Here is a 57,671-nt window from a genome sequence, read left to right on the forward strand (position 1 = left end):
ATTGAGTCCTCTGCTTCGCTTAAGATAATCCGAATGGGAGCAGGCATAGATTAATGGAAAACTTCGTTTAGGGGCTTTATGCCATCTTATATTTAATTAGTCCCAGCTACTTAATCAAAAATTCCTGTGCTTGTTCGCGGGACATATTTTGCACTTGGTCTGAGAAGCTTCTAATACTGAATTTTTGCTCTAAAGATAATTCAATTGGCTGATTCATAGCGAGTTCCTTTACTCGTTATAAGATGAACTTTGAACCGATTTTTGATTCTCCCTTGTTGTTTGTTATTTGCTAGGGAAATAACTGGGTTCTAAATGTTGTGTAGCATCAAAAAGAAAACTTGGTATTAGATGCATAGCAACTTAACCGACACTCAACGCCATTTTGTAGCCTGCATACAAGGGAAATCTGAGAAAGAGATTTTGTGAAATTTGATTCGCGTTCTTGTAAACTTGTCAAGTCAACGCACCGGATTTATGCAAAATTTTAAATAAGTTAACATTATCTAGCAACCGTTACAGCGATAACCAATTGCAACGCCTCTGCTGCCGTATCCAGCAAAGCTACGAAGTGACAATTCCTTGTTCCAGTGAAGTCTAATATTGATACTATGACGAGCATTTCTTCAGGACAAACGCTGCTAGAACAGCATCGGCAGCAATTTCCAGCTCTAGTGAATAAAGCGTATTTCAACTATGGCGGTCAAGGTCCGATGCCCCAAGCAGCTTTGGATGCTATTTTCCAATCCTATGAATACGTGCAGCGAGTGGGGCCGTTCTCCAATGAGGTAGGTACCTGGGTGGTACGGGAGGCGACGGAAACTAGAGTTGCGATCGCGTCTTCTCTGGGTGTCTCTCCCCAGACCATTACCCTGACTGAAGATGTCACCGTCGGCTGCAATATCGCCCTCTGGGGCATGGACTGGCAAGCCGGAGACCATCTGCTAATTTCTGACTGCGAACATCCAGGCATTGTGGCAACCGTTCAGGAACTCCAACGGCGCTTTAGCATTGAAGTATCCTGCTGTCCGCTCATGAGAACTTTGAATGAAGGCGATCCCGTAGCAGCGATCGCAGAATATCTGCGCCCCAAGACCAGAATGGTCGTGCTGAGTCATATCCTCTGGAACACGGGTCAAGTCTTGCCGCTGGCTGAAATTGCTGCCGCCTGCCGCAACCATTCCACCGAAAATCATCCCATCAGAATTTTGGTGGACGCAGCTCAATCTGTGGGGTCAATGCCGCTAAATTTGACAGAATTGGGGATTGATTTTTATGCTTTCACGGGTCACAAGTGGTGGTGCGGGCCAGAAGGCGTCGGTGGTCTGTACGTGCGACCGGAAGCTTTAGAAAGCCTGAATCCCACGTTTATCGGCTGGCGCAGCATTCTTTACAATTCATCCGGTCAACCAATTGGCTGGCAACCGGATGGGCGAAGATATGAAGTCGCGACTTCTGCCTATCCCCTCTATGCTGGGCTTAGGGCAGCGATCGCTCTTCATCAGCAATGGGGAACCCCAGAATCTCGCTTCCAACAAATCCTAGATTTGAGCCAATACCTCTGGCAACATTTAGCCGAACTTCCTCGCATCAAATGTCTGCGAAATGCACCGCCAGAATCTGGTCTTGTCTCCTTCCAGCTTTCAGGCGAGGGCAGCCACCAGCAATTAGTACAATCTTTAGAAAATCAAAACTTGCTGGTTCGGACAATCCGCAATCCTGACTGTGTACGCGCCTGCGTTCACTATTTCACCCTGCCATCTGACATTGACCAACTTGTTGAAGGCATTCAACAATTGAGTCAGTAGTTATCGATCGTTAGACCTTAGGAATTAGCAACTAGACTCATGACTAATAACTACTGATTACGAACGAATGACTGCTAAACACCCAATTTTATACATCGCTATCACCAATCATGGCTTCGGTCATGCAGTCCGGGCGGCATCCGTCGCGGCGGCAGTTCAGCAAATGTATCCAGAAATTTTGCTGATTCTGGTAACAACAGCACCCCGCTGGTTACTAGAATCTTATATTCCAGGAGATTTTATTCATCGCCCCCGCGCTTTTGATATCGGCGTTGTGCAAGCTGATAGTTTCGCAATGGATAAAGCTGCCACTTTGGAAAAAGTGCAACAAATTCGCGCCCAAGAGAAATCGATAATTGCAAGTGAAGTAAACTTTATCCGTCAAAACCGAGTGGGTTTGATTTTGGCAGATATTCCACCGCTGGCAGCGTCAATTGGCAAAGCCGCTGGGATTCCTTGTTGGATGCTGAGTAATTTTGGCTGGGATTTTATCTATCGGGCGTGGGGAGGAGAATTTAATGCAATTGCGGATTGGATAAGCGAATGTTATGCAAAGTGCGATCGCTTGTTTCGCTTGCCCTTCCACGAATCGATGAGCGCTTTCCCACAGATCGTCGATGTCGGTTTAACCGGCGGCACTCCCCGCCACAGCCCAGACACACTACGATCTAAATGGGGAATTACCACACCGACCGAGCAAACCATCTTGCTCACCTTCGGCGGCTTAGGGTTACAAGAAATTCCCTACGACAATTTGCTAAAGTTTTCCGATTGGCAATTTATCACCTTTGATCGGAATGCACCCGATTTACCCAATCTCATAAAAATTACAGATCAATCTTACCGCCCAGTCGATTTTATGCCAGTATGCGGGCGCGTCGTTTCCAAACCTGGATACAGCACTTTTGCAGAAGCTTTGCGATTGGGAGTACCGATTGTGACGCTAACACGAGAAGATTTTGCCGAAGCGCCTCTGCTGCTTGAAGGCATCCAAAATCATACTTATCATCAAATTCTACAACCTGCTGAGTTCTTCCAAAGCAACTGGGAGTTTCTGCATCAACCAATGCTTCCACCCCATCAATCTCAGATGGTGGCGACAGATGGAACCGAAGCGATCGCCCGTGCTGTCGTCAGCTATTTCCAAAACCGTTAATTTTTTCGAGCCGCCATGACTCATTACCAACAGATCCTGACCGTTCAAACTCCTGGCAAATCTTTATACAAAATCACGCCCAAAGTTCAAGCGATCGTTGCAGATTCGCGTATACAGAGTGGACTTTGCACCCTGTTTTTGCGTCATACCTCAGCCAGTCTGCTGATTCAAGAAAATGCCGATCCAGATGTTCTCAAAGATTTAGAGAACTTTTTAACAAAACTCGTGCCGGAAAGCGATCGCTACTTCCACAATGCAGAAGGCCCTGATGATATGCCAGCTCACATTCGCACTGCTGTGACTCATACTTCTGAACAAATCCCCATCGCTGGCGGTAAATTGCTATTGGGAACCTGGCAGGGAATCTATATTTGGGAACATCGGCAGCGCGGTCATTATCGAGAAATTGTTGTTCACATCGCGGGTGACTAAGCTAGATGAGCGTTCCAAAACGCTAGTGACTTCAATCCGTAACTGCGACACAACTTTGTAACTAGCGATTGATTGCTTCTGGATGGCGCTCAGCGCTGCTGGTTTCTACTTCTATTGAGTCTTGCTCGACAGGAAGTAATTTGAGCAGCTGTAAACCCAAGAGAATCAAATAAAGAGGATTCAGTAACCAATAGCGCTTCCATAGGCGTTTGGGTTCCTGTAAAAAGCGGAAAAGCCATTCTAAACCCAAGCTTTGCATCCAGAACGGAGCTTCAGGAATGTTGCCAGAATGAAAATCAAAAGCAGCACCCACCGCAACGATCGGACAATCTAGCTGATGGCGATGATTAAAAGCCCATGCTTCTTGGCGCGGACAACCCAAAGAAACAAAGACAATTCCCGCGCCAGATTCCCGAATTTGTTTAGTGTATGCCGCATCTTCTTGCGGCGTTAAAGGGCGAAACGGAGGAGAAACTGCTCCGGCAATCATCAAGCTGGGAAATTTTTCTTGTAAATTCTTCTGTAAAGTTTCTAGAACTGCTTCCGTAGAGCCATATAGAAAAATACTTATTTCTTTAGCAGCAGCTTGTTCGCAAATATTTAACATTAGCTCTGGACCCCGCACCCGCTCCGGGAGTATCTCTTCATCACGATTACGAAGAAGATTGAGCGCCCAACGCACCGGCTGACCATCAGGGGCAACTAGAGTAAATTGATTGAGTTGATAACCATGACCGTCTGGGTCAAGATAACCGGAGGTAATGCTATGGACATTCACTGCTGCAACGGTACAAGATTGGCGTGATTGGGCACTTTGAATAATCAAATCCGTACAGTCTTTATATTTAGTACGACTGACTCCAATTCCCAATATATTTGTCTTAATTGGAGTTGTTTTTAAAGTTCGGGTGTTCATCTTTACCTTGAACTCACATATATTTTGTAGAGCGATCATAATTTACCTTTGCAGTATAACTTTGCAAGTACTTTTACGAAATTTATTTTTAATGATTTTTAAGTATTGCTCTTTAAAAATAGGGCAAAAACTGAATCAACTAGCTGTAGCTTAAGATTTCTATCTCTATTTTTTTATTCCTCAGTGAAATAGGTAATTTATTACCAACTTTTATTTTTTATTTCATCAGCAAAATTGCTGAATTCAAATTGGTAGACGGGAAATGATTTTATCAACTTGGCTAGGTTCTTTCACTGTCTTTCACTTCTCCTTAGAGTTTTCAATGAGTGATTATTTTCTCGTCGTTAAAGGAAAATAAATGGCTCTGATTCTAAGAAAAGTTAGGAAGCGAGCGAGCCGCGAAGCGTGTAGGGGCATTTTTGCCGAAAGCAAAGCAACCACAGACCTTACAGCCTTTATGCAGACAAGTTTATGCGAGAGTGCAGTGGCAATATATGCGTGTAATCACTGAAACCTGGAAGGGACACTCACAAATATTCAGTGATGTTCCTCACGCAATATAGACAGGAAATTAGGGAGGATGATAACAGAAGAGTTCTCACAAGCCTTTTGTCTGTCAAGTCGGCATCCGAGATTAACCGAGCAAAGAACAAAAAATAGCGATCGCGCGTCAATGATTAAGTAAGTCTAACGGTCAAAGTTTCTAGAAACGCTCAAATCTCACAGCCAGCATCCGGTAAAAGCAGAGTCGCAGTTGTAGATAAAGGACAGACAGTTAAATTTAGCTTTTTGAAGACTTGAAAACGTAACACAGGAGAAGCATCATGAATGTATCCCAGTATACAGTAAAAAATATTTCCCTGACAAGCTGGTTCTGGATGCCTCAAGAAGAGGTTTCCCAAAAGGTAGCCCCGATTCAACAACCCATAAAAGCACGGACGCGGTTGAACTTCCTGCAACCTCTGCGCGAATGGATTGACAACATACAAGTGCGCGATCGCGAACTCGCTCATCGCCTGTGCAAGTCAATCCCCTCCCAGTGCCCCTTTGAGCGCGATATCAAAGTATTTGGTCGCACCCTGTTTCACATTCCTCCAATGTGCAAGCTGAATCCGCTTTACGAAGAAGTCGTAAGCCTACGTTTCCGGGCACTTTGCTATCTAGCAGATGAATGTGGAGAAGATGTCACCGCATACTGCTAAGATTCCTTCTCAGGCGTCTTAAATTAAAGACGTGAAGATTCTGTGCATTATTGATAAGACATCATGGCTATCATTGCCCTGAGAGGCTGGTATCTCCAAGAGTATGAGCCGATTAAAGAATTAGAGAAACGTCCCCACGATCTGCGATTGAGCAAAAATAGCTTGCTGAAGTCTGGATTACGGGCAGATTTTTTAGAAGACAGCCAGGATGTTAAGCGCTCAGCTTGGTTTGGTCGTTATCTAGAAGGGGAATCGGTAGAGTTTTACATCGAAGGCAGCGGTGGCTACATAATCTCCAACATTGACCTGACAAGCCACGAGATTTATTTCACTAAACAGACGGTGATGGCGAATCTGGAACCGATTATCTTCCTCTGCCATCAGACTGAATATGCGGCGTCGAGTGAAGCCCTGCGAGAGGGACTGGCTAACGCCCTAGAAGCATTAAACACGCGATCGCGTCTTCCTTTGACGCTAGAAGTATCCAACCGCCCCACAGGTGCCTCAAATCGCCTCAACACCACGCAGATGCGAAAAATTCGGAAGAGTCTGCTATTTGTTGCTGATGGGACACCTATCACTAGCATTTCCAGGGAAGAAACGCCCCTACTCATTCCCAGTCCGAATGTTTGTGTAGAAATTGGCTACGCCTTTCAAAGTAAGCGTTCTGAACAAATTCTGCTAGCTCAAATGGAGCGTTCGGAGATGTCGGGACAGTTTCCCTTTGACCTTCCCAACCATCAACAACTGTTGTTTAACAGTGCGTCGGAACTGCATCAGACTTTACCGCCCCTGCTAGAAACCCTGCTGCATCGGTTTAATCTGTTTTCCTAGTCATTCGTCACTGGTCATTACAGTATATAAATTTCAACCTGTGAAAACAGGTTCTAGCCGTGAAGCCTGAATTTTAATTCAAGGCTCTAAAGCCAGTGCTATTCGTCATTCGTTGGTTGCTACAGACTAATAACGAATGACCTTTTGAGAAAATTCTGTAGAAATAGCCTGTTATTTTCGACCATTCTCAGCTCATAATAATCAGGACGGATTGAAAATCAATCGACTGTATGCCGAGAACTCCCACCGAATACGCTGTACACCTGATGATAGAAGGTGGTCACAAAGCAGAAGTGCGTTTTGCAACCATTCAAGAGTTTCAGAAGTGGTACAGCGGCGAGCTGATGCCCAAAGCCGCCTCCACGGACTTTATCAGTGTGCCGATCAAAAATATCCAGGGCGAGTACATGGTTATACGTCCCGTCAGCATTAGGGCAATCCGAGTGGAACCTGTCTTCGCCGGAAGTGTCGATAGAAGTGACTACGAATAGCTATCACTTTCCCTTTTGGTGTAAGTAATGAGAAAGACATTGGCTTTACTGTCCCTGAGTTTTGGTGTATCTCTGGGAAATGTCACTTTGCCTGCCCTCGCTAAAGATCCCCTGTCCGTTCCGCTGATACCAGTCAACTCAAACCTTTTAAATCTCGTCTGTTGCCGGTCAGATGCACTGGGACTTGATGAGCAAATCTGGGGGCAAAACGGTCAAGCCGGAGACCGAAAAGCTTTAATCGCCTCGATTGATAACAGTCTGCGATATTTACAGACAAACAGTGCCGCTCAAGCCTACCAGCAGTATCCGGTGCCGGGAATTACCCGCGATCGCGTCCGCCGATCTTTGGTTCGCTTTCGGCAGCTAGTTCTCAACTCTGGTTCGGCTGCCGAACTGCAAGCCGCAATCAAGCGTGAGTTTGTCTTGTACCAGTCTGTAGGCAAGGACAATAAGGGGAACGTTCAGTACACCGCCTACTACGAACCAACCTATACAGCCAGCCGCAAGCAGACGGCAGAGCATCGTTATCCTCTCTATGGGATGCCGTCAAACTTCAACTCTTGGCCCAAACCCCACCCCACACGGGTTCAGCTAGAAGGGGAGGATGGCTTGCTGGGAGCGAACAGTCCGCTAAAAGGGCTAGAAATCGCTTGGATGAGCGATCGCCTGGAAGCATTCTTGGTACAAATCCAAGGTTCTGCTCAGCTCCAGATGACCGATGGAAGCGTGATGACGGTCGGTTATGCGGGTGGAACCGATTACCCCTACACCAGTGTTGGGAAAGAACTCGCTAAAGATGGCAAACTGCCCCTATCCGGTCTGACGTTACCTGTGCTGATCAAATACTTCCAGCAAAATCCTTTGGAGCTCAGTAACTATATCCCGCGCAATCAGCGCTTTGTTTTCTTCAACGAAACCAATGGTGCCCCAGCGATGGGAAGCGTTGGGGTGCCGGTGACACCTGAGCGTTCGATTGCGACGGATAAATCTTTGATGCCTCCGGGTGCTTTAGCTTTAATTCATACAAGAGTTCCCTACTTTAATCGTGCCGGTAAGATCGAACAGCGTCTGGTGAGTCGCTACGTACTCGACCAGGATAAAGGAAGTGCAATTCTGGGTCCCGGTCGCGTAGATTATTTTATCGGAACGGGTAAACGGGCGGGCGATCGCGCGGGTGTTACCGGCGGCAATGGGCAACTGTATTACCTGCTGCTAAAACAGTAAATCTTTTAGCGTCCCACAACCTAAGAAATTGAGGCGATCGCGTCCTAATCCTACCTAGAAATTAAAAGTAAAAAGGCAAAAGTAAGAAGTTTTTACTTTTGCCTTTTTAAGTTTTTACTCTTTTCTTGTGTCCTATTTAGTTGAACTCAATCCAAAAATCACTTCTTGAATTGGTCTTCAGAACCGTGCGTGAGACTTTCACCTCACACGGCTCCTCAATGATTTGAACTTTGTCATTAGCACTTCTCATTTACCATTCCTCTAGTGCCTTAAATTCGTTCTCTAACCATATAGAGTGTGCATGGTCGTGGCAATGCCCGTGTAGCATTGATAAGTTGCTGTTCTTGTTGTTGTTATGGTTTCTGTCAATGTGATGTATTTCCATGACATCTCCCATTTTAAAATTAAGCCCACAACGGCTGCATTTACCCTTTTGCCTTCTTAGTAGGAAGGCGGCATCTTTTGAAATACCGGGATATTTTGCTAACCTGCTACTCCAGTACACCCAGTTTCCATCGAAGGGGCTGCTATTACCTTTGACTTTTGTATATCTGAGTATGGGTGTATCCGCTATTTCGAGCAGTCTTGCCTCCTTCGTGGAGTTCGTAAACACCTACTTCTCAGTACCTATAGTCTTCCAGTATTTTGCTTTTACCCAAGATGTTCCTTTGTTATGGTGCCTAAAATCCGCCCAACTTTTAAGCTATGAGAATAGTAAGTGATCTGCTTTTGCAAAAGCATCTTTGCTTACTACTGTTGAGTAATAATTTGCCCATCCACGCAGTATGAGATTCAGTCTTTTGATTAACTCAGGCTGGGGAGCAGCTTTCATGGAACCAATTATTTCGGCAGTTTTACTCAACAACCTCTTTATTGCTTCATTGTTGGGTTTGATGAGGGTCTTAAATCCAAGCAATTGTCCATTGGTGTTTTTGCCAGAGTGATTTTTTCCTTGTGGATATTGTCTGACATTGAAACCTAGGAAATTGAAGCCTGTATTTTCTTCATACTTTTGGAGGGTATGAGAAGTTCGGGTTTTACTTGGTTTTAATTCCAAGCCCATGTCTTTTAACCAGTCTGATACTATCTGCTGACATCTTTGGACAACGGATAAATCTTCGTGTAATATTACGAAGTCGTCGGCATATCGAATAACGGCAGGGCTTGGAATCGTTACCGTTTTACCATTTACCAAGAGATTTCTTTTGGGAAACGCCTGAGTAATTCGATTTTCCAATCCGTGAAGGGCAATGTTTGCTAGGAGAGGTGATATTACGCCTCCCTGTGGTGTGCCCTTAGATGTATGACTATATGCTTCTTTCCTTTCGGAGTAGGCTTTCCAGTCTATTACCCCTGCTTTTAACCAAGCCTTTATTTGATGGCGAATGGTGGGGGATGTATTTAATTTTCTAAGCAGAGCTTCATGATTAATGCTGTCGAAGCACTTAGCAATATCAGCGTCTAATACAAATTTGGCTTTGTACCTGATTGTATTAAATATTGCTTCTATTGCGTCATGACATGAGCGCCCCGGTCGGAAACCGTATGAGTTAGGCTCGAATTTTGCCTCCCATTCTGGCTCTAATGCTAGTTTTACCAATGCCTGCAACGCACGGTCTGCCATCGTTGGAATCCCTAATGGTCGCTCCTCTTTTGTTCCGGGTTTGGGAATCCATACCCTTCTCGTTGGTCTTGATTTTTGGGATAGTTTCAGGTTTTTAACTAGGGCTAGCCTTTGGATGGGCGTAAGTGATTTTATTCCATCTACTCCGGCTGTCTTTTTGCCCCTATTTTCCTGCGTTACTCGACGTACAGCTAAACATTTTGCCGACCAGGATTTTATCAGTAGTCTCTGGAGTTTGTGGACTGTTTTGACATCACCACGTTGAGAAGCTTGATAGATGCGCTTTTGGAGCTTAAAAACACTTCGCTCAAGCTTACGCCAAGGAATTGTTTCCCATACATACATCGACTTGTCAGCCGTGTTCATGTCTTTTGTACTCTACTTAGTACCTCTATCTTTCAAATCATCGTGTCTCTGTCTGCATATCCTCGTCATTACAATGAGGCATTAGCTTTTGAGACAATCCTGCCCTTGCATCACTTGCGCTGGTTACTTCTCAGATATCTACCTTTTCTGAGAGTGAAGCAAGGGTTAAAACGTTCCTAACAATCATTTGATTGAACTTTTAGGATGATACTTTCCACCAGGTTTAATGGGAGTGCATACTGGTCAACCGTACATTTGCCAGCCCCGATATCCTGTGACATTTTGTCTGTTGCGTGTCAACCTATTTTCGCAACGTCGAGCTGATGGTGGTTAAAGTGTATCTTTGCTTTCACTATCCATGAGTTCTCGCTTGACAGTGTTCCAGATTAGGTTTCTAGGTTCTTGCCTTTTTCCCTTGCTCACCACCGTATGATTACCAGTCATATAGCAGCAGGGAATGCAGTCACTCTTAGCACTTAGAGGATGGGACTTGAACTTTCTAGGTTACTCATTCTCACCCATATGATTGTTAAGTTATCCAGAGCATTTCTCTAACCGAGAAATTTCATCCGGTGGTCAATCCTTTGATGATTCCATTCCTCGGTTAGAGGTTCATAAATACCATCAATTTCTGACCAAACGTTTCGCACATAAGGAGGTTCGCCGTACTCAAATTCATCGTGATAATCGTATGAACTAGACACCCCTGCCATCTCCATTTTGGGCGCGGGGGTTTCCTCTTTCGGTTTTTCTTTTCCGAAGTCTTGGTACTCCTCAAAAGTTTTGCAGATAAGCACAGACTCCTCAGAACTGGAAGAAATTAGATATTCTGTTAAATTCTTAGCAGTAGGATGCTCATAATCTACTGTACTAGCCACCAGAGCCGTATTTGTGCCACTGCCCCTTTCCTCCATTTCAATTAACGGACAAAAAATTCCATGAGCATGAAACAACGGCCCTTTTGGTGTTAAAGGCTGCTTTCGATACTGAGCATAAGCCTTTTCCAATTCAGCAATAAATCCACCGACGACTTGACCTTGTTTCATCTCGCAGTAGGATTTTCCAAAACTAGCACCTGCTGCACCATTCACCGTCAATTGCAATGGCAAGTGATGCAAAAGCTTTTGTTTCTCCCCGACTAAAAAAATCAAGTGGCGAGTGAATGTCTTAAACTTGAGCTTGTCTGCCAAGAAAGCATCGTAGTTATCTTTAAACGTACCCAATTTCATCCCAGTTTCACGGTCTTTCACAGACAATGGACCCCGCCGCACGATGACTAAGCGGGGGGTAGTAGTGATAAACAGCGTTTCGACTCCGGTGCTAAACTCATGCTGCACCTGGTCCCAAGTGGCATCCGGTTTAAAGCCAACCGCATTAGCGTTATCTAGCTTAATTGCCAATCCGTGCGGCTGGATGCCAGTTTTCCCATATCGAGGATTGATCATCTGGCACCAAGGGATAACTTGAGAAGGTGGTGCATTGAACTTGTCGTCGTCGAAGTCAAAATTCGCAGATGCGTTCATGGTCTTAGGCATCCAAGTCGTGTGCTGATCAAGTTTACAAGTCTGGAGCAAGTGGTGATATCCGAAAAGATACCGTAGAAATGATAAAAGTAACACAACGTCAGTTCGGGTTAAGCCGAAGGCAGCAAGTTGTGGTCAATGGCAATCGCTGGCTTCTTCGGTTGATGGCAGTAGGCAATCAATCCGCAGAGAATGTTGACAAAGCAGTTGACTGGAGAGCGATGCCGAGAATGCTCAATCTGAGAAATATTTTTGAGCTGGTCGATAATGGTTTCAATGATCGAGCGCTTACGCAGCATCAGACGCTCACTCAGGGGCATCAAACGTTGTTTCATGTTGCGCTTGAGTTTGGTAATCAACTGAATGCCAGCACTCTCTAACAATTGTTGCGCCAGCTTTTGAGACACATAGCCCTTATCGGCAAACACCTTGCCAAAAAGCTGCTGCAACAGTTTCAGTACAGGGGTGCGATCATCGGTGTTGCCTGGAGTTAGAACAACGTTGAGTAACTCCCCTTGGTCGTTGACCACCAGATGTAGTTTGAAGCCAAAAAACCAATCAACGGATGTTTTGCCCCTCGCCGCCAGGTTCTGGAACACTTTGTGTTGCTGAATGCGACGATTGTGACAGACTTTGAGGCTAGTGGAATCCAGAAAACTGATACCGCTACAGCTGCCAAAACAGGAGCGCAGATACGCACAAAGCGGTATCAACGTGCTGGGTATCCACTCGATAAATCGGTTGTAGCTCACCAGTGCTGGAAACTCTGCCGACCACTGGGTCTGCACCTTCTGTTGATAGTAGGTTTTGAAATTCCGGTAGCAGGACTGGTGAAAGGCAATCAGAATGGTCATGATGAAAGCTCAGGCGTAGGCTCCGCTCTCGTTTGCGTAGCTGTAATCCATGCCCAAGCAGTTGGCGCTCCCACTGCGGTTCAAAGCTTTGGCAGAAGTCGTCGACACAGCAAAATAGTTCTTCTAGACTAAGCATGGGGTAATTCAGATGGATGAGAAGTTAGCACTTTCACCCTACCTGTTTTGCCCCTTCCTTATCCCGAACTCAGGTTAACACAAGTGCAGCTAACCGGGTTTACTGACACCCTTACTCCAGTTGAATGCCAGCAAGAAGCAGTGTTTCTTAGAACAGCTTGCTAGGATCGAACCAGCACAGTAGGAAGAGGTTCTTTGCGTTCTGAGTGCAGGAACGGTTGTCCAGTGAGAAGATTTGGGGGAGTTGCTGCTGGATTTTTCTCAACAAACGGATTGAAAAACGTGGTTGAAAGGGCAAGCAATTCAGTAAAGGACGCACTTTTCTTCTGTGCCCTTTTCGCATCTACTCTATATACCCTGTTTGCATCACAGACAAATTTTTGCTTTTTCAGTAGATTTTTAGACCAAACGTGTATCATAGACTACAGACACTTGTCTCAAAATATCCGATGCAAAGACAGGTTGACTATTGCATAGCAGCCAGGAAGGGTTAATATTTACTATCCTTTACCAAAGATATTGATATTGATAAAACTTCGTTGGTTTTATCAAAATCTACAACATGGAAACATCCTTTGAACTAACCCTGCAAATCGTTATCACGGTTGTTGCAGGTATCAGCGCCCAGGTTTTAGCCCAATATCTTCAGGTTCCTAGCATCGTCTTTTTGCTGCTGTTTGGCATTCTCCTGGGGCCTGATGGCTTGCGCCTGCTACACCCGCATTCTCTAGGTACTGGCTTAGAGGTCATTACTGCCCTGGCAGTGGCAGTGATTCTGTTTGAGGGGGGGCTGAACTTAGAGCTGAGAGAGTTGGGAAAGGTTTCCGGCAGCCTGCGAAACTTAGTGACACTGGGAACGCTGATCACGCTGCTGGGCGGTGGTATGGCAGCTCACTGGCTGGGTGAATTTCCCTGGCCTATCGCTTTTCTCTACGCTTCCTTAGTGGTCGTAACGGGACCAACTGTGATCAGTCCTCTGCTGAAACAGGTGCAAGTAGATCGGCAAGTGGCAGCACTTCTGGAAGGAGAAGGCGTCTTAATTGACCCGGTAGGGGCTATCTTGGCTGTCGTCGTGCTAGACACCATTTTGAACGCCGATACCGACCCCATCGAAGCTTTCATCGGTCTCGTCTTGCGCTTAGGCATCGGCGGCGGCATTGGCGTTGTCGGTGGCTGGTTGATGGGTTGGATTATCAAACGCGCCAAGTTTCTTTCAGAAGACTTAAATAACCTGGTCGTTCTGGCTGGGTTGTGGGGCTTATTTGGTTTGGCGCAAACAATCCGCAGTGAGTCGGGGTTGATGGCAACCGTGATGGCGGGAATTGTTCTGGGTGCCTCCTCAATCCCAGAAGAACGGATGTTGCGGCGATTTAAAGGACAATTAACGATTCTTGGCGTTTCGGTTTTGTTCATCCTGCTGGCAGCTGACTTGTCCATCGCAAGTGTATTTGCGCTGGGGTGGGGAAGTTTGTTTACAGTTCTGGCACTGATGTTTATCGTGCGACCGATAAACATCGGCTTATGTACCTTCAATAGCGACCTGAACTGGCGGCAGAAACTGTTTTTGTGCTGGATTGCTCCTAGAGGAATTGTTTCGGCGTCGGTTGCTTCTCTATTTGCCATTTTTCTAACCCAGCGGGGCATCAACGGCGGCGATTCTATCAAAGCGTTGGTCTTCCTCACGATTATCCTGACCGTATTTTTGCAAGGACTGACAGCACGTTGGGTTGCTCGTTGGCTGCAAATCAACCTCCAGGAAGCAACGGGCGCTGTGATTATTGGTTGTAATCCCTTAAGCCGCCTGATTGCCCGTTTGTTTCAGGAACAAGGAGAGTCTGTAGTGCTGATTGACACAGACCCCGAGGCGTGCCAAAAAGCAGAGCAGGAAAATCTGCGGGTATTTTTAAGCAGTGGTTTGGATACGGAAGTTCTGGAAGAGGCGGGACTCGACTCAATGGGAACCTTTCTGGCAATGACGAATAATGGGGAGGTGAATTTAGTGTTGGCGCAGCGTGCTTCTGAGGAGTTTCGTCCTCCTCGTGTGTTGGCAGTATTTCCCCAAGCGAATACACCGACTAATAATAGTAAGGTTCACCAAGCTTTCATTCCTAATTTATCAATTAAGAATTGGAATCAATACCTGAACGATGGACAGGTGAAGTTAGGCAAAACGTCACTCAAAGAGCCTGGTTTTTCGTTTCAACAAGCTCATCTACAAGCCTTAATTCGTTCCGGGGAGCTAGTACCCTTACTATTTTTACGGGAGGGGCGTTTCCAAGTGGTACCTGCGACAGAGGATTGGGAAGCGGGAGATCAGATTATTTATGTGCTGCATGACCCTCGACCAAAACTCTTGAAGCGTTTATCGGGTGCGAGTCCATCTTCTCGTTTGGCGCTAGAGAAACTGCCGGAAGTTGAAGAGGTACCCATCTCATCTGCAAGTGTAGGTGTCCTTTTGGGAGAACTCAAACCAGAACCTCAAACAGAACCTACAGAAGCTTGACACAAGACAGTCGCGACTATGCCAATCTGCCTGGAAAGCAAGAAAAGCGATCGCATATTCTTGCACTTGGCGGTTGAAACCGCACAGCGACAGCAAGCACACAACCGAAACCTTCCAGGAGCAGGTTACTAAGTGAACCTAGATTTGCGACTATAAATTTGCTATTTCTGTGACTCAGCACTACTGAGGCTGAGAGATTTTGGATCGTTCTTTGCCTGCGCGGATTCTGACTCGGTGGCTAAGTTGGTGGCGGCTAATTTCATCTGAAGCTGCTTGTGCTGTCTTTCCTGGACTAATAACCCGCCTAGATGAATCAGTGCGATCGCGATCGCTCCCACGGATAAAATGTAGCTGTGTAGGGTGTAGAGGTGTTCGACAGTAGCTGTAGTAATGGCTCCACCACCTGTAACGATGTCTCGCAGCTGGGAGCCAATAAAAGGAATGGCTTCGATAGTTCCCAATTCGATGCTCAGACGCCAGTAGCCGAGTTGAGTCCAGTCGAGAATCATCGCCGTCCAACCGAGCGCGATCGCGGTTAATGTCAATAGAATGCCACTAATCCACGCAGTTAACCAACTATTCGTAAATTGTCGCCCCAGAAACATCACGACAATTTCGATTAAAGACACTGCAATTAACCCATTTCCCGCGAGATCGTGAACGCGGAGAATCACCCAGCCATTGGAAACTTCATTTGCGATCGCTTGCAGGGAATCATAAGCACCACCCGCCGCCGGTTCGTAGTAGAAAGCTAACAGAATTCCAGTCACAGCAGCGATTAGGCTCAAGGTTAGAATCCCAACAGCCAGGATCGTAGCCAAACGCCGAAGGACAAATTCATACTGCTGGGTTTTCATGGCTAAACTTTACTTTTCTTAACATTAGTCAAATGCTAGCCAGTTGCAGAAGGAATTTCGTTGTCCTAACAGCGTATGCCTAAAGGCTGAATCGTTGTGATGAGTCATGAGTGATTCGCCAACCGCCAATGACTCATCAGCATTACCCGTGTCATGCCAAATACTCCACCCAAGACGGTAAAGCGACTGGCGAACCGTACCAAATGCCAGGAGTTCTGGGTGAGTGCTTGACACCTTCGATAACCAGATTGGTTGCTCCCTCCAGATGAGCCGCTTCAATCGGCGTAATCCCATCTCCCCAAGTGTTACCAATCCCGCAGGTAAGTTTGTAACTGCTGTAGGCTAGCCACTGCCCCGGACGCCTCGCCCCGAAGATAGATTTACCGGCAACGCAGATGTAACGCACCGTTGAGTAGAAGGCTCCTGGATAGTTCATTTTGACAAAATCTAGATTTTTCCGCGTCCAGCGTTCCCCGCTGATATGGGGCGTTCCCAAGGTGACAAGCGTGGCAACATAAGGGTGAGCGTGCCACAAACCAGCGTCTTCTGTGACATCTCCGTGAATAGAATAAGGTTTTTCCCCCAGGTAGATCCGGGAAATCCAGCCGCCAGCGGAGTGACCAATCAGGTTAAGCTGAGAAACGTTGTATTGCTGCAACATTTGTTTTACCGTGCGGTCGAGTTGCCGCAAAATCGGAATCATCGACCGTCCTCCTACAGTGGGCACCCAATCCCGACTTCGCAAGGGTACGGTTACAGTGGGGAAACCCGATTCTTGTAGAGATTGTTCGAGTGGACGGTAGGCGATCGCGCCTTCGAGATATCCGGGCAAAATGACAGTCGGTAAAGGCATTTGAGATTTTGAGTTTTAGCTTTTAGATTTTAAATTTTATTGTGCAATCAGGTATCTTGTACGGCATTGGCGTGGGTCCCGGCGACCCAGAACTGATTACTGTGAAGGGACTCGGCATTTTGCAACGGGTGCCGGTGGTGGCTTTTCCCGCTGGGTTACACGGTAAGCCAGGAATCGCTCAGCAGATGGTGGCTCAATGGTTGAATCCCCGCCAAGTGCAATTAGCGTTAACTTTTCCTTACGTACAAGAAAGCGAGATTTTGACTCAGGCGTGGCAAGTCGCAGCCCAAGAAGTCTGGCAATCTCTAAAATTGGGTCAAGATGTTGCTTTTGTCTCGGAAGGCGATGTCAGTTTCTATAGCACGTTTACCTATTTGGCGCAGACACTGCAACAACTGCATCCTGAAGTAATAGTGCAGACAGTGCCGGGAATCTGTTCCCCTTTGGCGGCGGCAGCGGTGTTAGGAATTCCACTGACAATTCGCGCTCAGCGCCTCGTCGTGTTACCAGCGATCTACACGGTAGGAGAGCTGGAAGCTGTTTTAGAATGGGCAGATGTGGTGGTGCTGATGAAAGTGAGTTCAGTTTACGAGCAAGTTTGGAAAGTGTTGCAGCAGCGCGGGTTGTTGGAACGTAGCTGGGTAGTGGAACGGGCAACGCTACCAGAGCAGGTAATTTATGCGGGGTTAAGCGATCGCCCGAATCTGAAATTGCCTTACTTTTCTTTATTAATTGTGCAAGTAAACGAGTCAGTAGATTAATTTCTTCAGGAACTTGAGGAAAGTGGCAACTTTTGGGCTTTTTTTCCAGTCTTGGCGATTGGGTCAGAGAACCTGAAAATTAACTTTTAAGCATTTTAGACTGAAATAATTGAGATTAAAATTCAGAATCTGAAACTAATATAAAAGCGGAGTGCTTGTTTTGATCGCGATCGCGTGCTTGCCGCACGTACCCACCTGACCTGATTCCCAGCCTGTCCTGTCGCTGAGGAGTGTAACTTACCTGCTATGTCCTATCTCTCATTCATTAGAAACCTGCCTGAAAAGTTAACTCAGCCGCCTCTGATTGCAGCTTTGGCTTCCGTGGGCATCCACGGAGTGCTGGCGATGACCCTTCCCAGTTTATCCGCGTCCTCCAAACCGGAAGAGCAGAAGCCGCGAGGGACTGTCAAAGTTGTGGAGTTAACACCGGCAGAGCAAAGCCGCATTCCGCAACTTGCACCGCCGCCCGTGTCGCTGCCACCCATTCCCAACCAAACCCAGCTGTTGCCACCTTTGCCGCCGCCGTCTTCCGTATTGCCGCCGATCCCTAGCTCCCCACCCTACAAATTTCCGCTGAACTCCACACCGCAACCTAACACGGGGGCTGGGTTGCCGGAGATTTTTCAGAGATCGAGCGATCGCCGTCAGCAAAGAGCTAGGCAAAATCCTTTCAATCCCAACAACCCAAACTTTATCGTAGGACGGCTTCCCGATCCCCCCAAAGTTCCCCAATCAGGTTCTCGGAAGGTGACACAGCAAGAGATTCGTCGTCGCCTGTTTCAGGGATTGCCCGCTGGTGTCCAGCCGGGGCAGGACGACATTTCCGCTCTATTTCCGCCGCCACCGCCCACTTCCGAGCAACAGACACCTTTCAACCCTTCTGAGGAATCTTCTGGGAAACAGCCGCCTATCGATTTTGGACAACAGACTCCTAGCAATCCCAAGCCACAGAGGTCGATTGATTTTGGACAACAGACGCCAAATTCGGAATCACAAGTAGCAGCGAATTCCGAACAACAAACGTCTAAAAATTCTGAGCAACAACCTCCAGCGACTTCCGGACAACAGATACCTCCTCTTTCTCCACAACAAATAGCAACAGCGCGGCGTGAACTGCAACGGCAGCAAGTCCTTGCTGATATACGGCAGCAACGTCGAAACTACGCCTATGACGGCAATGGCACTCGTGATGACGATTACAGACAAAAGTTAGCGGGTTGGGGTTCTAGACTCAACAAAGTCCCATCGAAAGAACAAGAAATTACGCTGACTTCTCAATTTCGTGCGTGCTTTATTAAGAAGCCGGAAGTAACTGCTTTAGTTGGGGCGCAGGTGGATGCTAAAGGTAGTGTCACGACCGAACTGCTTAGGAGTTCTGGTTACAACATTTTGAATGAGAAAGCGCAGGAAGTCGTTAAGGCTCATTCCTTTGGTGCAAAGGAACAAGTTTATGTTGTTCAGGTCAAGTTTGCGTACAACGAAAAAGATTGTCCGCCGATGACAGCTTCACGAGAAGCTCGAAATTCTCAAGAAGCTCAAGATTCTAGAAAACCACGAAATTCTCAAGAATCCTCTGAGTCTCAAAAACCACGAGATTCTCAAAATTCCCAAAACTCCCCTGCGCCGAGAAAACTACGAGATTCTCAAGAAGCTCAAGATTCTAGAAAACCACGAGATTCTCAAGAATCCTCTGAGTCTCAAAAACCACGGGAATCTCAAGAATCCTCGGAGTCCAAAAAACCGCAAGATTCTCAAAATTCTCAAAACTCACCTGAGCCGAGAAAACCACAAGAATCTCCGGATTCTCAAAATTCTCAACAGACACCCTGAATATAGTTCACAAGAAGCGAAGACAGTATTAGACAGTCAGTTGGGTTGAGGAACGAACCCCAACCAATACTTATGCGTGTTGAGGTTCGTTCTTCAAGCTAGCCTACAACTCTCAATAAACTCAAAACTCACGTGGGAGTAAGCGGCTAGTGGTTGGAATCCATCTGGATTCATTAAAAGCGCCCTCTTGCAGGATAATAAACCCTTGGACTTTTGCGACTTCCTCTATGGCTTTAGATGCTTCCTTCTTGGCTCAGCTGCAAAATTCATCTGAGCGATTAATTCAGCTACTGGATAACTTTGCCCAAGCACGGGTGCTGGTTGTCGGGGATCTTACCCTCGATGAGTTTCTGACGGGTCAAGTGGAACGAATTTCTCGTGAAGCACCCGTGTTGATTCTGCGCCACGAAAATACCCGGCAGGTACCTGGGGGTGGAGCAAATGCCGTCTATAACCTGGCAACGTTGGGGGCACAGGTGAAGGTGGCTGGATTAGTCGGAAAGGATGACCAGGGGCAAGCATTGCGCCATATCTTTGAGGCAGCTGGAATTGATACCAGTGGAATGTTGCTCGATCCAGACCGCCCGACGGTAACGAAAACCCGGATTTCTGGTCATGCTCGGCAGTCGGTAACTCAGCAGATTGTGCGCGTTGACCGGAAATCGGATGAGTTGCCAGATCAAGATTTGCAGCTACAGCTTGCTGAGTATATTCAGCAACATCTAGATACAGTGGATGCAGTAGTTTGCTCAGATTATGGCGATGGCGTTTTTACTCAGCCTGTAATTGAGGCGGCGTTGTCTCACCAGAAGACAATAGTGGATGCTCAAGTCGGTCTCCAAAGATACCAAGGAGCGACGCTGTTTACGCCAAATTTGCCGGAGGCGGAGCAAGCGGTGGGGTATGCGATCGCGTCTGGGCAAATCACCCAAGCTGGACGCGACCTCTTGGCGCTGACTCAAGCCCAGCAAATGCTGATTACTCGCGGTGAAGAGGGGATGAGTTTGTTTGACCGCAGCGGGACGGAGCAGCATATCCCAGCGTTCAACCGTACCGATGTGTTTGATGTGACTGGCGCTGGAGATACTGTGGTAGCGGCGCTGACGCTAAGCTTAGTTGTTGGGGCGTCATTCTGGGAAGCGGCGGTTTTGGGAAATTTGGCGGCTAGTATCGTGGTACGCCAATTTGGAACGGCAACCACCAGTCCAGAAGAGATGAAGGCGGCTTTACTGGCGTTGTTAGAAGAAGAATAAACGAACCGCCAAGACGCAGAGTCCGCAGAGGGAAGAAAAGGAGAGAGTTTGATGAGAGGAAGCCGTCGGTTGTTGGTGACAGGTGGGGCTGGGTTTATTGGTTCCAATTTTGTGCATTATTGGGGTAAGGCTTACCCTGACGATCAAGTGGTGGTACTAGATGCGCTCACTTATGCAGGGAATCGCTATAATTTGGCGTCCTTGGAGGGGCAAGAAAATTTTCGGTTTGTCAAGGGGGATATTTGCGATCGCGCTTTATTAGACTCGCTGTTACAAGAAGAAAATATCGATACAGTGGCTCACTTCGCCGCTGAATCTCACGTTGACCGCTCAATTCTAGGTCCCGGTGCCTTCATTCAAACCAATATTGTCGGCACATTCACCCTATTAGAAGCTTTTCGGAAACATTGGGAAACAAGACAAGAGGGAATTTTTCTTCATGTTTCCACCGATGAAGTCTACGGTAGCCTCAATCCTAGCGATCGCGCATTTACAGAAACAACGCCCTATGCCCCAAATAGTCCCTATTCCGCATCGAAGGCGGGTAGCGACCATTTAGTCCGCGCCTATTACCACACCTATGGCGTCCCCACCATTATCACCAATTGCTCTAACAATTACGGCCCTTATCAGTTTCCTGAAAAGCTCATTCCCTTGATGTGTATCAATATCTTAATCGGCAAATCTTTGCCTGTTTATGGGGATGGACAGAATATCCGGGATTGGCTATATGTTGGCGATCATTGCAGCGCTTTGGGCGTGGTGATTCATCGCGGAAAACTAGGCGAAACTTACAATATTGGCGGCAATAATGAAGTTAAAAATCTTGACTTAGTGAATATGTTGTGCCAGCTAATGGATGAATTAGCACCTAATTTACCCGTGCATCCTTGCAAAAAATTGATCGCATTTGTGAAGGATCGACCGGGGCACGATCGTCGCTATGCGATTGATAGCACTAAATTAAAAACTGAGTTAGGGTGGACTCCTTCTGTAACGGTTGAAGAAGGTTTACGACGCACTGTTGAATGGTATCTCACTCACCGCAATTGGTGGGAACCGTTACTGTCTGAGGAGTACCAAGCTTATTATCGCCAGGTTTATGTTTCTTAAAAATTTCCTACCTTAACGCGAATAGCACTGATTTAAGAGCCGTAAAATAAATTTCCGGCTTCACCACGCAAACCCATTGAAACAAATTGAAATCGCTATCTAGTTGGCTTTAGCTAACTTTAGAGATTAGCTAGCCCGAAATTTGTTTCAGGGCAGAGCTGTGGGTAAGGCTAAGCTTAAGCCAGTGCAATTCGATTTAAGTTTCTTATGCCCCAGCTCCAGGGGGCCAAGTTGTGTAGAGGAAAACGCTCACGGCGGCGATCGCGAGTAATCCCTGAATCAAATTTCCAATCAGCGAACCCACCACAATGCCTATCCCGGCTTTCAGCGCTAGCTTGATTCTTGGCTCAAATTCTAAATCGCGTCGGTAGAGAAACTCTCCAGTAATCGCTCCCAGAAGCGGTCCGATCAAAATTCCGATCAGTGGCCCCGCAACTAGAAAAGCGGGTAACAATCCCAAAAAGCCTAGCACCAAGCCAACAATGGCTCCAATCTGCCCCCACTTGCTAGCCCCTGCTTGTTGCGCCCCCAAGTAGGTTGCTAAGAGATCGACGCCAACGCTAAGTAGCAACACTAGAATAGCAACGCCCAGCGCCACAGACACGCTGCTAAAACTGTGAACGGCTCCCCAAACCACAATAGCAATCACAATCAAGCTAGTTCCAGGAATGCCGGGAACCACTGCGCCCACGACGCCAACGAGCATGAGGACAACGAGAAGCCAGTAGAGAATCGTCATGGATATTTAAATTCCAGCGGGTGCAACATCATCTAAGTGGTAGCTGAGAGTAACGTCTAGTTTTTCAGCAATCCCAGCTATCCAGTTTTCATCTTGCTTGGTGTAACTGCGCGGAGCATTGGCACCTAAAATCAAGACGCCTTGATTGCCAATCGGCTGACAGATCGCTCCTTGAGTATTCTCTGGTAGGTAGTCAAATTCAATCCGTCCTGGGTATATTTTTAGAGCCACTAGATAAACGGGTTTTTGTTTTTCCAACACCCGCTGTAAAATTGGCCCTGGTTTTACTTCTGGGTTGACGCCTAAGATACCCCGCCGCAATAACACTCGTCCTTTGTACCAAATGACGAGCGATCGCGTCCCAGTGTTCGTGAGCAACAGATGCGATGCCCAAGCCAGTTCTATCTTTACGGCTTCCGGCAAGTCGGGTGCTAATTCAAACCCCTCCTCACCGATGAGTTGGACAGCTTCAGGCGATCGCGGCTGCACCTGCTGCCACAGCAACCCCGTTAAAATTAACACCGCACTGATAATCACGCCCAACGCATCCGAACGAGCTTGAGAATCCGCTAGCTGCGGTGTCAATAAACGGTTAATCAACAGCAGCACCCCTGCCAACCCACCAACCACAAGGGGGAGTTGCCGTAAAACCTGATTTTGATCTGGCTTAGCCATTTTCTTAGTGCTGAGGATTGAGGGCTGAGGAATGAGTAGGAATAAAAGAGTAGAAATTTTCTCGCCTTTTAACGTAATTCATTCTTCATCCTTCAGTTCAGATTTCATCCGGTTCAATGATCCGTTGAAACAGATAGCCAGTGCCTCGCGCCGTCAGTATTAGCTCTGGATTGCTTGGATCGTCTTCCAACTTTGCCCGAAGGCGCGAGATATGCACATCCACCACGCGAGTGTCTACGTGGCGTTCTGGCGTATATCCCCACACCTCTTGCAAAATCTCAGAACGGGAAAAAGGTTCTCCAGAACGGCTGACTAATAACTCCAGCAGACTGAACTCCATTCCGGTAAGCCGAATTCGCTCATCGCCTTTATAGACTTGCCGCTTATTGGTGTCAATCTTGATATTCCCGACATGGATGACGCCAGAACTGGGAATCCCAGAGGCACCCGTTTTGTCTACGCGCCGCAACACAGAGCGGATGCGGGCTTCCAGTTCCTTGGGGGAAAAAGGCTTGACAACGTAATCATCTGCACCCAGCTCTAAACCAGTGATGCGGTCGGCGACATCCCCTAAAGCCGTTAGCATGATAATTGGCACATCCGATTCCTTCCGCAATTCCTGACAGACGCCGTAGCCATCTAGCTTTGGCATCATCACATCCAAAACTACTAAGTCAGGAGTGGCATTGCGAAAGGTATCCAGCGCTTCTTCTCCATCGGCAGCCGTCACGACATCGTAGCCAATCATGGAAAGGCGCGTTTCCAGAATGCGACGGATGCTAGCTTCATCGTCAACTACCAGAATTTTTTCTTTATGGCTTTCCAAGCTCGTCAACGCTCCTTAAGTTCCGATTTCTAATCGTTAATTTTAGATACCATTACATTAAGATATCATTCTGTTTAGTCGGTTTGGAAAGCCTGAAATCCTCACAGTTGCTGGATTTTTATATTCTCTTATTCCTTGCGATTTATTAAGATTCTTTAACAAATCGAGAATGGTGCATGGCAAAGCCGCGAACTAACTATGTTTGTAACGAATGTGGGTCAGAATCTTCACAATGGTTTGGCAAGTGTCCCGCCTGCGGCACCTACAACTCCCTGGAAGAGCAGTTTGTGTCCCAGATTAATTCTTCCCTTCCCAGCCGGGGTTTGCAAAGCTCACAGCGCAATGGCAAATTAGCTGCCAAAGCACCCCAGGCGCGGTCATCGCTGACATTCGCGCAAATTACCGACAAGTATCAGGAACGGTGGACTTCTGGTTATGGAGAATTTGATCGCGTACTGGGCGGGGGGGTTGTTCCTGGCTCTTTGGTGTTAATTGGTGGCGATCCGGGCATTGGTAAGTCAACGCTGCTGCTGCAAACGGCGAATCAGATGTCGCAGATGTATCGCATTCTCTATGTCTGTGGAGAAGAATCGGGACAACAAGTGAAACTGCGAGCTTCGCGTTTGGGTGTTAGCAACCTGAATCCGGATCGGGAAAACGGCGATCGCGTGTCTCTCCAGCCAGAAATAGAGGCATCTGTAGAGACATCTGTAGAGACTCCGGTGACATCTATCTCAGCGGGTGCGGATCTGTATGTGCTGGCGGAAACCGATTTAGAAGAGATTATCAGGGAGTTGGAATCTCTGAAACCGAATGTGGCAGTAATTGATAGCGTGCAGACGATTTACTTACCGTCTCTAACGTCGGCAGCGGGATCGGTGGCGCAGGTGCGGGAATGTACTGCTGCATTGATGAAGGTGGCAAAGAGAGAGAGTATCACCCTGCTGATTGTGGGACACGTTACTAAGGAGGGCGCGATCGCTGGGCCAAAAGTCTTAGAACACCTAGTAGATACCGTATTGTATTTTGAAGGCGATCGCTTTGCGTCTCACCGGCTTCTGCGTTCTGTCAAAAACCGCTTCGGCGCAACTCACGAAATTGGCGTTTTTGAAATGGCAGATCGAGGACTCCGAGAAGTTTCTAATCCCTCGGAGTTATTTTTGGGCAATCGGGACGAAGTGGTTCCGGGTACCGCTCTTGTCGTCGCTTGCGAAGGCACTCGCCCGATTGTCGTGGAACTGCAAGCCTTAGTGAGTCCAACCAGTTATAGTTCCCCCCGCCGCTCAACGACGGGTGTTGATTACAACCGACTGCTACAAATTTTGGCAGTATTAGAAAAACGAGTCGGCATCCCTTTATCTAAATTAGATTCTTATGTGGCTTCAGCGGGGGGTTTGAGTGTAGAAGAACCTGCTGTCGATTTGGGAATGGCGATCGCAGTGGTGGCTTCTTTTCGCGATCGCGTCGTCGATCCCCGCACTGTCTTAATTGGCGAAGTTGGCTTAGGCGGACAAGTCCGCGCTGTCTCCCAAATGGAACTGCGCCTGAAAGAAGCCGCCAAACTAGGCTTTAAGCGAGCAATTGTCCCCAAAGGGCAAACTTTCCCAGAATTGGGATTAGAAATTATACCCGTCGCCAAAGTTATCGATGCCATCATTGCCGCTATCCCAGCCTCTCATCATCATGATGATGAAGAAATGCTAGATGATGATGATGAATAGACGGCATTAAGGTGCAAGTGGTAGCGCTTGGGGAATGATGCGCGATCGCCTTTATTGCGTTTTTTAAGCATCTTGTATCATTTTGGAATCTATCCATTTCTCCAATTTTTGCAATATACGCTTTCTCAAAAACCGTTATTAAGCGGAACCAAGGAGAAAGCGAATATAGCAATTCTATTTGAGTTGTGAGCCAGCTCTTCAGATCCCCGACTTCTCTAGGAAGTCAGGGATCTCGCTTGCCCGCATGATTTAGGATTGCTGTATATTGGCTCAAAAAAATGAAATTATTTATATTCCCAATTATAGAAATTTAACTTTCAATCCCTTAAGAAAATAAACTTTTCATAAAACTAAATAGTTTTATTTGTTAATATTTATCCGCAATTTTATCCGTAATATTACTGATGCACAAATACAAAAAAATAGGCTGAATTAAGAAAAGGGTTAATAATAATTAACCGTCTGGGTGCAGATAATCGATCCTGTTATTGATGAAGAACTCTGGTAAACCTTAACAGAGACTTACAGCCAATCCAGCACCCAGATTCAGTTTAATTTAGCAATGAATATTACCACCAAGAAAAACGCATGGAAGCTTGAAAGCTCAGTTCCATTATGGTTTTTCGCTTTTGTTCCTTATAAAATAGGCGAAGGTCTACTAATTATACTAATGCCCCTATTTATCATTCAGGTAGTAGGGGGAACCGTCTCTGATGTCGCTAAAGTAAACTCACTGATCGCCCTAGTAGGTATGTTTGCCTTCATTTTATGGGGCAACCTATCAGATAAGATGGGCTATCGTACTCCCTTCTTAATATTGGGATTTCTGGGATTCACTCTCTGCACATCAATGCTCAGCTTTAGCGATAACCTCTCACAAGTATTAATTCTTGGCAGTGTGGGGGGCTTTTTCATGGCAACGATTACCCCAGTAGGTTCAGCATTGGTACTGGATAGTTTTCCCGAACAGGAGTGGCCTAAGTTTTTCGGTAAATTTTATCAGGTAACAGGATGGAGTTTTGTCGCTAGTGTTCTATTCGGGATGACCTGGCTCAACTTTGCTTCCAAATTCGTGAGTAATGTTGCAGCAATGCGCGGATTATTATTATTTGCAGGGGTTGTTTCGTCGCTGAGTTTACTTCTGTGCTTTCTTTGGGTAAAAGAACCGAAATTTGTTCGCAAACGCCGAAAATTTAATCCGAAACTGCTAGGACAATTGACTGTAGGAGTGATTGAAAGGCGAGCAGTTTTTTACCCATCCCGCGCCCTGTACTTTGTACTGCGCCCAAGCACTCTGAGCCAAGCGGTTCAGCCACTAGGAAGCCCTTTAGGGCGTTATTATCTATGTTCTTTACTATTTTTCGTTGCCATCAACCTGGTTATTGTGCCCTTCCCGGTTTTTCTCACCAACACATTAAAAGCTACGAATACTCAGGTATTCTTAATTGCCTTAGTTAAGTCAACAATAGAGTCTTGGTTGTACGTTCCTGTCGGTCATTGGGTGCATCAGCGACCTGGTATCAAACTCCAAGCGCAGGCTACCGCTCTCAGGGGTGGCGTTTTTGGAATTTTTGTCTTGTTGGCTTTAATTCCGCCTCAACCGAGCAGTCTGGCGTTCGTTGGATTAGCCCAGATATTAAGCGGTATTACTTGGGCAGCGATCGCTGTATCTAGTAGCACGGCAGTGGGTATACTGGCTGGCAAAGACAAGGAAGGTTCGGCAATTGGGTTTTACAACGCAATAATTGGGGCATCAGGCGCACTGGGTAGCTTGGGAAGCGGATACCTTGCTGCTACCTTTGGGTATAGCGTTTGTTTTGGGATAGGCGCACTATTGACAGCATTCACTGCATGGTTGCTTTGGCAACTACAGCCTGTTGTATTAGCCAAAACGTCCTGAGTGGCTTTTGGGCTTTATAAATAGAAGATACTAGGCAGCAATTTTTGAAAGGGTCGGGCAAGTGCAAACTCCGGCAAGTGCAAACAAAGACAAATTCTTGAGCGCGATCGCTTGCACTCTGTCTGATTCTGTCTGATGAGGATGCGATCGCATTGCCCCAAATTGTTTCTTGTCTATTTTTATACAACTGTAAGCAAATAGACACTTGTCCTCCTTTGCATCCGACCCAAGTTTGATATTCTGCTAACCACAAAAACAAATCGAAGAATACGGAAGCTTTATCTAATCTTCATAATTTAGTTAAGTATTAATATTCAGCAAAACTCCTTAAAGCCAAGGAAATAGCAGCTTTATAGTTTTACCTACTCTATTTGTAGGTAAATCAAGATATTTTTTTGATAAAGATTCCGTGAACCTACTGGGAATTCATAGCAAGCTATGTAAGTATTTTTAAGTAGACGCCTGTATTTTATAAATATTATGTACAACTCTTCCGAAAGCTCACCTTTAAGCACACGTACAAATTTTGATACGCAGAGTGGATGGATTTTGGGAAACCCCATGCAAATCAGCCGACGCAACCGCCGCTTGCTCTTTTGCGCGTTCCTGCTTTTAGGGTTTGTAGGGTGTGTTTTTGGAATATTGCTGGGAGCGGGTCTGGATATTGGAAAAGCTATACTGACATTTATCGTCTTGTGGGCAGGATTGTGTACTCTTAGTGCCCGCTAAGCGTAAAACGAGAACGATTTTATAGGTCTAGTAGGAAATTGAGCAGATTTTACTCAATTTGCCTAAATAAAGAAAAGAAGTGCTCAGTTTGCATTCAAAAATTCCAGATATCCATTGCTGAGTTCTTTTACGGCTAATTCATAGAATTGCTTGCCGTGTTCGGGTGTTGCCAAAGCGGGATTAGAACCCATACGCCCATCGGGATAACGGTTACGGAAATCAGTAGCACCATAAATTGGGTGTCCAGAAGCGACTTGATCTGAGAGGGGCGCTTGTTTAATGGCTTCTGGATAGACGTACTGAGTGAGGGCAACTTCACTAGGGGTGGCATGAGAACCTTCTTGGTCTTTATATAGCTCTTTTGCCAGCTTGTAGACAGAACTGCACATGAACCAGTTGCCGACTTGACACTGCACTAACTGGGCATTAGGAATATTTAAATCAGCTAAATGAGCGTAAGTTTCCGAGAAAGCCGCCTTTAGCGTCGCAATATTACCGCCGTGACCATTAATAAAGAAAAATTTGGTAAATCCAGACCTAGCTAAACAGAGGATATAGTCTCGGATTAGCTGAATCATGGTGCTGGGGCGCAGGCTAATTGTGCCAGGAAAAGCCGTATGGTGCAGCGCCATGCCAACATTGATAGTAGGGGCTACCATTGCGTCAATCGCTTCGCCAACCCCGCGCGCGATCGCTTGTGCACAAATTGCATCTGTCCCAATCAACCCAGTTGGCCCGTGTTGCTCTGTCGAACCAATCGGGAAAATTATCCCCTGAGAACGGTTGAGATAGACTTCTACTTCAGGCCAGGTACTTAAGTGCAGCAGCATAATCAGAATAATCAGAAATGTTGGGCGATCGCTAAAGATAAATTTGGGCGAAACAGCGCACCGACTCCATCCTAGCTGGGTTGAGGGGTCTTGTACTCGAAAAGGAATCTCTGAGGCAGCAATTTTGTTGTATGAATGAGGATGGAATTACACTCTCAAGTTCCCCAATTATGCTTTCCCTCGACCTCCCGAAGAACCCATCTAGTCCAGAATTAGGGCGAACGAGCCAGATCCTAATTGTTGAAGATGAGGATCTCATCCGGGAAATGATAGTTTTGGCTCTAGAAGAGGAAGGTTTCGAGGTGGTAACAGCCGCCGATGGGCGTACCGCTTTGACATTTCTTCAGGGTGAGACCCCTGCTACGGTAGATTTCCCCTTTGACCTGATTATTCTCGATTTAATGCTTCCTCAGGTCAATGGCTTGGATCTTTGTCGCTTGTTACGGTATCAAGGAAATCCAGTCCCGATTTTGATTCTCAGTGCTAAAGCAACTGAAACTGACCGAGTTTTAGGTCTAGAAGTGGGAGCCGATGACTATTTAACCAAGCCATTTAGTATGCGGGAGTTAATTGCCCGTTGTCGTGCCTTATTGCGACGCCAACGACTTGGCGGATTGCCCCAAGCGCCAGTGCTGCAATTCAAGGATGTGACGCTTTATCCCCAAGAGTGTCGCGTGATTGTTCGGGGCGAGCAAGTTAACCTATCACCTAAAGAATTTCGCTTACTGGACTTATTTATGAGTTATCCGCGTCGAGTTTGGTCGCGGGAGCAGCTGATCGATCAGGTGTGGGGTCCAGATTTTGTGGGGGACAGTAAAACAGTAGATGTTCACATTCGCTGGTTGCGAGAAAAATTAGAACGCGATCCTAGCCAACCAGAATACGTAATTACGGTACGTGGGTTTGGTTATCGGTTCGGCTAAAAGATGCAATATGAAGAAGGAAGAGTGAATTTTCAACCTTCCTTCTTCATCAGTAGAGGGGCACAACTAAACATGGCTGGTAGCGGTCGATGGTTGAGAGGCGCTGTTTTTATGAATCACTCCCCCCAACCATTCCCATCACCTTACGTTTATTGGCACCCACCTCTACTAACTTTGTATTTTTAACTGATAGCTTAAATGACCCTCATCGCATTTTTTGTGGGGCTAACTTTAGGAGTTGGGTTTTGGATCTGGCGGCGAAACAAGCTTTACCGCCAGTTAGAGCAAATTCTTGGGTTGCTACCTTCAAGTGTCATTGGGGTATCTTTACCGCTGGTTTCGCAGCTACGCAGTGGAATTGCTTTGGCAAATCAGCAGTCTCTTCAGCTAAAGACGCAGTTGCAAATGAATCAAGAGATTCTGCAAGTGGCACCCATCGGCTATCTGGAGGTGGATGAAGAAAACCAGTTGATTTGGTGCAACGAGCAAGCCCGCATTTTATTAGAGCTTCATCGATGGGAACCAGGACAGGTGCGTTTGCTGCTGGAGTTAGTGCGATCCTATGAACTCGATCAGCTAATTGAGCAAACTCGACACCAGCAAAAGCCTTGTGATCAAGAGTGGGTATTTCACCCAGATTGTTCGGATGCAGCGGTAATTGGGGAGATGCGATCGCTTACTTTACGCGCATCTAGCTTGCCCTTAGCCTACGGACAAGTAGGTGTTTTTCTAGAAAATCGCCAACCTTTAATCGAACTTTCCCAATCGCGCGATCGCTGGGTTTCTGATTTAGCCCACGAACTCAGAACCCCCCTCACCTCCATCCGTTTGGTAACGGAAACCTTGCAAAAACGCTTGCAGTCTACAAAAGAGCGCTCATTAATTGACCGCCTCCTGCCAGAAGTCAACAGACTAATGAACCTAGTTCAAGACTGGCTAGAACTAAGCCACTTAGAGCAAGATCCCAGCAAACACCTCACCCTAAAATTAGTAGAACTGCGAAGCTTAATTCACTCTGCCTGGGAAACAATAGAGCCTTTAGCACGACAAAAGCAACTCAGCTTCAGCTATTCTGGTTCCGACACCTTACTCATCAAAGCCGACGCATCTCGTCTCACCCAAGTATTTCTCAACTTACTCGACAACAGCATTAAATACAGTCCCCTTGAAGGAGCTATCCGTGTTGAAGTAAATCTTATTCCGAATAAGGATATCCCTAACTTGGTTCAGATCAATATTATTGATTCAGGGATTGGGTTCCCTGAGTTCGATTTACCCCATGTTTTTGAGCGGCTCTACCGAGGAGATCCCTCCAGGCGGCGTCAGCACAACTCCTCTGGAACTTCTGAAGAATTGTCAGTTGTGGTAACGACTGGCAGCGGTTTAGGCTTAGCGATTGTGCGGCAAATTGTCATCGCTCATGGCGGCTCCGTCAAAGCGAAGAATCATCCAGAAACCGGCGGCGCATGGCTGCAAATTGAATTACCTTCCTTTCAATCCCCGCTTGAAATTTAAGGTTAGCCGTCGTTGCAATTTCGATATTTATTTTCAAGTTTTTGCACAATTTAAGAAAATTAGTATTAACCAATCATGCTAGTCAGACAGAACCCACAATCTAAAAGGATTCTGAAACACTAAGATAACCAAAGTATGATTCGGCTAAATGATTTTTCAAGGGTTTCAGCCCCTGAACTCGGATCGTTAAGTTATTAACTGTGCCTTCCAAAATTAGCTCATAAAAATTACATCTATCCTACGATAGGTTTTCATTTAGTCTATATGCATACAGCCAAATCAACAAATTTAAGCCATCTTAGAGAGTACAGTCGTTTTGTTTTTCTACCAGCAGAGGTGAATGCTTTCCTCTAAACACGTGCATACGGAACGGATACACTTCGATCGCAGAACTAGGGGCTTATTAAGGGATGTTTTGCGAATGGGAGCCTTAGTAGAAAACTCCTTTCGCCTCTCGCATCAAGCCTTATTTTCCCGTAACCTGGCAGCCGCTAGGGAAATTCCCTTATTGGATAAACAAATTGACCGATTTTATCGCCAAATCGAGCTAGATTGTGCAACTTTAATGACCCTGGAAGCTCCGGTTGCACAGGATTTACGTTTACTCAGTGCTTGTATGCAGCTGGTGCGAGACTTAGAACGCATTGGTGATTACGCCAAAGACCTAGCAGAAATTGCGATTAAACTCTTTCCTTACCCGCCTCATTCTTGCCTACCGCAGATTGAGGTAATGTCCCATCATGCTCAAGCCATGCTGGCGTCGAGTTTAGTCGCGCTGGCAGATTTGGACGCAGCCGCCGGGAAAGCTGTCAAGCAGCAAGACGATGCCGTGGATAGCGCTTACGAAACGGTTTATCAAACCTTAGCCTTTCAGCGGGATATCAAAGGGGTGGTTGAACCGATTCTGTTGATGGGGTTGATCATTCGGCATTTGGAACGAATGGCAGACCACGCCACCAATATTGGTCAACGAGTTGCCTACATTGTCACGGGAACCCGGTCTTAAAGGCTACAGTCACGGCACGGCAGTGCCCATACTGATTTAAAAGTAAACTTGCACTCATATAGCATTTTTTACTTGCGTTCTATACAGTTCGCGATAAGGGTCTACAGCTAGCTACCTGTAGACCCCTATCGCTGTATTTCCCTCTTATTGAGAAGTGATATAACTGTTACCCTCACTGCTGCTAATGGACTGCATCACTATTACGCTGACACGGTTGACCCGTATTTTGAAGGCAATGGCGGTGGCAATAATGCCCTATCCCGCTTTGCCGAACGCAACCCCATTTATCGGATTGGACCTTTGGGTGCTGGTGTCGGCTTGAACTACAAGATTAGCAACGCTCTGAAGTTGGACTTAGGTTATCTCTCCAACACAGCCAACAATCCCGAAGATGACAACGGGGTTTTTAACGGTAACTACTCAGGTTTGGCACAGTTAGTTTTTGAGACTAACCGATTTAAGGTTGGATTCACTTACATTCACGCCTATGATAATGGCGGCAATAATGCTCCCCGCTTTGCTATGGGTGGTACTGGCACTGGTCTTGCCAATTTGAATCCAGCAACGCTAGCTGCTGCGACTACAGGTGGTCTAACCCAAGCTCAGTTGAGCAGACCCGTTTCGAGCAACTCTTACGGGTTAGAGGCTTCCTTCCAATTAACCCCTCAATTTGTTCTAAATGGCTGGGTGGGCAAAACTGACGCTCGTTTGATTGGCTTAGGCGCTGCCGACATTTGGAACTTTGCCCTTGGTCTTGCTTTACCGGATTTTGGCAAAAAAGGCAATTTGCTTGGCATTATCGCTGGGGCCGAACCAACTCTCAGAGGTCTAAATGTTCCAGGCCCAGAAAACTTCGAGCGTGATTTTGCCTATCACATTGAAGGTTTCTATAAGTATCAGATGATAAATAACATCTCAATTACTCCGGGCATTATCTGGCTGACATCTCCTAACCAAAACAGAGATGATGATGACATCATTATTGGTACGATTAGAACAACGTTTACCTTTTAATTAGCGGTCAGGGTGAGGATCGATAGTCACAACTGACAACTAATCATATAAACTAATCTAATCGCTTAATCGCCAACTTTGCTCTTGCCGATTCGGAGCGCAACTTGAAAGCCTCTAAATCGGCTTTATTTGTTGGGTTCCTAGCTAGCGGATTGTCAGGATTGCTTAACCTGTAGATTACCAAATCCTTACCTATCCCTAAACTGACACAACTAGCATTAGAGGAAATTATGTCGCCTACAAGACAATGTTGAGCTTGAGTTGGCAGTGTTTCATGTTTAATAATGATGGAGTTTCTCAAGAAGACTCCCTATAGCGTTCCGTTAATCCGGGATTGTTTCCCTTGAGTTCAGTTAGGTGTGAGGAGATTAGATGTCTAAAATTTTGTGGAATACTCTAAAATTAGGGCCAGCGATCCTAGGTGCATCCTTATTAGTTTGCAGTAGCACGCTTGCCGCACAGACGCCTGACACTCAAATGGCGAGCGAACCGATAGCTGCCACTAACCAGGTGACTGATTTATTAAAACCAGCCGACCAATCCCAGCAAGCGCAGCAGACACCTGTTCAAGAACTGGCTGTTCAACCAGAAATTAGTTCTATTCCAGTTTTCACCAACGGCACGTCTGCCCAAGAAACGCCGGTTGCTGAAGCTGAATTAGTGAGTCCGAAACCAGTTTTAGCAGATAACGCGATCGCGCAACCCACTGCTGATGCTGTCCCCACGAGCCAAAACACCGATTTAGAACAAATCGACCAATACACCAATGAAGTCGGGACGACCGACTCAATGGATCAAGTCACCAACGTGTCGCAGTTGCAAGACGTAGAACCGACGGATTGGGCTTACGAAGCACTGCGAAGCCTGGTGGAGCGCTATGGTTGTATCGCTGGGTATCCCGATGGTACCTTTCGCGGCAACCGGGCACTGTCGCGTTATGAATTTGCCGCCGGGATGAACGCCTGTTTGCTGCAAATCGAAAAACTGATTGCGGCAAGTTCGGCTGACTTTGTCACTAAAGAAGATTTAGCGACGCTACAGCGGCTAATTGATGAATTTGGGGCAGAATTAGCCACCTTAAGAACGCGAGTAGATAACTTAGAAGGTCGCACGGCATTTCTGGAAAGCCATCAATTCTCTACAACGACTAAGCTGACTGGCGAAGTTATCTTTGCGCTTGCTGACGTTTTTGGTGAAGAAAGGGCTGGCGGGGGCGACATAGACGCTAACCTCATTTTTGCTGACCGTGCTCGTCTGAATTTTGACACTAGCTTCACTGGCAAAGACCGCCTGAGAACCCGTCTGCAAGCTAGAAACATCGTCTCATTTGGTACAGGTGTAACCGGAACCAACATGACCCGTTTGGGATTTGACGGCGATAGCCAGAATGATGTCCTAATTGACGACTTTTACTATCGTTTTCCCCTAGGTGATAAGCTCTTAATCCAAATTGATGCCGCCAACGTTGAATTCAATGACAACGTCTACACCTTCAACCCCAATTTCGAGAGTAGTGGAAGTGGCTCTATCTCACGATTTGGGCGTTTCAACCCCATCTACCGACTAGGTTCTGAGGGGACTGGGTTGACTGCGACCTACAACTTTAGCAAAGCATTAAACCTATCTTTAGGTTATCTAGCCCCTCGAGGCTTCGATCCTTCCAACGGTTCCGGGGAATTCAGCGGTGCCTATGCCGGTCTAGCTCAACTGGTTTTCCGTCCTACTGACGCCCTTAATGTGGGTTTGGTTTACGCCCATACTTATGAAAACCAAGAAAAAAATGTCAGCTTCATGTCGGGTACGGGCAGTAGTTTTGCCAATCGACCCTTCGAGAACAATGCGACTTCAGGCAATCACTACGGGCTGAATGCAAGCTTCCGGCTTGGTTCTGCCATTACCCTCTCAGGCTGGGCAGGTTATTCAGTCGCTACCGCTGAATTCGGTAACAACTTGGCACAGGTAACAAGAGGAGATAATGCGGATATTTGGAACTGGGCTGTAAGCTTAGCCTTCCCCGATTTGGGCAAAAAAGGGAACCTACTTGGTTTTATTTTTGGGATGCCGCCTAAAGTTACTAGCAATGACTACGGTACTGGCAACGCCCGTGAAGATCGGGACACCTCATATCATGTAGAGGCTCTGTATCGCTATCGGCTGACTGACAACATTGAACTCACCCCAGGGTTGTTGGTGATTCTCAATCCGGAACACAACGACAATAACGACACACTCTACGTAGGAACGCTGCGAACAACCTTTAAGTTCTAAGCACCTGCGTTTCGGGTAGGGGCGGGGGATTCCTCGCCCGCTCGTCTCTGACCCAACAAACGGTAGATTTACGCGAATAAAAATGCTGTGTGCGATCGCTCCTATCTGAAACTTAAGCGATCGCACTTTCTTGTGCAGATCCAAGCCTCCGAAACTGCTTCGATCTGCGCTTCCCTGCTGGCAATCATCATCTTTGCTTAACCTGTAGATTACCAAAGCCTTACCTTTACCTAAACTTACAGAACTAGCATAAAGATCGGCAGGGGTAGCATTTTAATTTTGTAAATACGCTATCTTGTAGAGTTGGTTTTCATCTGCTCTAGTTCATTTCTACTTCCTGGCAGTAAATAAAACGACAATAACCGCCAGGAAAGAACATGCACCTAGCATTTTTGACAATTCTTCAGCGTCAGCTTTTTAAAGACTCAAAGATTCAGTATGTTTTCTCCAATGCATTCAACACGACGGGCTTTTCTCGTTCCCTTTATTGCCCTCTCACTCAGCGTGACTGCCTGTCAGTCGCCAAACACAACTCCTTCCACCAGTCCAACGGCAGGAACCCCTGGTAGCGCCACTCCTGCCGCAGCAAACGGTGGTGGCGGTGGCAACGTCTCCTTAACTGGTGCCGGTGCCAGTTTTCCAGCTCCCTTGTATCAGCGGTGGTTCTCGGAGTACAACAAGCAAAATCCCAACGTCCAAGTCAGCTATCAATCAGTTGGTAGCGGCGCTGGTGTGGAACAGTTCACCCAGGGAACGGTGGACTTTGGTGCCAGCGATACGGGGATGAAACAGGAGGAAATCACCAAGGTTGGCAAGGGTGCTGTGTTATTACCCATGACAGCAGGCAGCATTGTTCTAGCCTACAACTTGCCCGATGTCAAAGGTCTCAAGCTACCGCGTGCAGTTTACACCGATATCTTCTTGGGCAAAATCAAGAAGTGGAACGATCCCAGAATTACCCAAGCCAATCCTGGGCTGAATTTACCAGACAGGGAGATTACTGTTATCCATCGCTCCGATGGTAGCGGTACTACAGCAGTCTTCACCAAACATCTGAGTGCGATTAGTCCGGCATGGAAAAGTGGTCCTGGCGACGGTAAAACTGTCAACTGGCCTGTCGGCGTGGGTGCCAAAGGCAACGAAGGCGTCACCGCTCAACTCCTGCAAAGTGATGGTGCCATCGGTTATGTCGAGTACGGCTACGCCAAGCAACAAAATATCCCTGTAGCGGCGCTGGAAAATAAAGCGGGCAAGTTTATTGAACCCTCCAGCGAAAGCGCGGCTAACACGCTAGCCGCAGTGACTCTGCCCGCAGACTTGCAAGTTTCTATCACCGACCCAACCGGCGAGAATTCTTACCCAATTGTCACCTATACCTGGGTCATGGCTTACAAAACTTATGAGAATCCTGACGAGGCAAAAGCCCTCAAGGATGTCTTGAAGTGGTCGTTAAACGAAGGACAAAAGTACAGTGAAGAGCTAGGATACGTGCCTCTTCCCCAGCCTGTTGTAGCCAAAGTTCAAGCAGCAGTGGATACCATCAAGCCGTAAGTTTCAGCGTTAGATATTGCCCGAATCGGCAAGAGGCTAATCCTTTCTGAACCAGAATGTTAGTCAAGTAGGGACTGCTTACCCTACTTGACTATGAAGACTTAACAATGAAGTTTTTGGGATTGGAGAGTGAGAATCTAGAACTTCCAATCCTGAATTCCCCTAGCACTATATCGCCTACAAAAGTAAAAATTTGGGAAAATTCAGAGATTCCCGGTAGACGTATACCTAGCTCTTGATATAAGATTAAAGGCTGTGACTTTTTGGCGAAACCAATGAACGCTCAGGAAATCATCCGCTCGATTGAAGCGGAGCATCTGAAAAAAGAGTTGCCCATTATCCATGTGGGCGACACCGTTAAGGTTGGGGTAATTATCCAGGAAGGCGGTAAAGAACGGACGCAGCCCTATGAAGGCGTCGTTATTGCCAAGGGCGGTAGCAGCATTAACTGTACGATTACCGTGCGGCGGGTATTTCAGGGAGTAGGCGTTGAGCGGGTATTTCTGCTCCACTCTCCCCGAGTTGAAAGCATCAAGATTATTCGGCGGGGTAAGGTGCGTCGTGCTAAACTATACTATCTGCGCGATCGCGTTGGGAAAGCCACTCGCGTTAAACAACGCTTTGACCGTAGCCTGTAGTCCAATTTGGACAAGGCTATTCCCGATTGACGCCGCTAGGGGTTAAACTTAAATAGAGAAAAGTTCAGCCTCTCGCTCTCAAATCCACCTGTGCGCTCTTAGTTCAGTTGGTAGAACGCAGGTCTCCAAAACCTGATGTCGGGGGTTCAAGTCCTCCAGGGCGCGCTCTCATCACAAAACAGGACTGAGAACTGACGAGTGTTCGCGAAGTAGCGCAACAGCGCCAACTGAGTGAAAGCATATAGGGACTCAGAACTTAGGCATCAAAGCTCTGCCCGAAAGCATTCCTGTGGTTGCATAGTCAGCCTCAAAAACGTTTACTTTCGGGTAGACTTGTGTTGTGTAGGTGGTTCATCAGTATTGCCTAAGTCAGGTGCTAAACCCAACGATTGCATCGGTATTTGCGTAGATTGGCAGCACATTAGGCTGTACACAGCTAAAAGCGGTAGAAATGAACTGCTCAAGAGCTGTATTAACGGGAGAGATATTGTGGCAAAGAAAAACGAAGCCGAGAGCGAAGCAAAAACAACTGGGTTTAATATATCAACCTTTTTTCAGGAAACCAAAGACGAACTGAATAAAGTCGTCTGGCCCAGTCGGCAGCAATTGCTCAGCGAATCTGCTGCTGTGCTGTTAATGGTAACTCTTTCGGCAGTTTTAATTTATCTGGTTGATGGTTTCTTTGCTTGGGCAGCAAAGCAGGTGTTCGGATGAGTTTTGCAACCGACAATCCACAGGATTTCAATCAACTCGAAGACACGTCAGATGGCTCGGTAAAATCCCGGTGGTACGCTGTTCAGGTGGCATCTGGATGTGAAAAACGTGTCAAGACAAACTTAGAACAGCGGATTCAAACTCTTGATGTTCGCGATCGCATTCTCCAGGTGGAAATTCCTCAAACTCGCACCCTGAAAATGCTCAAAGATGGCACTCGCAAGGAGTCGGAAGAAAAAGTCTTTCCCGGCTACGTGCTAGTCCGGATGCGGCTAACTCCTGGGGCAGATGGTGAATTGGAGATGGACGATGAAGCTTGGCAGGTTGTCAAGAACACCCCAAACGTGATTAACTTTGTCGGTGCAGAACAGAAACGCCGTTACGGACGGGGACGCGGACACGTTAAACCCTTGCCGCTGAGTTTTTCAGAAGTCGAACGTATCTTTAAACAAGCTACCGAGCAAGAGCCAGTAGTGAAAACTCATCTGGCTACAGGAGATAAAATTATTGTCCTTTCTGGTGCGTTTAAAGATTTTGAAGGCGAGGTCATTGAAGTCAGCCCAGAAAGAAGCAAGCTGAAGGCGTCACTATCCATTTTTGGACGCAATACGCCGGTAGAATTGGAGTTTAATCAGGTTCAGAAACAAAGCTAAATAGTTAAGATGGCAAAGAAAGTTGTTGCAATCATCAAGCTAGCTCTTAATGCGGGCAAAGCTAACCCTGCCCCGCCAGTGGGACCAGCGCTCGGTCAGCACGGGGTCAATATCATGGCGTTCTGTAAAGAATACAACGCCAAAACAGCGGATCAAGCTGGGATGGTAATTCCGGCAGAAATCTCAGTCTATGAAGACCGCAGTTTTACCTTTGTTCTGAAGACACCACCGGCATCCGTTCTGATTCGTAAGGCAGCTGGCATTGAGCGAGGCTCCAACGAACCAAACCGGAAAAAAGTGGCGTCAATTTCAAAGGCACAGTTGCAAGAAATTGCTCAAACTAAAATGCCGGATCTCAATGCCAACGACATTGATGCGGCAATGAAAATTGTGGAAGGAACTGCCCGGAATATGGGCGTTACTATTAACGAATAGCGATTCTTTGATTCGCTAATTGCAAGCACGCGGAAAGCTGGCAACGTAAACCCAATCGGGGGAGAGGTAACATCTCGTTAGTGACCCCAGGAGAAAAATATGGCAAAGAAAGTATCCCGTAGGCTCCAAGAGCTGCAAAAGAAAGTCGAAGATCGACCCTACGAACCCACAGAGGCTCTCAACCTTTTAAAAGAGACAGCCACTGCCAAGTTTCCTGAATCTGCTGAGGCGCATATCCGCCTGGGAATCGATCCCAAATATACCGACCAACAGCTGCGAACAACCGTTGCTTTGCCCAAAGGAACTGGACAGACAATTCGAGTTGCCGTAATCGCCAGAGGGGAAAAGGTCCAAGAAGCCAGCAATGCCGGTGCTGATATTGCCGGTTCCGAAGAGCTGATTGACCAAATCCAAAAAGGCATGATGGATTTTGACCTGCTGCTGGCGACACCGGATATGATGCCCCAGGTGGCAAAACTGGGACGTTTGCTCGGTCCCCGTGGCTTGATGCCCAATCCCAAAGGTGGGACGGTGACGTTCGATCTAGTGCAGGCGATCGCTGAATTTAAAGCTGGTAAGTTAGAATTCAGAGCTGACCGTACTGGGATCGTCCACGTTTTGTTTGGCAAAGCTGCCTTCCCAACTCAAGACTTGCTTGTGAATCTTAAGGCGTTACAGGAAACGATTGACCGTAACCGTCCTTCTGGAGCCAAGGGTCGCTACTGGCGCACAGTGTACATATCTGCGACAATGGGGCCATCGATTGAAATTGACATCAACGCCCTGCGCGATCTAAAGCTGACTGAAGCTGCCTAAGATTTAGCCCTGTAGGGGCAAGGGTTTCCCACCCTTACAGGAACAATCGATTGAGTAAACAACAGGAGCAAGATTTAAAGTTTTCAGCCCAATTAACTGAATAGCACGCGCCGGAGACAGCAGGAGCTGATGGCTTAATTTCCTGCCTAGGTTTGCGACTTTACCGCATTAAGGTCAATCTTCTCGCCACACGCAACATGGCAGAAACTGCACCAAAAATGCGAACTCTGAAAAGGGTTCCTTGGGATATTGCGTAACCCCGGCTCAACCGCTGGGGTTTTTAATTGGGCTTTTTTAGGTTTGGCATTCTGCATTTTCTAAAGGAGGTGAAAGATACATGGGTAGAACGCCGGAAGATAAACGGGCGATGGTCGCTGAAATCAAAGAAACTTTAAATGTAGCTCAGCTGGCAATCGTCATCGATTACCAGGGGTTATCAGTTTCGGAGATTATGGACTTGCGGCGGCGGCTGCGTCCCAGCGGCACCGTTTGCAAGGTGAGCAAGAACAAGCTGATGGGAATTGCCATTGAGGGTGATTCCAACTGGCAACCGATGTCAGAATTCCTTAAAGGTTCTTCTGCTTTCTTGCTAGTCAAGGACGATTTGAGCGGCGCAATTAAGGCTTACCAAGACTTCCAAAAAGCCACTAAGAAGACAGAACTTCGTGGTGGTGTAATGGAAGGTCGAGCTTTGAGCCAAGCTGACATCAAAGCGCTGGGAGATTTGCCTTCCAAGGAACAACTCATGGCGCAAATTGCTGGAGCTATCAATGGCTTGGCAACCAAGATTGCTGTGGCTATCAACGAAGTTCCAGCTTCGCTGGCAAGAGGACTACAAGCGGTCTCCGAGCAGCAGCAAGAAGGTGGCAACGGCGAAAGCGATGCAACTGCTACTGCCTCAGCGTCTGAGGAATAAATTGGCGGTTACAGGTACAAAGTCTGCCGATGAAGGCAGCTACCTAAACGCCTAAAGAATGGATTCGCGGCTACACAAACAAAGCCTGCCTAGGCAGGCTGTAACAAAAATAACGTTACTGGAGTTTTGAAATGTCTGCTACAACTGACCAAATTCTCGATCAACTAAAATCACTGACTCTGCTGGAAGCTTCTGAACTCGTTAAGCAGATTGAAGAGGCTTTCGGCGTTAGTGCTGCTGCCCCTGCTGGTGGAATGATGATGATGGCGGCTCCTGGTGCTGCTGCTACTGCGGAACCAGTTGAAGAGCAAACTGCGTTTGACGTGATTCTGGAAGATGTCCCAGCTGATAAGAAGATTGCCATTCTTAAGGTAGTCCGCACCATCACGGGTCTGGGTCTGAAAGAAGCTAAGGACTTGGTAGAATCTACTCCCAAGCCAGTTAAAGAAGGCGCTGCCAAAGAAGAAGCTGCTGATATCAAGAAGCAGTTGGAAGAAGCTGGTGCGAAGGTAGCAGTTAAGTAAAAGGCTAATGGCTAATGGCTTTTTTCAATGAGCCATTAGCCATTCAGTAGGCGGGATTAATTATTTGTAGGATGGGTTAGCGATCGCGTAACTCATGCAGATTTGGGGTTTCCTTGCGTTTTTCCAACTAACCTACGAAAATCTACGAAAATCTTCAATTTAATTGCATCCGCCTACTTAGCAAAAAATCACCGAATAGAAATGAAGTAATTTCCTGAAGCTAAACAGGAATTACGATTCAGGAGATAAAGAAGGCTCCTTTTTTTTTGAGGTGATTTTTTAGGTAATCTAATCCCTCTTTTGTTCCTAGGGGGAATTCCGGGCGACCATGCGATCGAAGACTAAACGAGACATTTTGGGAAAAATTGTCTTATTTTGGGCGTAAGCGGCATCGTCACCAAAGACTGTCAAAATATAAACGGTGCTACCATCTCTGGTTGCGACGAATGCCGCTTCTTGGCGCGAAAAAGAAGTCCAACCCGCCTTTGAGTAAAAATCAATATCCACATCAGACAAAGCCTCGCCAAAAAATTCCTGGATGGGGTTGAAGTCACCCCAGGTTTTTGACTCTAGTGTCCTCATTTCTGGACGCAAATCTCTTCTCAGCCATCCGCACATTTTTTCGCTGGCAGTTGAGGAAACAGCCTGTCCAGTTCCACACATTTCGTACAGGAGTCTAGCTGCCTGATCGGTTGTTATCTTATTCCGAATGGGGTCTTTGGGATCGCCTCGCATTTGCAAATCAATCTCTAGAGGCTCTGGAAGCCTTAGGTAGGGGATTGGATAAGTTTTTTGGCTAATATTAATGTCTTTGTAGCCTGCTTCTCTAAAAAAATGATTAACTTGTTGACGCTTATCTAGCCATATTTTAAACTCTTCATCATTTTCTATTTTCGGTCTAGATTGCGTATCGGTTAACAGGTCAAGGATGACGCTAGATGCCTCGTTATCAGACTCCTTGATCATTTTGGACAGATATAGAGAAAATGCACCTTCGTCTGCCCAAATACCATTTTCTATCTGGCCATAGAGAGCCACCATCCAAAACATTTTGATGACGCTAGCAGGATATCTCAAGGTATCTTGTTTATATCCGGCAATTTCACCCGTTTTAACATCGATTAAGGTAATAGATAAAGGCTTTGTGGGTAAGTCTTTCTCAGTTGCCAATTTCACAACCTCATCAACAATTTCTTCCAACTCCTGGCTCTGTTTAAAGTTCGGCGGAGTCTTGACGTTGTAGACAAGTTGTGAGCTATTACGTCCGGGTAGGCGAGATGGAAGAGGTAATAATGCAGTTTTAGCCCAAGGGGGAAGTACCGGCAAGGTAGAATTTAGTTGCTCGGATACGACTGCTGGACGCTGAGTTACCAACCGATTTAACCTTAACCCACAAGTTGTAAAGATTGTAGCGGAGGCGATCGCTAAAGCCGCAAATCGCAGCCGTCGCACCCGTCTCTTGACTTGATGGGCACGAGCTGCACGTCTGGCTTTAAATTTGGCAATTTGTTGGGCACGTTTATGCGGTTTTGGTTGTGGTTGCTGACCCACGAGCTACACCTTACGGTTTTTAAGTTTTCCTGATTTCCAGTTTTAAATAATTTTGAACAGAGCAACTGCACGGGTATTTATTGAATTTCCCTGATCGTTTTGTATTCAAGTATTTTCCATTTGCTGTCTACTGATTGCAAAGTGTATCGCACCAGTCGAGTTTTGAAGTCAGTTTCGTTGGGGTCGATATTACCGTTTTTATAGAGAGTACGTTCTTCAGTTACCCTGATTTCGATAGTTGCGCGATCGCCATCCACAATAAATTGTTCAACATCTCCGACTTTTTGAACGCCGTATTGGTAGTAAGCATTGTTATTCTCTAGCCAAGCCATTGAGCCGCCCTTACTAACGGTATTCTCATAGAGTTGTCCCGTGGTCAGTTCGGCAGCAAGTTCACGATTAAAGGGGGGAGCGAATATTTCTCGCTTACTGTTTACCCACCGATTAATTAACGCGACAGCTTCTTGTTGAGCTTGCTGAGGGTTTTCTATATTGGGAGAACGGTTAGCAAAAAAACTTGGTAACTTTCCAGTTGTGAATAAAATACCACCCAGAATTGCTACCCCAATTACACTGCCTAAAATTACTGCCTTCTGCCAATCTCTTGAATCGGAGATAGTTCTGGTGGCAACAGGTTGGGAGGATGACACCGCAGCGGTTTGTAAAGAAGCAACTTCAGGAGGGTAAGAAGGCACCGTGGATGGCTGATAAGTGTTTTCTGGGGGTGGAGAAACGACTGACGGAGGAATGTAAGGAACTGTGGGGGGAATTGGAGAGACTGGAGTTTCTAAAGCATGAAGCATTTCTTGGACATTCGTATAGCGATCGCTCGGATGAGACTGAATCGCCTTATCCAGCACCGCCAGCAAACTGGCGCTAACATTCAAAGTGTACTGATGCCACAGAATCTCGCCGCTGTCACGATCGATATTTAAGGATTGAGGGAGTTTTCCGGTCAGTAGATAAATCGCCGTCAAACCCAAACTATACAAGTCACTCGAAAAAAGTGGGCGTCCGATTGCCTGCTCGCTAGGCATAAATCCAGGCGTTCCAATTACAATTGAGCTGATGGTACGCCCCTCAGAATTGATGATGGTGCCCATCGTTTCTTTCACCGCCCCGAAATCAATTAAGACGGGTTTGGTATCCCGTTTTCGCACAATCACGTTGGCTGGCTTAATATCTCGATGGACAATCCCTTTGTGATGCACGTAATCTAGGACAGGTAATAGATTTACCAAAATTTCCCGCACCGAACTCTCGCTGAGTGATCCCTGCTGTTGCACCATTTGAGCCAGCGTTTCCCCCTCAATCCATTCCTGAACTAGGTAGAACTGATCGCCAGCCGCAAAGTAAGCATACAGCCGGGGAATCTGGTAATTGCCTTCGCCCAACTCTTCTAAGATGGCGGCTTCGCGTTGGAATCGATCTTTAATTAGCTGGTACTGGGGATTATTCGTCACCGGCTTGAGTCGCTTGATCGCGCACCGGCGACCCGAAGGCATATGGATATCTTCTGCCAGAAAGGTTTCGCCAAACCCACCAGCGCCCAGCGTCTGAATTATGCGATAGCGATTGTCCAACAGCGTTGGCATCATTGGCCTTCACCGCGTAAGGTTTTCTTTAGAAGATAACATCAGGTATTCAGGACATTTCTAGCAGTTTCAGCAAAATTTACCAATAGTTAAAGAAGGATAAAGAAGGAGAAACCTCGGAAAGGTTTCATTTTCCTAAAAAAAGTTACCCACTTTTAGAGAATGCAATGACCACCCAGCCAGGGCAGCGGACTGTTATCAGCACCAATCCCTATTTGGTGCTAAATAATCAGGGGCAGATTTTACCACCCTTGGAACTGACAGCAGACCGACACATACTGGGACGCGATCGCGCTTTCGCCGATCTAATTGTTCCAGATGATTGGCGCGTCATCTCCGCTTGCCAAGCCGTCTTACATAGAGATGGGGATGACTATTACATTTATGACGGCGATGGACGCAAACCCAGTACCAATAAGTTGTTTGTAGATCACCGATTGATTACGCCCACAGAAGGCTATCGCCTGGAAAATGGCATTGAAATTCAAATTGGTCAAAATCCCCAGAATTTAATTCAGCTGAGGTATTTCAATCCCTCCAGCGCCAAAATGCTGACGCCACCGCGTCCCGTCTCGCTGAAAAATCGGTCGGTGGAAATCGGACGCGACGCCAATGCCACGATGCAGTTAGATTCGCCCATCGTTTCTCGGCGTCACGCCACGATTGATACGGACTCTCAGGGGCGCTACATCCTGCAAGATCGCAGTACCAACGGCGTTTTTATAAACGGGCAACGAGTCACGGGTTCTGCTGTCCTGTCACAGGGGACAACCATTCGCATTGGGTCATTTACCCTGGTGCTACGCGGCGACAATCTGGTGGTACTTGATCAGGGCAATCAAATTCGTCTGGATGCTGAGAATCTGGTCATCAAAGGGCGTCTGGATGGCGTTTCCCTGGCAATTGAACCAGGGCAATTTGTGGCTTTGGTGGGGGGAAGCGGAACGGGTAAATCCACGTTGCTGAAGACTTTATTGGGGATTGAGAAGACGGCTAAAGGTGCGGTGTATCTCAATGGCGACAATTTGCAGAAAAACTTTAATATGTACCGCACGCAAATTGGTTATGTGCCCCAAGATGATATTTTGCACCGAGATTTGACGGTGGTAGAGGTGCTGACTTATGCGGCGGCGCTGCGACTTCCGCCGGATACGGATGTGTCACAGGTGGTGCAAAAAACTCTAACTGATATTGAAATGTCCGATCGCCAAGATGCCTTAATCAAACATCTCAGCGGCGGTCAGCGCAAGCGAGTCAGCATTGGGGTAGAACTTTTAGCCGATCCAAAGCTGTTTTTCTTAGACGAACCGACTTCGGGACTCGACCCTGGTTTGGATAAGAAGATGATGCAGATGTTGCGGAGATTAGCGGATCAGGGACGCACGATTATTTTAGTCACTCATGCGACGGCGAATATCAAAATGTGCGATCGCGTTGCTTTTCTCGGTCGCGGCGGACGACTTTGTTACTATGGCATCCCGGAGGACGCGCTGAAATTTTTTGGGGTGACAACGGATAACTTTGCCGATATTTACACGCAACTGGATAAGGAGAAAGAAGAAGAAACGGAAGCCATTGTCCAACAATACGCGAATCAGTTTCGTCAATCGCCCGATTATCAACATTACATTGCGAGTTCCCTCGGTGCTGGCAGTCATACGCCACAAAACGCCGGTTCACCTCCCCAGAAAGCCAGTATCTCGCCTTGGAAGCAATTAGCTTTGCTGAGTGGGCGCTACTTGAAGATGATCGGACGCGATCGCATCTATCTCGCCTTATCTCTTCTAACTTCTCCCATTGGTATCGCCTTAATTCCCTTAGCAATTGGAGGAAAAAATCCTCTCGTTCTTAGCAGCGAATCCGATCCTGCCCTTGCACCTTTAGCGCTGCGAGTATTATTTGTATTTACCTGCGCTGCGATTTGGGTCGGACTTTCCAGTTCTTTGCAAGAAATTGTGAAAGAATCTGCGATTTACTTGCGAGAAAGATTGGTAAATTTAGGGTTAATTCCTTATCTCGCTTCAAAAATATTCGTTCTTTCCGGTCTGGCCTTATTGCAAACCTTGCTAATTTCAGCAGTAATTCTAATTGGTTTCCAATCTCCGCAACCTGAATTGATACCTTGGTCTTTAGGATTTGCAGTCAATACCTTTTTAACGCTTGTTACTAGCATGAGTTTAGGCTTACTGGTTTCATCTCTTGCCAAAAATAGCAGTCAAGCGAATAGTGCTTTACCTTTACTTTTACTACCTCAGATTATCTTTTCCGGCGTTTTATTTAAGATGGAAGGAATTGCCAGTAAAATTTCCTGGTTGATGCTAAGTCGCTGGTCGATTGGCGGTTATGGTTCTTTAGTCAATGTCAATGCAATGGTTCCCGATCCGATTTTTTTACCGAATGGTACGCTTGCGCCGATGCCGTTTGATAAAACGCCTATTTACGAGCCAACGTGGCAGAATTTAGGGTTAAATTGGGGTATTTTGTTGCTGCACGCGGCAGTTTATTTAACAGTTACTTTTTGGGTACAGAAGCGGAAGGATATATTTTAGTTTCTAACCCGTTCATCCGCCAGCGATTGAAGCCGCACACTTTAAGCCAAAGTTCACTAAGATAGTAGACTGAAAAGCACGATTTAGAAGCCCATGTAGGTGAGGCTGAGGGACAAAACCTAACAAATGTTTGTAAACTACAACTATTAGCATTGTCCCAAAGCGGACGATAAAAATACTAACATTTCCTAGCAGCAGACACATTGTAATCGTGCATATCTGCTTCCCAAATACTGATGTAAATAACATCACAATCTTGCCGGACAATCATGCCTTTTAAAGAGCCTTGAGTAAAACGGTAAGAACTCAAGCGACGCTGTTGCACTTTTTGGAGTCCATCTTTAATGTAATTATCGGCTCCACCTTTTAATAATCCATCCAAAGTAGTCTCCATGACTTGAGGATCTACTGTTGGGTAAAAGGAGGCTTCAGTTTGGCGAAGACGACCGGAATTTCGATCGAATAAGTAGCCAAGATCGATCTGATTTGGCACTAAGTTATAGACGACAGCGCGGGTTCTCCAAGCGCCACTCACATCTATGTTTGGAGTGCCGAGGGATGCTTGTATAGTGCTTCTTGATGTACCGACGGGAAATGTAGGAACGCTCGAAACTGGACGATTTGGATTTGGGTTATTGTTTTCGGGTATGGGTGCAGGTTCTGGAGTTCGTGCGGGTTCGGGCGATCGCGCTGGTTCTGGTGTTGCAGATTGAACGGGCACGGGTTCTGTAGTACGCGCCCGTTCTGGTTCGGGTGAACGTTCCGATCTTGGACTAGGAGATTCAGCAATAACTGGCGGCGTCGCCTCGTCCTGTCTTGTGGGAGAATTTTCAGGTGATGGTTCAGGCGATGTCTCCAGGGGACGATTTCTTTCAGGGGTTCGTTCTGTGTCTCTGGTGGTTGGTTGTGATGTTGATGGGGAAGATGACGTGACGGAAGACGGTTGCCCAAAATTCTTGAAAAGTTGGGTAAGACCGACAATAGCGCCCACCAAAACAATTGCACCCACAATGCCGATTAGCAGAGGATTCCATCGCCGTCCTTGACCAACTACAGGCGCAGGGTTTTGAGGGGTATGCGGCGAATTGACAGGCGCAGGCGAAACGTTCCTGCCACCACCCGGAGACACTGCAACGGTTGCCATATTAGACACTCCAGCACCCCCAGCAGAAGCCACCGTTGGAGTTGCACCCGATTGTAAAGCATCGAGCATTTCTCTGGAAGTGGAATAGCGATCGCGCGGATGCGACTGAATCGCCTTATCCAAGACAGCAACAAAACCCGGACTAACATTCGCTGCGGACTGATGCCACAAAATCTCCCCCGTTCGCGGATCGGTTGGTAAATCTTGCGGTAGTTTCCCCGTGAGTAGATAAATCGCCGTCAGCGCCAAACTATATATGTCGCTGGCGAAGACGGGTTGCCCGACTCCCTGTTCCGGCGGCATAAATCCCGGCGTGCCAATTACAATCGAGGCGGGAGCATTCCCTGGATGCACCGCCGCACCCATACTTTCCTTAACGGCACCAAAATCAATCAATACCGGCTTCCCATCCCGTTGCCGGATAATAATATTGTCCGGTTTGATATCCCGGTGAATGATGCCCTTGCTGTGGATATAATCCAAGACGGGCAGCAGACTGACAAGTATCTCCTTAACTTGACTTTCAGGCACTAACCCCTGAGTTTGCACCTTTTTGGTCAGGGTTTGCCCTTCAATCAATTCCTGCACCAGGTGAAACTGCCCAGCTTCCGAAAAGTAGGCGTACAACTTGGGAATTTGATCGCTACCTTCACCCATCGCCTCTAAAATAGCCGCTTCCCGTTGGAATCGATCTTGCGCCATCTGGAACATCTGGGGATTGTTTGCCATTGGCTTGAGCTGTTTAATTACGCAGCGACGCCGTGACGGCATATGAGTATCTTCTGCCAGAAAGGTGTTACCAAATCCACCACTTCCCAGCGTCTGGATAATGCGATAGCGATTGTTCAACAGGTGTGGATTCATGGGATGTTAGGGCGGTCGGGGTTGCTTGGTGCAAGGATTGTAGAAGACTTGCGATTATGGCGTCCTTACTTTAGGTCTAGTAAGCCACTTTCTTTTAACTTTGGATTAAAGCGGAGTTCCTCTTGAACCCCACGAGTTTTGAGCTGTTGAAAAATTTCTTCTTCAACGCGCCTTGCTACATTTTTTAACAGCTTCCCTTGCCCGACTTCATCCATCGCTGGACTTGTCAATTTAGTTTGTTCCTCAGCGGTCATGGCTCGTTTTGCATCAATCGGATCGTTCCATGCAGCTTGTTCGGAACCATTACCGGGAGGGACGGCACCATTTTCTTCAATCCAGGCATTCCGAATGCTTTCTAGCAGGGTACGGTTCGGGCGATCGCTCGTGTGTGCTTTTAGCCAATAGCAGCGTTCGTGTTGACGTACCAAATGTTGCTTGAGACTGAGATTGATATCGCGGGAATAGTTGATCAGTTGCAACACTTTCTCTCGATCGAATATTGCGTATACGCCAATTTTTCCCTGAAATTTCTCTGGTAAATGTCCGGTTTCGTCGAGGTAAGGGATATATTCTAGGCTGGCAAGAGATGGAATATCGCTTTCAGAAGTCATCGGTATTTTTTGAGTTATTTATTTGACTTTTTGATAATCTCACAGAGGTGGCTCGAACAAATTCCGGAAAAAATATTGCTCTTGAATTTATCCCTAAATTTAGATTTAGGCTTAAACTCAGAGGTTCTTCCTTTAGGTGCCATCTTACTGCCAAAAAAGCGCTAAAAAATAATTAACCTTATCTCTACACTTCTGCGCTCACGCTTCACAAGCTTAGTGAAGGATAATGCACCTTCACTATCTTAAAGCGTCTGGAGCAGCGAACGTTGCCGCGCTAACAAGAATTAAATGATTAAGCTATAATAATCAATTTTTTTAATCTGAATGAATCCTTATGCCAATGGGGATGACACAGTTGCTCTATCCGGCAGAAGATTGGAATTATTAGAATAAATAGTAAGTATGGCTACCAGGGAGATTGGCAGAATTGAATACGCAAGGCAAATGGATCTGTGATGGTGTACCGAAAAACAACAATCAACAGTACCCAAGCAATGAAGCCCATCCACCCCAGGAAAATCACGGGCCAGACTGTATTGTTTGTGGCTTGCCTAGAGAGGCAATGAGTCCTCAGAAAAGCCAGAAAACGGTCATCTCTAAGCCGCCCGGTTCTAAGCCTTCACTTCTGCTGCCAATCCTGATTCTGCTGGGGATTCTGGCGGCTCTGGCGGGGGGATTTGGGTTGTATAAACTGACACAGGGGAATAAACAACCGGCAATCGTGGCGTCTCCTGAGACTCAATCTCCCACCGCTAGCGACAATGCACCCACGGAAACTGCCGATCCGCAAGCGATCGCAAGCGATACCGCTGATAATGCCGAGTTGATCAGTCAAGGCGAGAAAATCCTGTTAAAGGATGCAACAAATTCCCAAAAAACAGCCGCCGCAGTCGCGTTTGCCCAGAAAAATTGGGAGGAAGCGATCGCGCAATATCAACAAGCGGTTAGCGTCAACCCCAACGATCCCGAAAGCAAGATTTACCTGAATAACGCCAAAGCCAAAAAAGCCGGAAATCCGCTGACAATGGCAGTCGTGGTTCCCATCACCCCTAGTCCGGACACAGCGAAGGAAGTTCTGCGGGGTGTGGGACAAGCGCAAGACGAGTTTAACCAGTCTCCGGCGACACCCGGACGCTTATTAGAAGTCGTGATTGTCAACGATGTTGACCCGGTAAAAGCGGTTTCCTTGGCGCAAGACCTTACCAAGTCACCGAATATTTTAGGCGTTTTGGGACATGGGGTAGATAATGGCTCTCAGCAAGCGATCGCGATGTACGAACAAGCTGGGTTAACCGTCCTTTCTCCCATCAGTACCAGCATTACTTCCGGTTCTGGCGGTCAGTCCACCTTGCAAACCATCCCCCTCGCCAAAAAAGCCAATGAGTTGCTAGGTACTTATCTGCAAACCGTCGGCACCACCTTAGCAAAATATACCGCTGCAAAGTCCTCCGCGCCGTCTGTGGTGGTTTTTTACAACGCCGATAGTCCTTACAGTCAGCAATTAAAGCAGCAGTTCACTACTGCCTTATCTAAAGTAAACGGCAAAGTCGTGAAAGAAGTAGATGTTACGGGTGCCAATTTCAATGCTGCTACTGAAATTCAGAATGCAACTGGGGCGGGGGCGAAAATTGGTTTCTTGGCACTCAGTAAGAATAAAGTCGATCAAGCCGTTGCGATTGCGAAAGCGAATCCCACTGGGACGCAGGGGTTACAGTTAATTGGCGGAGATGAACTGTATAACCCAACAATTCTCACCTCTGGCGGCGACGCGATTAAAGGGATTGTGCTGGCAGTTCCCTGGAGTTCTCAACCGAACGATCCCTTCGCTAACCAAGCTGCCACGATTTGGAAAGGACGTGTCAGTTGGCGCACCGCTACCGCTTATGATGCGACGAAAGCTTTAACGTCTGCTTTTAGCCAAAATCCTTCTCGGTCAGGCGTATCTCAACTGCTGAATCAAGGAGTGCCCATTAGCGGCACTGCTACCGATTTTAATGTTCTCAATGAAGTTCCGCTTGTGCAAGCCGCGCCTGGTTCTAATGGCCCGCCGGGATCTAAGTATGAATTTAACCCGATTTAGAAGAGAACGAACCGCCTTAGCGAAGCCATGCGCGTTAGCGCTTTAGGCGCAGAGGACGCAGAGGGAAGGGAGGAGAGAGAGGAGAGAGGAGTTTTTGGGTTGATTGCAGTCCGGAGTTGGTAGTGAAAGGACTGTAGTTTATAGTTTGTTTTTGCTTGTCATGAGTCATTGATAATGACTCATGACTGATGACCAATTTACAACAGGGTTTTAAGTGAGTCGTTCTCGTCGCGGTTTGTGGTTGTATCCGTTATTCCAGATTCCGTTGATGTTGCTGGGAGCGTGTATCGTCGTGACGGCACTTGTCTGGCTGTTAGGATTAGGTAGACCGTCAGTAGCAGTTGCGATCGCTCTCGACCTCAGCAGCAGCACTTACAGTACGGAATTTAACGCCCCAGGTACAGTTATGTATCAGGAAGTCGCAGCGGTGCGGTCGTATTTGCAACAAAACGCCCAGCAGTTGAGAAACAAAAACCAGATACAGGTTTGGGGATTTGGGGGAGTCGTGCGATCGCTTACGGGTGATTTTAAAACAGACAGTCAGCAAGTGGACGCTGAATTAACTCAAGCTTTGGCAAATCCCGATTTACCTCAACTGGTAGCGAACAATACGACAGATATTAATTTAGCGATTCAAAAAGGTACGGAAGCACTTAGCACGATTCCACAAAAACGCTGTCGAGAATTACTGTTAGTTACCGATGGCGACGCTAATGTCTCACCAGCCATCATCACCGATGCCAGGAATCGCAAAGTTAGAATTAATACAGTTGTTATAGGGGAAGGATCTCCAGAATTGCGAGCCGCAGCTTTAGCAACTGGCGGGATTTACCTGTCTGGTCAACAAAATAATCTAGAAATGCTCTTCACAGATACATTTTTTACTCGTTTCAACAGTAACCTTAAATGGCTTATTCTGGGGCTAGGGGCGATATGGATTGCTCTAATGTGGACGTTAATTTTACCCCTGGATCGGTGGCTGCTTCAAGGTTTAATCGGTCTCGATCGTTCCCTCTCTGGTCAATTATCCTTAAGTAATGCCCTATTTTGGAGCGTTTTGACACCATTGATTGTTTGGCAGCTATTTAATTTATTGGATATCGTTGTTAGATGTTAGTTAAGATTTTTAAAACGCAAAGGTACGCCGAGGTTTACGCAAAGGTACGCGAAGAAGCTCTCCCTTTGCCTACCTCTGTGCTTCTTTACGTTAAAAATTCTAAAATATAGCTATTAGGAGAAAATATTATGGCAGTAGAAGAAAAAAGCATGGTTCCCACTGTATTAGTGGGTATCGGCGGCACTGGACATGAAGTATTGTCACGAGTGCGCCGCTTAGTAGAAGAAACTTATGGCAGTCTGCAAAATTTCCCCCTAATCAGCTTTTTAATTATTGATACAGATAGAGAGTACAAAGTCAATAATCCTGCCGCCGCCGGTTCTCCCTTCAAAGATAATGAAAAGTATTGGGCAAGTGTAGCTGGCAGTGAAGTTAAGAAAATTATGTCGGATATGGGAAACTATCCCTGGATAGAGAGTTGGTTTCCCACAGAATTAGAGCGGAATATTGGGGCAATTGAAGTTGGTGCCGGACAAATTCGCAGTTATGGGCGATTCGCTTTTTATTGCAATTACCACAAACTTCAAAGACGGTTTAATGAAGCCGCCGATGCCGTCAAAGGACACGAAACCTTTATGCGCGATCGCTATGGCATTAAGGTAGATACAACAAGTTTAAATGTCTTTGTGACAGGTTCTCTATCCGGTGGTACGGGTAGCGGAATGCTGATTGATATCGGCTATTGCGTTCGCCATTGGTTGCGGGGACAAGCGAGTCCAATGATAACGGCAATTGTGCCGATGCCTACAGCTTTCGCCAGTATTAATGTAGGCGATCGCGTTCTCGCTAACGGTTACGCTGCTTTGATGGAATTGAGCTATTTTTCTGATTATAGAACAGAATATATTGCCCAATTTAGCAGTGGTTTAGTGGATGAAATTCGCAGTAAATCTGCGCCTTTTGATTTTACTTATCTGGTTGGAACAAAAAACGGGGAAAGTGAATTTACTCTCGACCAAATTCGAGAGATGATTTGCCAAAATATCTTTCTTGATTTAACCTCTGATTTTGCGCCGTATAAACGTTCGATTCGAGATAATATTAAAGGAGCTTGGGCGCAAGCAGATCCTGGTGGACGCGGATATCCTAAGAATTTTATGAGTTTTGGGTTGTCTACGGTAGAAATTCCGATAGCTCAAATTCGCACTTCTTTATCAGATAGACTTGCTGCTGATTTTATTTGCTGGTGGCTGAATGAATCGGTACAGTTGCCGCCGAATGTGTTAGAGATGGTGCAAAGTGACCTGAAACGGATGCGCCTTACAGAAGGGGAACTGATTGCAGATTTAGCTGCGGCTGGTGACAGGTCATATATAACCGAAATCTCCGCTTGGGTAAACTCTATCCGCAATGAAATTGCTACGGATAATAAGTTGCAATGTACCCAGCAAGGCGTAAACATTGTTGGTGCCGAAAAGGGCAAAATTCTCCAGTTTTTAGACTATCTCCAGCCAAAAGTTGAAGAATATAAAGCCAATCATTTGCGGAAATTAAGTCCGGACGAGCGATTGCACGGTGACTTCTTGCAAAAGATGTACGATAACCGCAACCGCATCGTACAACAAGGACGAAAAGCGTTAGACGAAGAGTTTTATCGGATTATTGAGGATCGCACGAGAGGGCCAAAATTTGCCGATGCTTTCGTGACGGCGGTGCGCCAAATTTTTGAAAATGCCGCCGAAAAGTTCCGCCGGGAATCAGAAAAAGTTTGGCAACCCAAGGAAACCGAACGACAGAGAGATTACGAAAAGGCGCTGCAAGATATTACTGAGTTTAAGAATAAGTTTGCCCTTACCAAGCACGCAGATATGGAAAAATCCTGCGAGTTAGCGCTAACGGGTTTAGAAGGTAGCTTGGTGGCGACAATTCAAACTCAAGCGAGATATCTAGGTTTAGAAGTCATTACCAGAATGCTAGAACATCTGGATGAATTAAACCGCCGTTTGGCACGCTTAAATCAAAAATTGAAGCAAACCCGCGATAATTTCCAGCAAAAAGCGGATCGACAAGCGGATAGCGCTGATGCTTTGATTGTGAATGGGATTAAGCTTTATAACCGCGAAGAACTCAATGAATTATATCGAGATTTAATTGAGCAACAAGCGGGTGCTAGCGAAGGTTCTAAGAGTCGCTACGAGTTGGGAATTGATGGGATTTGTAGCAATTTGTCAGTACAGGTTCTCGCAGAAGCAAGTCCGCTGTGGAAGCGTAACCGTGCGGCGGGTGAGTTGATGCGACTATTTGATGTGCCGAATTTAGCGGATGTGCAGGAGAATGATTTTAAAGAAATTATTGGCGAGCGCGCTAAATTAGTCGTGATCAGTGCGCCGGAAAGTAGCCGATTGAAGCGGGAATTGGCAGCTGGCGATCGCTTATTCAAAGTCTTCAACAACGACGAAGCCGAAATCCGCAACCGCATCGGCACTGCTTACAGCAAATCGAAGCCGCTGATTTTACTCTCTGACGCCGTTCTCAAACGTCAAGATGCAGGCTTTACCCCCGCCCTCAATGCCAAAGTCGCCCTGGTTGGCGGACGCAACAGCAGCGATCCAGCGGCAATTAAGCTCATCCCGATTCTGCGGGAGAGAGTTGGCAGTAACGAAGGGATTACACCGCTGGGAGAAGCTGAACGTCACCGGATTGTCTTTGTACAAGAAATTGGTGGTTTCTCTCTGCGTTGCATTGAGGGAATGCCGGAGTTGCAGCAATCTTATCAAGATTGGAAAGGACAATCCATTCAGGCAAAACGGGCGCAACTTAAAGGCGAAAGCAAAGAACCTCCAATCCCCGTTCACATTCAAAAAGAACCGCCGTTTTGGGATATCTTTCCAGAAAATCCAGATATTTTCCGCCTCGTTGTACAAGCAAGGGCGTTACAAGTTTTGCGAATAGAAGAAAATCGCTTAACCAAAGAAAAGGTAATTCGTTATACCCGACAAACCGTAATTGGTTTGGAAAACGTTGATATCGCTTCTAGTTGGGAAGAAGCGGTGCAAGTGCTGCAAGTGTTGGCGTGTCGCCCGGATCAAGAAGAAATTCAGCGTCAGGTGACGGCAAAATTAACCCAAGCTGACACGGTGCAGAAAAAACAAGCGCTGTATCACCAACTTAAGACATATCTGGATCGGCGTGCCGTCGAACTAGAAAAAGAAGGCGCAACCGATAGCCTAAATTACAAGCGCGAAGCAAGAGTCATTCAGGAGATGATTGAAGTTTACAAGCTTTATTCACCGGGTACTCAACCTGTTGATTCTCCTGTTGCAACTCAGCCAATTGGAGTCGCGTCAAATCATTCTCCGGCTCTAGAGACTCGTACTCACGTTTTCTGTACTAACTGTGGAAATCAGAACCCAGCGAACTCAAAGTTCTGTTCTAAATGCGGCACTAAATTAGTGCAACTGAGCTAACATCAATTCTTTCGGGAAGGGTAGCTTCAGGAACTGATGCTGCTCATTAGGCTAGCGATCGCTACCGCTAATTCGTCTGGCTCGATTGGCTTGGTGAGGTGTCTCTGGAAGCCTGCTTTGAGTATTTGCTGATTGTCAGTTTCGCCAGCATAAGCGGTTAGGGCGATCGCGGGAATCTCTCCCCCTTGCTCTGCACTCTTGGCTCTGATTTGACGAATCAGCATATAGCCATCCATTTCAGGCATTCCAATATCGCTCAACAGCAAATCCGGCTGCATCTGAGCTAGCGCCTCCAGCGCCTCAGCCGCCGATGCCACAGCGCGTACCTGTGCGCCACACTCTTCGAGAATGAAGACGATTAACTCCCGCGTATCCACCTCATCATCGACAACCAGTAGCTTTACCCCTTCCAAATTTGGAGAATTATCAAGTAACGGATTGTCCTGACTCGTCTGAGGCGCAGTTGTCATTAGGGGTAGCGTCACAGTGAAGGTTGCCCCTTGCCCTTCTCCCGGACTTGCAGCTGTAACAGTACCCCCATGAAGTTCTACGAGGTGGTGGACAATTGCCAGTCCTAACCCCAATCCCCCGGATACCCGTGTCGTTTGGCTATCAGCTTGACGAAAGG

Annotated in this window: 45 protein-coding genes, 1 tRNA gene, 3 pseudogenes and 1 other annotated feature (1 of these 50 running past the window's edge); of the genes and pseudogenes, 32 read left to right on the forward strand and 17 right to left on the reverse strand. The window is 46.8% G+C overall.

The window, feature by feature from the left end; all coding sequences use genetic code 11:
- Window positions 1-109: 109 nt before the first annotated feature.
- A pseudogene (locus NDA06_RS10885) lies at window positions 110-217 on the reverse strand (NblA/ycf18 family protein); the annotation flags it as partial.
- Window positions 218-608: 391 nt separating this feature from the next.
- Between NDA06_RS10885 and NDA06_RS10890 the strand changes: the two are divergent.
- The 3 genes from NDA06_RS10890 to NDA06_RS10900 all read left to right on the forward strand — a co-directional run bounded on the left by NDA06_RS10890 (window position 609) and on the right by NDA06_RS10900 (window position 3,393).
- Window positions 609-1,805: an aminotransferase class V-fold PLP-dependent enzyme gene (locus NDA06_RS10890; protein ID WP_190986890.1), complete on the forward strand. Its 1,197-nt coding sequence runs from the start codon at window positions 609-611 to the stop codon at window positions 1,803-1,805.
- Between the two features lie 67 nt (window positions 1,806-1,872).
- Window positions 1,873-2,961, forward strand: coding sequence for a glycosyl transferase (locus tag NDA06_RS10895; protein WP_190986891.1), 1,089 nt, complete (start codon window positions 1,873-1,875; stop codon window positions 2,959-2,961).
- Between the two features lie 15 nt (window positions 2,962-2,976).
- Entirely contained in the window at window positions 2,977-3,393 is a 417-nt protein-coding gene (locus NDA06_RS10900; RefSeq protein ID WP_190986892.1) for a secondary thiamine-phosphate synthase enzyme YjbQ, read from the forward strand.
- A gap of 61 nt (window positions 3,394-3,454) precedes the next feature.
- Here the strand turns inward: NDA06_RS10900 and NDA06_RS10905 are convergent, their stop codons facing one another.
- Window positions 3,455-4,309, reverse strand: a complete 855-nt coding sequence (locus NDA06_RS10905) for a WecB/TagA/CpsF family glycosyltransferase (RefSeq protein ID WP_190674052.1) — start codon at window positions 4,307-4,309, stop codon at window positions 3,455-3,457.
- A gap of 824 nt (window positions 4,310-5,133) precedes the next feature.
- On the opposite strand from NDA06_RS10905, the gene NDA06_RS10910 reads away from it, so the two are divergent.
- From NDA06_RS10910 to NDA06_RS10925, 4 genes are all read left to right on the forward strand, one after another.
- Window positions 5,134-5,511 carry a Mo-dependent nitrogenase C-terminal domain-containing protein gene (locus tag NDA06_RS10910; RefSeq protein ID WP_190986893.1) on the forward strand — a complete coding sequence of 126 codons (378 nt, stop codon included), beginning with the start codon at window positions 5,134-5,136 and terminating at the stop codon, window positions 5,509-5,511.
- A gap of 63 nt (window positions 5,512-5,574) precedes the next feature.
- Window positions 5,575-6,345, forward strand: coding sequence for a hypothetical protein (locus NDA06_RS10915; RefSeq protein ID WP_190415237.1), 771 nt, complete (start codon window positions 5,575-5,577; stop codon window positions 6,343-6,345).
- Window positions 6,346-6,575: 230 nt separating this feature from the next.
- Window positions 6,576-6,836: a hypothetical protein gene (locus tag NDA06_RS10920; protein WP_190415235.1), complete on the forward strand. Its 261-nt coding sequence runs from the start codon at window positions 6,576-6,578 to the stop codon at window positions 6,834-6,836.
- Window positions 6,837-6,863: 27 nt separating this feature from the next.
- The gene (locus tag NDA06_RS10925; RefSeq protein ID WP_190986894.1) at window positions 6,864-8,060 is read left to right on the forward strand and encodes a murein transglycosylase A; all 1,197 of its coding nucleotides are present in this window, start codon (window positions 6,864-6,866) and stop codon (window positions 8,058-8,060) included.
- A 250-nt stretch (window positions 8,061-8,310) separates the two neighbouring features.
- On the opposite strand, the pseudogene ltrA reads toward NDA06_RS10925, so the two are convergent.
- The 3 genes and pseudogenes from ltrA to NDA06_RS10940 form a co-directional block, all read right to left on the reverse strand.
- Window positions 8,311-10,050, reverse strand: a pseudogene (gene ltrA, locus NDA06_RS10930) (group II intron reverse transcriptase/maturase).
- Window positions 10,051-10,601: 551 nt separating this feature from the next.
- Window positions 10,602-11,573 carry a DUF5895 domain-containing protein gene (locus tag NDA06_RS10935; protein ID WP_199324216.1) on the reverse strand — a complete coding sequence of 324 codons (972 nt, stop codon included), beginning with the start codon at window positions 11,571-11,573 and terminating at the stop codon, window positions 10,602-10,604.
- Window positions 11,574-11,683: 110 nt separating this feature from the next.
- Window positions 11,684-12,563 (reverse strand): annotated as a pseudogene (locus tag NDA06_RS10940) (IS982 family transposase).
- Between the two features lie 561 nt (window positions 12,564-13,124).
- On the opposite strand from NDA06_RS10940, the gene NDA06_RS10945 reads away from it, so the two are divergent.
- Entirely contained in the window at window positions 13,125-15,065 is a 1,941-nt protein-coding gene (locus NDA06_RS10945; protein WP_190415230.1) for a cation:proton antiporter, read from the forward strand.
- Between the two features lie 161 nt (window positions 15,066-15,226).
- Here the strand turns inward: NDA06_RS10945 and NDA06_RS10950 are convergent, their stop codons facing one another.
- Entirely contained in the window at window positions 15,227-15,922 is a 696-nt protein-coding gene (locus NDA06_RS10950; protein ID WP_190674046.1) for a cytochrome b N-terminal domain-containing protein, read from the reverse strand.
- A gap of 151 nt (window positions 15,923-16,073) precedes the next feature.
- Window positions 16,074-16,775, reverse strand: a complete 702-nt coding sequence (locus NDA06_RS10955) for an alpha/beta hydrolase (RefSeq protein ID WP_190441206.1) — start codon at window positions 16,773-16,775, stop codon at window positions 16,074-16,076.
- A gap of 41 nt (window positions 16,776-16,816) precedes the next feature.
- On the opposite strand from NDA06_RS10955, the gene NDA06_RS10960 reads away from it, so the two are divergent.
- From NDA06_RS10960 to rfbB, 4 genes are all read left to right on the forward strand, one after another.
- A complete protein-coding gene (locus NDA06_RS10960; protein WP_190415225.1) occupies window positions 16,817-17,536 on the forward strand; it encodes a precorrin-2 C(20)-methyltransferase in 720 nt (239 codons plus the stop codon).
- Between the two features lie 246 nt (window positions 17,537-17,782).
- Complete coding sequence (locus NDA06_RS10965; RefSeq protein WP_348251729.1) at window positions 17,783-19,366, forward strand: hypothetical protein; 1,584 nt, start codon at window positions 17,783-17,785, stop codon at window positions 19,364-19,366.
- Window positions 19,367-19,593: 227 nt separating this feature from the next.
- Entirely contained in the window at window positions 19,594-20,619 is a 1,026-nt protein-coding gene (gene rfaE1 / locus NDA06_RS10970; RefSeq protein ID WP_190987146.1) for a D-glycero-beta-D-manno-heptose-7-phosphate kinase, read from the forward strand.
- Between the two features lie 51 nt (window positions 20,620-20,670).
- Window positions 20,671-21,732 carry a dTDP-glucose 4,6-dehydratase gene (rfbB, locus tag NDA06_RS10975; RefSeq protein WP_190987147.1) on the forward strand — a complete coding sequence of 354 codons (1,062 nt, stop codon included), beginning with the start codon at window positions 20,671-20,673 and terminating at the stop codon, window positions 21,730-21,732.
- 205 nt (window positions 21,733-21,937) lie between these two features.
- Here rfbB and NDA06_RS10980 read toward each other — a convergent pair whose 3' ends face one another.
- From NDA06_RS10980 to rpaB, 3 genes are all read right to left on the reverse strand, one after another.
- Window positions 21,938-22,471 carry a DUF456 family protein gene (locus NDA06_RS10980; RefSeq protein ID WP_190415217.1) on the reverse strand — a complete coding sequence of 178 codons (534 nt, stop codon included), beginning with the start codon at window positions 22,469-22,471 and terminating at the stop codon, window positions 21,938-21,940.
- 6 nt (window positions 22,472-22,477) lie between these two features.
- The gene (locus NDA06_RS10985; RefSeq protein ID WP_190987148.1) at window positions 22,478-23,146 is read right to left on the reverse strand and encodes a cofactor assembly of complex C subunit B; all 669 of its coding nucleotides are present in this window, start codon (window positions 23,144-23,146) and stop codon (window positions 22,478-22,480) included.
- 97 nt (window positions 23,147-23,243) lie between these two features.
- Window positions 23,244-23,972: a response regulator transcription factor RpaB gene (gene rpaB, locus NDA06_RS10990; RefSeq protein ID WP_190415215.1), complete on the reverse strand. Its 729-nt coding sequence runs from the start codon at window positions 23,970-23,972 to the stop codon at window positions 23,244-23,246.
- 176 nt (window positions 23,973-24,148) lie between these two features.
- Between rpaB and radA the strand changes: the two genes are divergently transcribed.
- Window positions 24,149-25,693, forward strand: a complete 1,545-nt coding sequence (radA, locus tag NDA06_RS10995; protein ID WP_190987149.1) for a DNA repair protein RadA — start codon at window positions 24,149-24,151, stop codon at window positions 25,691-25,693.
- A gap of 562 nt (window positions 25,694-26,255) precedes the next feature.
- Window positions 26,256-27,593, forward strand: a complete 1,338-nt coding sequence (locus tag NDA06_RS11000) for an MFS transporter (protein WP_190987150.1) — start codon at window positions 26,256-26,258, stop codon at window positions 27,591-27,593.
- 30 nt (window positions 27,594-27,623) lie between these two features.
- Here the strand turns inward: NDA06_RS11000 and NDA06_RS11005 are convergent, their stop codons facing one another.
- The gene (locus NDA06_RS11005) at window positions 27,624-27,746 is read right to left on the reverse strand and encodes a hypothetical protein (RefSeq protein WP_277878450.1); all 123 of its coding nucleotides are present in this window, start codon (window positions 27,744-27,746) and stop codon (window positions 27,624-27,626) included.
- 659 nt (window positions 27,747-28,405) lie between these two features.
- A complete protein-coding gene (locus tag NDA06_RS11010; RefSeq protein ID WP_190985320.1) occupies window positions 28,406-29,152 on the reverse strand; it encodes a creatininase family protein in 747 nt (248 codons plus the stop codon).
- 170 nt (window positions 29,153-29,322) lie between these two features.
- Here NDA06_RS11010 and NDA06_RS11015 point away from each other — a divergent pair, with 170 nt between their 5' ends.
- From NDA06_RS11015 to rplL, 14 genes are all read left to right on the forward strand, one after another.
- The gene (locus NDA06_RS11015; protein WP_190415208.1) at window positions 29,323-30,075 is read left to right on the forward strand and encodes a response regulator transcription factor; all 753 of its coding nucleotides are present in this window, start codon (window positions 29,323-29,325) and stop codon (window positions 30,073-30,075) included.
- A 198-nt stretch (window positions 30,076-30,273) separates the two neighbouring features.
- Window positions 30,274-31,590, forward strand: coding sequence for an ATP-binding protein (locus tag NDA06_RS11020; protein WP_190985319.1), 1,317 nt, complete (start codon window positions 30,274-30,276; stop codon window positions 31,588-31,590).
- A 340-nt stretch (window positions 31,591-31,930) separates the two neighbouring features.
- Window positions 31,931-32,596, forward strand: coding sequence for a phosphate signaling complex protein PhoU (gene phoU / locus NDA06_RS11025; RefSeq protein WP_190415204.1), 666 nt, complete (start codon window positions 31,931-31,933; stop codon window positions 32,594-32,596).
- A gap of 147 nt (window positions 32,597-32,743) precedes the next feature.
- Window positions 32,744-33,610, forward strand: a complete 867-nt coding sequence (locus NDA06_RS11030) for an iron uptake porin (RefSeq protein WP_199324033.1) — start codon at window positions 32,744-32,746, stop codon at window positions 33,608-33,610.
- Between the two features lie 372 nt (window positions 33,611-33,982).
- Complete coding sequence (locus tag NDA06_RS11035) at window positions 33,983-35,878, forward strand: iron uptake porin (RefSeq protein WP_190985318.1); 1,896 nt, start codon at window positions 33,983-33,985, stop codon at window positions 35,876-35,878.
- Between the two features lie 450 nt (window positions 35,879-36,328).
- Entirely contained in the window at window positions 36,329-37,429 is a 1,101-nt protein-coding gene (gene pstS / locus NDA06_RS11040) for a phosphate ABC transporter substrate-binding protein PstS (RefSeq protein WP_242047400.1), read from the forward strand.
- A 275-nt stretch (window positions 37,430-37,704) separates the two neighbouring features.
- Window positions 37,705-38,067, forward strand: coding sequence for a 50S ribosomal protein L19 (gene rplS / locus NDA06_RS11045; RefSeq protein WP_190415198.1), 363 nt, complete (start codon window positions 37,705-37,707; stop codon window positions 38,065-38,067).
- 92 nt (window positions 38,068-38,159) lie between these two features.
- A tRNA-Trp gene (locus NDA06_RS11050) sits at window positions 38,160-38,232 on the forward strand.
- Between the two features lie 324 nt (window positions 38,233-38,556).
- Window positions 38,557-38,781 (forward strand): preprotein translocase subunit SecE, encoded by a 225-nt coding sequence (gene secE, locus NDA06_RS11055; protein WP_190415197.1) that lies wholly within the window; start codon window positions 38,557-38,559, stop codon window positions 38,779-38,781.
- Window positions 38,778-39,434: a transcription termination/antitermination protein NusG gene (nusG, locus tag NDA06_RS11060; RefSeq protein WP_190415196.1), complete on the forward strand. Its 657-nt coding sequence runs from the start codon at window positions 38,778-38,780 to the stop codon at window positions 39,432-39,434. The genes secE and nusG overlap by 4 nt, the downstream gene beginning before the upstream one ends.
- A 9-nt stretch (window positions 39,435-39,443) precedes the next feature.
- Window positions 39,444-39,869, forward strand: coding sequence for a 50S ribosomal protein L11 (rplK, locus tag NDA06_RS11065; RefSeq protein ID WP_190415195.1), 426 nt, complete (start codon window positions 39,444-39,446; stop codon window positions 39,867-39,869).
- 99 nt (window positions 39,870-39,968) lie between these two features.
- Complete coding sequence (rplA, locus tag NDA06_RS11070; protein ID WP_190415194.1) at window positions 39,969-40,685, forward strand: 50S ribosomal protein L1; 717 nt, start codon at window positions 39,969-39,971, stop codon at window positions 40,683-40,685.
- A gap of 92 nt (window positions 40,686-40,777) precedes the next feature.
- Window positions 40,778-40,977, forward strand: a sequence feature (ribosomal protein L10 leader region).
- A 45-nt stretch (window positions 40,978-41,022) separates the two neighbouring features.
- The gene (gene rplJ / locus NDA06_RS11075) at window positions 41,023-41,601 is read left to right on the forward strand and encodes a 50S ribosomal protein L10 (RefSeq protein WP_190415193.1); all 579 of its coding nucleotides are present in this window, start codon (window positions 41,023-41,025) and stop codon (window positions 41,599-41,601) included.
- 131 nt (window positions 41,602-41,732) lie between these two features.
- Window positions 41,733-42,125 carry a 50S ribosomal protein L7/L12 gene (rplL, locus tag NDA06_RS11080; protein WP_190985316.1) on the forward strand — a complete coding sequence of 131 codons (393 nt, stop codon included), beginning with the start codon at window positions 41,733-41,735 and terminating at the stop codon, window positions 42,123-42,125.
- A gap of 306 nt (window positions 42,126-42,431) precedes the next feature.
- Here rplL and NDA06_RS11085 read toward each other — a convergent pair whose 3' ends face one another.
- Both NDA06_RS11085 and NDA06_RS11090 read right to left on the reverse strand, forming a co-directional pair.
- Window positions 42,432-43,676 (reverse strand): serine hydrolase, encoded by a 1,245-nt coding sequence (locus NDA06_RS11085; protein WP_190985315.1) that lies wholly within the window; start codon window positions 43,674-43,676, stop codon window positions 42,432-42,434.
- A 77-nt stretch (window positions 43,677-43,753) separates the two neighbouring features.
- Complete coding sequence (locus NDA06_RS11090; RefSeq protein ID WP_190985325.1) at window positions 43,754-45,271, reverse strand: IMS domain-containing protein; 1,518 nt, start codon at window positions 45,269-45,271, stop codon at window positions 43,754-43,756.
- A 167-nt stretch (window positions 45,272-45,438) separates the two neighbouring features.
- Here NDA06_RS11090 and NDA06_RS11095 point away from each other — a divergent pair, with 167 nt between their 5' ends.
- Entirely contained in the window at window positions 45,439-47,820 is a 2,382-nt protein-coding gene (locus NDA06_RS11095) for an ATP-binding cassette domain-containing protein (protein WP_190985314.1), read from the forward strand.
- A gap of 178 nt (window positions 47,821-47,998) precedes the next feature.
- Here NDA06_RS11095 and NDA06_RS11100 read toward each other — a convergent pair whose 3' ends face one another.
- Window positions 47,999-49,828, reverse strand: a complete 1,830-nt coding sequence (locus NDA06_RS11100; protein ID WP_190985313.1) for a protein kinase — start codon at window positions 49,826-49,828, stop codon at window positions 47,999-48,001.
- A gap of 65 nt (window positions 49,829-49,893) precedes the next feature.
- Window positions 49,894-50,439, reverse strand: coding sequence for a GIY-YIG nuclease family protein (locus NDA06_RS11105; RefSeq protein ID WP_190426747.1), 546 nt, complete (start codon window positions 50,437-50,439; stop codon window positions 49,894-49,896).
- A gap of 427 nt (window positions 50,440-50,866) precedes the next feature.
- On the opposite strand from NDA06_RS11105, the gene NDA06_RS11110 reads away from it, so the two are divergent.
- The 3 genes from NDA06_RS11110 (at window position 50,867) to NDA06_RS11120 (ending at window position 57,043) form a co-directional block, all read left to right on the forward strand.
- The gene (locus NDA06_RS11110; RefSeq protein ID WP_190985312.1) at window positions 50,867-52,519 is read left to right on the forward strand and encodes an ABC transporter substrate-binding protein; all 1,653 of its coding nucleotides are present in this window, start codon (window positions 50,867-50,869) and stop codon (window positions 52,517-52,519) included.
- 214 nt (window positions 52,520-52,733) lie between these two features.
- On the forward strand, window positions 52,734-53,636 hold the full coding sequence (locus tag NDA06_RS11115) for a VWA domain-containing protein (RefSeq protein ID WP_190985311.1): 903 nt from the start codon (window positions 52,734-52,736) through the stop codon (window positions 53,634-53,636).
- Window positions 53,637-53,764: 128 nt separating this feature from the next.
- A complete protein-coding gene (locus NDA06_RS11120; RefSeq protein WP_190985310.1) occupies window positions 53,765-57,043 on the forward strand; it encodes a tubulin-like doman-containing protein in 3,279 nt (1,092 codons plus the stop codon).
- Window positions 57,044-57,069: 26 nt separating this feature from the next.
- Here NDA06_RS11120 and NDA06_RS11125 read toward each other — a convergent pair whose 3' ends face one another.
- Window positions 57,070-57,671 carry the end of a PAS domain S-box protein gene (locus NDA06_RS11125; RefSeq protein WP_190985309.1) on the reverse strand. The gene runs 2,905 nt beyond the window's last position, so only the last 602 of its 3,507 coding nucleotides appear in the window; the start codon falls outside the window, past its right edge — the gene reads right to left on this strand; it ends in the stop codon at window positions 57,070-57,072.

The sequence above is a fragment of the Trichocoleus sp. ST-U1 genome (assembly GCF_039961835.1).
Taxonomy (GTDB): domain Bacteria; phylum Cyanobacteriota; class Cyanobacteriia; order Cyanobacteriales; family FACHB-T130; genus FACHB-T130.

Coding starts and splice junctions, on each gene's coding strand:
- nusG (WP_190415196.1), top strand. CDS start 38,778: ATGAGTTTTGCAACCGACAATCCACAGGATTTCAATCAACTCGAAGAC.
- rplK (WP_190415195.1), top strand. CDS start 39,444: ATGGCAAAGAAAGTTGTTGCAATCATCAAGCTAGCTCTTAATGCGGGC.
- NDA06_RS11035 (WP_190985318.1), top strand. CDS start 33,983: ATGTCTAAAATTTTGTGGAATACTCTAAAATTAGGGCCAGCGATCCTA.
- rplA (WP_190415194.1), top strand. CDS start 39,969: ATGGCAAAGAAAGTATCCCGTAGGCTCCAAGAGCTGCAAAAGAAAGTC.
- NDA06_RS11105 (WP_190426747.1), bottom strand. CDS start 50,439: ATGACTTCTGAAAGCGATATTCCATCTCTTGCCAGCCTAGAATATATC.
- NDA06_RS10980 (WP_190415217.1), bottom strand. CDS start 22,471: ATGACGATTCTCTACTGGCTTCTCGTTGTCCTCATGCTCGTTGGCGTC.
- NDA06_RS10925 (WP_190986894.1), top strand. CDS start 6,864: ATGAGAAAGACATTGGCTTTACTGTCCCTGAGTTTTGGTGTATCTCTG.
- pstS (WP_242047400.1), top strand. CDS start 36,329: ATGCATTCAACACGACGGGCTTTTCTCGTTCCCTTTATTGCCCTCTCA.
- NDA06_RS11010 (WP_190985320.1), bottom strand. CDS start 29,152: ATGCTGCTGCACTTAAGTACCTGGCCTGAAGTAGAAGTCTATCTCAAC.
- NDA06_RS11100 (WP_190985313.1), bottom strand. CDS start 49,828: ATGAATCCACACCTGTTGAACAATCGCTATCGCATTATCCAGACGCTG.
- NDA06_RS10915 (WP_190415237.1), top strand. CDS start 5,575: ATGGCTATCATTGCCCTGAGAGGCTGGTATCTCCAAGAGTATGAGCCG.
- NDA06_RS11015 (WP_190415208.1), top strand. CDS start 29,323: ATGCTTTCCCTCGACCTCCCGAAGAACCCATCTAGTCCAGAATTAGGG.
- NDA06_RS10985 (WP_190987148.1), bottom strand. CDS start 23,146: ATGGCTAAGCCAGATCAAAATCAGGTTTTACGGCAACTCCCCCTTGTG.
- NDA06_RS10910 (WP_190986893.1), top strand. CDS start 5,134: ATGAATGTATCCCAGTATACAGTAAAAAATATTTCCCTGACAAGCTGG.
- NDA06_RS10900 (WP_190986892.1), top strand. CDS start 2,977: ATGACTCATTACCAACAGATCCTGACCGTTCAAACTCCTGGCAAATCT.
- NDA06_RS10935 (WP_199324216.1), bottom strand. CDS start 11,573: ATGAACGCATCTGCGAATTTTGACTTCGACGACGACAAGTTCAATGCA.
- NDA06_RS10945 (WP_190415230.1), top strand. CDS start 13,125: ATGGAAACATCCTTTGAACTAACCCTGCAAATCGTTATCACGGTTGTT.
- phoU (WP_190415204.1), top strand. CDS start 31,931: ATGCTTTCCTCTAAACACGTGCATACGGAACGGATACACTTCGATCGC.
- rfaE1 (WP_190987146.1), top strand. CDS start 19,594: ATGGCTTTAGATGCTTCCTTCTTGGCTCAGCTGCAAAATTCATCTGAG.
- NDA06_RS11120 (WP_190985310.1), top strand. CDS start 53,765: ATGGCAGTAGAAGAAAAAAGCATGGTTCCCACTGTATTAGTGGGTATC.
- rplS (WP_190415198.1), top strand. CDS start 37,705: ATGAACGCTCAGGAAATCATCCGCTCGATTGAAGCGGAGCATCTGAAA.
- rplJ (WP_190415193.1), top strand. CDS start 41,023: ATGGGTAGAACGCCGGAAGATAAACGGGCGATGGTCGCTGAAATCAAA.
- NDA06_RS10895 (WP_190986891.1), top strand. CDS start 1,873: ATGACTGCTAAACACCCAATTTTATACATCGCTATCACCAATCATGGC.
- NDA06_RS11005 (WP_277878450.1), bottom strand. CDS start 27,746: ATGCGATCGCATCCTCATCAGACAGAATCAGACAGAGTGCAAGCGATC.
- rplL (WP_190985316.1), top strand. CDS start 41,733: ATGTCTGCTACAACTGACCAAATTCTCGATCAACTAAAATCACTGACT.
- NDA06_RS11095 (WP_190985314.1), top strand. CDS start 45,439: ATGACCACCCAGCCAGGGCAGCGGACTGTTATCAGCACCAATCCCTAT.
- radA (WP_190987149.1), top strand. CDS start 24,149: ATGGCAAAGCCGCGAACTAACTATGTTTGTAACGAATGTGGGTCAGAA.
- NDA06_RS11090 (WP_190985325.1), bottom strand. CDS start 45,271: ATGCCAACGCTGTTGGACAATCGCTATCGCATAATTCAGACGCTGGGC.
- NDA06_RS11020 (WP_190985319.1), top strand. CDS start 30,274: ATGACCCTCATCGCATTTTTTGTGGGGCTAACTTTAGGAGTTGGGTTT.
- NDA06_RS10965 (WP_348251729.1), top strand. CDS start 17,783: ATGTCCTATCTCTCATTCATTAGAAACCTGCCTGAAAAGTTAACTCAG.
- NDA06_RS11000 (WP_190987150.1), top strand. CDS start 26,256: ATGAATATTACCACCAAGAAAAACGCATGGAAGCTTGAAAGCTCAGTT.
- rfbB (WP_190987147.1), top strand. CDS start 20,671: ATGAGAGGAAGCCGTCGGTTGTTGGTGACAGGTGGGGCTGGGTTTATT.
- NDA06_RS10955 (WP_190441206.1), bottom strand. CDS start 16,775: ATGCCTTTACCGACTGTCATTTTGCCCGGATATCTCGAAGGCGCGATC.
- NDA06_RS10950 (WP_190674046.1), bottom strand. CDS start 15,922: ATGAAAACCCAGCAGTATGAATTTGTCCTTCGGCGTTTGGCTACGATC.
- NDA06_RS10890 (WP_190986890.1), top strand. CDS start 609: ATGACGAGCATTTCTTCAGGACAAACGCTGCTAGAACAGCATCGGCAG.
- NDA06_RS10905 (WP_190674052.1), bottom strand. CDS start 4,309: ATGAACACCCGAACTTTAAAAACAACTCCAATTAAGACAAATATATTG.
- NDA06_RS10920 (WP_190415235.1), top strand. CDS start 6,576: ATGCCGAGAACTCCCACCGAATACGCTGTACACCTGATGATAGAAGGT.